39 protein-coding genes and 11 pseudogenes are annotated in these 48,035 nt (G+C 60.3%); 16 read left to right on the top strand and 34 right to left on the bottom strand.

Features of this window, described 5'->3' with window-relative positions; all coding sequences use genetic code 11:
• Positions 1-139: 139 nt before the first annotated feature.
• Positions 140-1,680, bottom strand: a protein-coding gene (locus JMY24_RS34280) for an IS3 family transposase (protein WP_201703737.1) whose coding sequence is annotated in 2 segments (ribosomal slippage) — positions 140-291 and positions 291-1,680 — 1,542 coding nt in all. Because the reading frame shifts where the segments join, the coding sequence is not laid out codon by codon here.
• Between the two features lie 69 nt (positions 1,681-1,749).
• On the opposite strand from JMY24_RS34280, the pseudogene JMY24_RS34275 reads away from it, so the two are divergent.
• The 3 genes and pseudogenes from JMY24_RS34275 to JMY24_RS34265 form a co-directional block, all read left to right on the top strand.
• A pseudogene (locus tag JMY24_RS34275) lies at positions 1,750-2,298 on the top strand (IS110 family RNA-guided transposase); the annotation flags it as partial.
• Between the two features lie 129 nt (positions 2,299-2,427).
• Positions 2,428-3,558 (top strand): IS110 family RNA-guided transposase, encoded by a 1,131-nt coding sequence (locus tag JMY24_RS34270; protein ID WP_128598712.1) that lies wholly within the window; start codon positions 2,428-2,430, stop codon positions 3,556-3,558.
• A 269-nt stretch (positions 3,559-3,827) separates the two neighbouring features.
• Positions 3,828-4,058, top strand: a pseudogene (locus JMY24_RS34265) (IS110 family transposase); the annotation flags it as partial.
• A gap of 342 nt (positions 4,059-4,400) precedes the next feature.
• Here the strand turns inward: JMY24_RS34265 and JMY24_RS34260 are convergent.
• On the bottom strand, positions 4,401-4,679 hold the full coding sequence (locus JMY24_RS34260; RefSeq protein WP_268960839.1) for a cupin domain-containing protein: 279 nt from the start codon (positions 4,677-4,679) through the stop codon (positions 4,401-4,403).
• A gap of 496 nt (positions 4,680-5,175) precedes the next feature.
• A complete protein-coding gene (locus JMY24_RS34255; RefSeq protein WP_128598458.1) occupies positions 5,176-6,402 on the bottom strand; it encodes an MFS transporter in 1,227 nt (408 codons plus the stop codon).
• A gap of 579 nt (positions 6,403-6,981) precedes the next feature.
• Between JMY24_RS34255 and JMY24_RS34250 the strand changes: the two genes are divergently transcribed.
• A complete protein-coding gene (locus tag JMY24_RS34250) occupies positions 6,982-8,409 on the top strand; it encodes a pyridoxal phosphate-dependent decarboxylase family protein (RefSeq protein WP_128598457.1) in 1,428 nt (475 codons plus the stop codon).
• A gap of 164 nt (positions 8,410-8,573) precedes the next feature.
• On the opposite strand, the gene JMY24_RS39310 is transcribed toward JMY24_RS34250, so the two are convergent.
• The 5 genes and pseudogenes from JMY24_RS39310 to istA all read right to left on the bottom strand — a co-directional run bounded on the left by JMY24_RS39310 (position 8,574) and on the right by istA (position 11,048).
• Positions 8,574-8,810: a hypothetical protein gene (locus JMY24_RS39310; protein ID WP_268960835.1), complete on the bottom strand. Its 237-nt coding sequence runs from the start codon at positions 8,808-8,810 to the stop codon at positions 8,574-8,576.
• A gap of 28 nt (positions 8,811-8,838) precedes the next feature.
• On the bottom strand, positions 8,839-9,189 hold the full coding sequence (locus JMY24_RS39305; RefSeq protein WP_268960834.1) for a S66 peptidase family protein: 351 nt from the start codon (positions 9,187-9,189) through the stop codon (positions 8,839-8,841).
• A 16-nt stretch (positions 9,190-9,205) separates the two neighbouring features.
• A pseudogene (locus JMY24_RS39300) lies at positions 9,206-9,313 on the bottom strand (LD-carboxypeptidase); the annotation flags it as partial.
• Positions 9,314-9,333: 20 nt separating this feature from the next.
• Positions 9,334-9,543 (bottom strand): annotated as a pseudogene (locus tag JMY24_RS34240) (hypothetical protein); the annotation flags it as partial.
• Positions 9,540-11,048, bottom strand: a pseudogene (gene istA, locus JMY24_RS34235) (IS21 family transposase). The pseudogenes istA and JMY24_RS34240, both read right to left, overlap by 4 nt.
• Positions 11,049-11,070: 22 nt before the next feature.
• On the opposite strand from istA, the gene tnpA reads away from it, so the two are divergent.
• The gene (tnpA, locus tag JMY24_RS34230; protein ID WP_128598456.1) at positions 11,071-11,490 is read left to right on the top strand and encodes an IS66-like element accessory protein TnpA; all 420 of its coding nucleotides are present in this window, start codon (positions 11,071-11,073) and stop codon (positions 11,488-11,490) included.
• Positions 11,491-11,604: 114 nt separating this feature from the next.
• Positions 11,605-11,952, top strand: a pseudogene (locus tag JMY24_RS34220) (IS66 family transposase); the annotation flags it as partial.
• Positions 11,953-12,311: 359 nt separating this feature from the next.
• Here JMY24_RS34220 and JMY24_RS38770 read toward each other — a convergent pair.
• From JMY24_RS38770 to JMY24_RS34200, 4 genes are all read right to left on the bottom strand, one after another.
• Positions 12,312-13,118 carry a 2OG-Fe(II) oxygenase gene (locus JMY24_RS38770; RefSeq protein WP_128598454.1) on the bottom strand — a complete coding sequence of 269 codons (807 nt, stop codon included), beginning with the start codon at positions 13,116-13,118 and terminating at the stop codon, positions 12,312-12,314.
• Positions 13,119-13,459: 341 nt separating this feature from the next.
• Positions 13,460-13,969: a DUF1993 domain-containing protein gene (locus JMY24_RS34210; RefSeq protein WP_128598453.1), complete on the bottom strand. Its 510-nt coding sequence runs from the start codon at positions 13,967-13,969 to the stop codon at positions 13,460-13,462.
• Positions 13,970-14,635: 666 nt separating this feature from the next.
• The gene (locus tag JMY24_RS34205; RefSeq protein ID WP_201703736.1) at positions 14,636-15,691 is read right to left on the bottom strand and encodes a hypothetical protein; all 1,056 of its coding nucleotides are present in this window, start codon (positions 15,689-15,691) and stop codon (positions 14,636-14,638) included.
• Between the two features lie 762 nt (positions 15,692-16,453).
• On the bottom strand, positions 16,454-17,260 hold the full coding sequence (locus tag JMY24_RS34200) for a hypothetical protein (RefSeq protein WP_128598451.1): 807 nt from the start codon (positions 17,258-17,260) through the stop codon (positions 16,454-16,456).
• Positions 17,261-17,578: 318 nt separating this feature from the next.
• Between JMY24_RS34200 and JMY24_RS34195 the strand changes: the two genes are divergently transcribed.
• Complete coding sequence (locus tag JMY24_RS34195; RefSeq protein ID WP_201703734.1) at positions 17,579-18,004, top strand: CBS domain-containing protein; 426 nt, start codon at positions 17,579-17,581, stop codon at positions 18,002-18,004.
• Between the two features lie 180 nt (positions 18,005-18,184).
• Here the strand turns inward: JMY24_RS34195 and JMY24_RS34190 are convergent, their stop codons facing one another.
• Positions 18,185-18,370 carry a hypothetical protein gene (locus JMY24_RS34190; RefSeq protein ID WP_128598450.1) on the bottom strand — a complete coding sequence of 62 codons (186 nt, stop codon included), beginning with the start codon at positions 18,368-18,370 and terminating at the stop codon, positions 18,185-18,187.
• 315 nt (positions 18,371-18,685) lie between these two features.
• Here JMY24_RS34190 and JMY24_RS34185 point away from each other — a divergent pair, with 315 nt between their 5' ends.
• The 3 genes from JMY24_RS34185 to JMY24_RS34175 all read left to right on the top strand — a co-directional run bounded on the left by JMY24_RS34185 (position 18,686) and on the right by JMY24_RS34175 (position 21,743).
• A complete protein-coding gene (locus JMY24_RS34185; RefSeq protein WP_236597652.1) occupies positions 18,686-19,138 on the top strand; it encodes a hypothetical protein in 453 nt (150 codons plus the stop codon).
• Positions 19,139-19,277: 139 nt separating this feature from the next.
• On the top strand, positions 19,278-21,032 hold the full coding sequence (locus JMY24_RS34180; protein WP_128598460.1) for a SulP family inorganic anion transporter: 1,755 nt from the start codon (positions 19,278-19,280) through the stop codon (positions 21,030-21,032).
• Between the two features lie 144 nt (positions 21,033-21,176).
• A complete protein-coding gene (locus tag JMY24_RS34175) occupies positions 21,177-21,743 on the top strand; it encodes a hypothetical protein (RefSeq protein WP_128598448.1) in 567 nt (188 codons plus the stop codon).
• 145 nt (positions 21,744-21,888) lie between these two features.
• Here the strand turns inward: JMY24_RS34175 and JMY24_RS34170 are convergent.
• The 6 genes and pseudogenes from JMY24_RS34170 to JMY24_RS34145 all read right to left on the bottom strand — a co-directional run.
• A pseudogene (locus JMY24_RS34170) lies at positions 21,889-22,029 on the bottom strand (PDDEXK nuclease domain-containing protein); the annotation flags it as partial.
• A 160-nt stretch (positions 22,030-22,189) separates the two neighbouring features.
• Positions 22,190-22,528, bottom strand: coding sequence for an HU family DNA-binding protein (locus tag JMY24_RS34165; RefSeq protein WP_268960838.1), 339 nt, complete (start codon positions 22,526-22,528; stop codon positions 22,190-22,192).
• Positions 22,529-22,719: 191 nt separating this feature from the next.
• Positions 22,720-23,166 (bottom strand): SET domain-containing protein, encoded by a 447-nt coding sequence (locus JMY24_RS34160; RefSeq protein WP_201703730.1) that lies wholly within the window; start codon positions 23,164-23,166, stop codon positions 22,720-22,722.
• A gap of 74 nt (positions 23,167-23,240) precedes the next feature.
• Positions 23,241-23,594 carry a hypothetical protein gene (locus JMY24_RS34155; protein WP_201703729.1) on the bottom strand — a complete coding sequence of 118 codons (354 nt, stop codon included), beginning with the start codon at positions 23,592-23,594 and terminating at the stop codon, positions 23,241-23,243.
• A 312-nt stretch (positions 23,595-23,906) separates the two neighbouring features.
• Positions 23,907-24,471: pseudogene (locus tag JMY24_RS34150) on the bottom strand (IS6 family transposase); the annotation flags it as partial.
• Positions 24,472-24,631: 160 nt separating this feature from the next.
• On the bottom strand, positions 24,632-25,297 hold the full coding sequence (locus JMY24_RS34145) for a class I SAM-dependent methyltransferase (protein ID WP_236597651.1): 666 nt from the start codon (positions 25,295-25,297) through the stop codon (positions 24,632-24,634).
• Positions 25,298-26,138: 841 nt separating this feature from the next.
• On the opposite strand from JMY24_RS34145, the pseudogene JMY24_RS34140 reads away from it, so the two are divergent.
• Positions 26,139-27,277: pseudogene (locus JMY24_RS34140) on the top strand (IS3 family transposase); the annotation flags it as partial.
• 339 nt (positions 27,278-27,616) lie between these two features.
• Here JMY24_RS34140 and JMY24_RS34135 read toward each other — a convergent pair.
• The 5 genes from JMY24_RS34135 to JMY24_RS34115 form a co-directional block, all read right to left on the bottom strand.
• Positions 27,617-28,009 (bottom strand): hypothetical protein, encoded by a 393-nt coding sequence (locus JMY24_RS34135; protein WP_128597720.1) that lies wholly within the window; start codon positions 28,007-28,009, stop codon positions 27,617-27,619.
• Positions 28,010-28,073: 64 nt separating this feature from the next.
• A complete protein-coding gene (locus tag JMY24_RS34130) occupies positions 28,074-28,742 on the bottom strand; it encodes an RraA family protein (RefSeq protein WP_128597719.1) in 669 nt (222 codons plus the stop codon).
• On the bottom strand, positions 28,739-29,779 hold the full coding sequence (locus tag JMY24_RS34125) for an amidohydrolase family protein (RefSeq protein WP_128597718.1): 1,041 nt from the start codon (positions 29,777-29,779) through the stop codon (positions 28,739-28,741). The genes JMY24_RS34130 and JMY24_RS34125 overlap by 4 nt, the downstream gene beginning before the upstream one ends.
• A 32-nt stretch (positions 29,780-29,811) precedes the next feature.
• Positions 29,812-31,134, bottom strand: a complete 1,323-nt coding sequence (locus JMY24_RS34120) for an MFS transporter (protein ID WP_201703727.1) — start codon at positions 31,132-31,134, stop codon at positions 29,812-29,814.
• Positions 31,135-31,331: 197 nt separating this feature from the next.
• The gene (locus tag JMY24_RS34115) at positions 31,332-32,231 is read right to left on the bottom strand and encodes a LysR family transcriptional regulator (RefSeq protein ID WP_128597717.1); all 900 of its coding nucleotides are present in this window, start codon (positions 32,229-32,231) and stop codon (positions 31,332-31,334) included.
• 1,222 nt (positions 32,232-33,453) lie between these two features.
• Between JMY24_RS34115 and JMY24_RS34110 the strand changes: the two genes are divergently transcribed.
• A complete protein-coding gene (locus tag JMY24_RS34110) occupies positions 33,454-34,548 on the top strand; it encodes an IS110 family RNA-guided transposase (protein ID WP_236597650.1) in 1,095 nt (364 codons plus the stop codon).
• A gap of 388 nt (positions 34,549-34,936) precedes the next feature.
• Here the strand turns inward: JMY24_RS34110 and JMY24_RS34105 are convergent, their stop codons facing one another.
• The 6 genes from JMY24_RS34105 to JMY24_RS34080 all read right to left on the bottom strand — a co-directional run bounded on the left by JMY24_RS34105 (position 34,937) and on the right by JMY24_RS34080 (position 41,627).
• Positions 34,937-36,565 carry an FGGY-family carbohydrate kinase gene (locus JMY24_RS34105; protein WP_201703726.1) on the bottom strand — a complete coding sequence of 543 codons (1,629 nt, stop codon included), beginning with the start codon at positions 36,563-36,565 and terminating at the stop codon, positions 34,937-34,939.
• Between the two features lie 69 nt (positions 36,566-36,634).
• The gene (locus JMY24_RS34100; RefSeq protein ID WP_128598386.1) at positions 36,635-37,363 is read right to left on the bottom strand and encodes an SDR family oxidoreductase; all 729 of its coding nucleotides are present in this window, start codon (positions 37,361-37,363) and stop codon (positions 36,635-36,637) included.
• A 26-nt stretch (positions 37,364-37,389) separates the two neighbouring features.
• Positions 37,390-38,673 (bottom strand): sugar ABC transporter permease, encoded by a 1,284-nt coding sequence (locus tag JMY24_RS34095; RefSeq protein ID WP_128598387.1) that lies wholly within the window; start codon positions 38,671-38,673, stop codon positions 37,390-37,392.
• A gap of 25 nt (positions 38,674-38,698) precedes the next feature.
• Complete coding sequence (locus JMY24_RS34090; RefSeq protein WP_128598388.1) at positions 38,699-39,502, bottom strand: ATP-binding cassette domain-containing protein; 804 nt, start codon at positions 39,500-39,502, stop codon at positions 38,699-38,701.
• Positions 39,503-39,572: 70 nt separating this feature from the next.
• Positions 39,573-40,628 carry an ABC transporter substrate-binding protein gene (locus tag JMY24_RS34085; protein ID WP_201703724.1) on the bottom strand — a complete coding sequence of 352 codons (1,056 nt, stop codon included), beginning with the start codon at positions 40,626-40,628 and terminating at the stop codon, positions 39,573-39,575.
• Between the two features lie 15 nt (positions 40,629-40,643).
• A complete protein-coding gene (locus JMY24_RS34080) occupies positions 40,644-41,627 on the bottom strand; it encodes an AraC family transcriptional regulator (RefSeq protein WP_128598397.1) in 984 nt (327 codons plus the stop codon).
• Positions 41,628-42,602: 975 nt separating this feature from the next.
• Between JMY24_RS34080 and JMY24_RS34075 the strand changes: the two genes are divergently transcribed.
• Positions 42,603-42,839 (top strand): hypothetical protein, encoded by a 237-nt coding sequence (locus tag JMY24_RS34075; RefSeq protein WP_128598390.1) that lies wholly within the window; start codon positions 42,603-42,605, stop codon positions 42,837-42,839.
• A gap of 44 nt (positions 42,840-42,883) precedes the next feature.
• Here the strand turns inward: JMY24_RS34075 and JMY24_RS34070 are convergent.
• Positions 42,884-43,089 (bottom strand): annotated as a pseudogene (locus JMY24_RS34070) (transposase); the annotation flags it as partial.
• A gap of 465 nt (positions 43,090-43,554) precedes the next feature.
• Between JMY24_RS34070 and JMY24_RS39730 the strand changes: the two are divergent.
• Positions 43,555-44,031, top strand: a complete 477-nt coding sequence (locus tag JMY24_RS39730; protein ID WP_128598391.1) for a papain-like cysteine protease family protein — start codon at positions 43,555-43,557, stop codon at positions 44,029-44,031.
• A gap of 564 nt (positions 44,032-44,595) precedes the next feature.
• Here the strand turns inward: JMY24_RS39730 and JMY24_RS34060 are convergent.
• Positions 44,596-44,709, bottom strand: a pseudogene (locus tag JMY24_RS34060) (IS5/IS1182 family transposase); the annotation flags it as partial.
• A 310-nt stretch (positions 44,710-45,019) separates the two neighbouring features.
• Here JMY24_RS34060 and JMY24_RS34055 point away from each other — a divergent pair.
• Positions 45,020-45,577 carry a hypothetical protein gene (locus JMY24_RS34055; protein WP_128598392.1) on the top strand — a complete coding sequence of 186 codons (558 nt, stop codon included), beginning with the start codon at positions 45,020-45,022 and terminating at the stop codon, positions 45,575-45,577.
• A 253-nt stretch (positions 45,578-45,830) separates the two neighbouring features.
• Here the strand turns inward: JMY24_RS34055 and JMY24_RS34050 are convergent, their stop codons facing one another.
• Positions 45,831-46,460, bottom strand: coding sequence for a hypothetical protein (locus JMY24_RS34050; protein ID WP_201703723.1), 630 nt, complete (start codon positions 46,458-46,460; stop codon positions 45,831-45,833).
• Between the two features lie 91 nt (positions 46,461-46,551).
• Here JMY24_RS34050 and JMY24_RS34045 point away from each other — a divergent pair, with 91 nt between their 5' ends.
• Positions 46,552-46,899: a winged helix-turn-helix domain-containing protein gene (locus tag JMY24_RS34045; RefSeq protein WP_116149580.1), complete on the top strand. Its 348-nt coding sequence runs from the start codon at positions 46,552-46,554 to the stop codon at positions 46,897-46,899.
• Positions 46,900-47,137: 238 nt separating this feature from the next.
• On the opposite strand, the gene JMY24_RS34040 is transcribed toward JMY24_RS34045, so the two are convergent.
• Positions 47,138-47,356 (bottom strand): hypothetical protein, encoded by a 219-nt coding sequence (locus JMY24_RS34040; protein WP_128598393.1) that lies wholly within the window; start codon positions 47,354-47,356, stop codon positions 47,138-47,140.
• Positions 47,357-48,035: the final 679 nt, after the last annotated feature.

Below are 48,035 nucleotides of genomic sequence, written 5' to 3'. Positions count from 1 at the left end.
CTCGATCCGCGTTGCCTTGTAGCGTTTGACACGAGAGAGGGAAAGCACGTTCTCCCCCAAAACAATTGGTCGACTCGGCAAGAGGTATCAAAAGCGAGCGCAGCGCCGACGGGGGGTGCGGACAAATTCTTGGACTGATTTATGCCGCAATTCCGAGACTCTGCCGGTATTCGATCGGGCTGAGGGAGCCGAGCGAGACCTTGATCCGCTTTGTGTTGTACCAGTGGATGTACGAGTCAACGAGTTCGATGAATTGATCAACGGTCGTGGCCCGCCAGTCACGAGAATAGATAACTCCGTCTTGAGGCGCCCGAAGAAACCTTCGCAGGCTGCATTATCCGGCGAACATCCTTTGCGCGACATCGAGCGAATCAGTCTGGCATCCCACATCCGTGAGAGCCATCCCGGCCAGCGATAGTGCGCACCGCGATCGGAGTGAACCACGGGCCGCTCCTTGCAGCCAGCCACTGACTCAATCGCCGAATCCAGCATGGTATTGACGAGTTCGGCATCCGGCCGTGTGCCGATTGACCAGCTCACAACGAGTCCGTCGAAGCAGTCGATCACCGGCGACAGATATACCTTGCCGGCCGGGATCGGGAATTCGGTAATGTCGGTGAGCCATTTCTGATTTGGAGCGGCCGCACAGAAGTCGCGATTGATGATGTTTTCCGGCGCGGGGCTTATTTCTCCGCGATAGGAGCCGTAGCCACGTCGCCTGGTCGTGGCAGCGGCCAGACCTTCCTGTCGCATCAAACGTCGCACCACCTTCTCCGAGATGACGATCTGCTGCCTGCCCAGCGCCGCGTGGATCCGGCGATATCCGTAGCAACGGTGATTGAGTTTGAAGATATCCGCGATGACGCGACGCGCGTCAGCATGCCTGTCAGCAACGAGCTGACGTGCACGGTGATAGAAGTAGGAACTGCGGGCAAGCTCCAGGGCCGCTAACAGCTCTGGGTACGAATAGCTCTGCCTGAGGGCATCAACCAGCATCGTCTTCTCCCGGTTGCTCAGGAGTTGCGGGTCGATGCCCATTCCTTTTTTTATCAGTTCGTTCGCCTTCTTCAGGATGTCGTGCTCAAGCTGCAGTTGCCGGATGTCGCGTCGAAGCGATTCCACCTGTTGCTCCAGTTTCGCACGCTCGTGGTCCGGTGCTGGCTTCTTCTGGCGTTTCATGGATGCTGGGGCTTCACGACCGAGTAGCTGGTTCTTCCAATTGTAAAGCGTCGGCCTGCTCACGCCTGCTTTCCGGGCAACCAGGCGCGCGCTTTCCTCTCTGGTGCACAGCTCGATGACTGCCGCCCGCTTCACCTCCGGCGATTTCGGAACGCTGCCAGTTGCTCTGCCGACAACGCGCTTTCTGATTTCGGGATGCAGCTCTTCGATCCAGGCTGCGAGCGTCTCGCGACTCGGATAGCCTAAAGCCCTTAAGGTTGCGGCAGCACAGCGGTCATGGCTCAAATAGTGATCGACGGCCGCCTTCTTCTGTTCAGCAGAATACCTGGGCCTCGAACGCACATAGCCAGCCCGTAGATCATGGCATTGTTCGTATTCGCGATGCCAGGCTTTGAGAGAATTCTTTGTTGGGTAGCCCAATTGCCGGATGGTGGCCCCGAGCCGCTTGCCCAGCTTCAAGTAGAGTCGGACCGCTCGAATGCGATCTTCGTATGAGAACATGAACTACCTCCAGGTAGTCCAAGTTTTTGTCCGCACCCCCCTAGGGTCATTTTTACATCGGCGCTAACAGTCAAGAGCAACAAGAATGATTTCGTGGACGCCGAGGCAATCTGCGAAGCCGCTTCGCGCCCGTCCATGCGATTCGTGACGCCCAAGACAGAATCCCAGCAAACTCTGTCGGCCTTGCACCGGGTACGTGAGTCACTCGTGCGCGATCGGGTGAAGACCAGCAATCAGATGCATGGCTTCCTGCTTGAGTTCGGTGTCAGCCTCCCGGTTGGCCGGGCCGTCATCACGCACCTTTCCACAGTGCTGGCCGAACACACGCTGCCACCGCGTCTGGTCGTGATCCTCGAGCACCTGCATGCGCACTTCAAGTACCTCAGCGAACAGATCAGCGCGATCGAACGGGAGTTGGTCCGCCAGCTCGACGACGACGACCTCGGCCAGCGTCTCCTGTCGATTCCCGGTGTCGGTCCGATCACCGCGAGCGTACTGGCCGCTGAAATGGGTGACGGCAAGCAGTACGGGAGCAGTCAGGACTTTGCCGCGTCGATCGGCCTGGTACCGCGCCAGTACAGCACTGGCGGCAAGGCAAATCTGCTCGGAATCAGCAAGTCAATATGACTCCCGTGCGGCAAGGCTGGCCGCCGTGCGGATGTAAGCGCGGGTTAGCATTGCTGCCAGAGCCGCATTGAGGGGGGCAGAGCCGCCACTCAACGGTCTGTTTCCGACACGGAGGCCAGCGTGGAAAACGATAGCACGTTGTACGTGGGACTGGACGTTCACAAGGATTCGATCATGGTTGCCTATGCGATCGGTATGGGTGACGTAGAACTGCTGGGCAAGACTGGCACGACACACATCGAAGTGGATCGGCTATGCAAGCGGCTGCAATCAAAGGCCCGGCACATCGTTGCGGTCTATGAAGCTGGCCCCTGCGGATACGGTCTGTACCGACGGCTGACCGACAAAGGGTTCGACTGCATGGTGTGCGCACCATCCTTGATTCCACGCAAGCCGGGAGAACGCGTCAAGACGGACCGGCGCGACGCAATCAAGCTAGTGCGTTCGCTGCGGGCCGGTGATCTGTCCGCCGTACATGTGCCGACCGTGGAAGATGAAGCGTTTCGTGATCTGGCCCGGGCATGGTCATCGGCTAGGGAAGACCTCAAGCAGGCACGGTGTCGACTGAAATCGTTTCTGCTCTCACACGGGGTGCGTTACGTCGGCCGCCCCGACTGGGGCCCGACACACCGACGCTGGTTGAGTACGTTCTCGTTCGACAGTGCATGGCAGCAACTGGCATTCAATGAACACCGCCGCACGATCGAGGATCGCCTGGCGCAATGCGAACGTCTTGAGGTGGCACTGCGTGAGGCCGTTCCCAACTGGCGCTTCTATCCCGCCGTACTGGCTCTGCAAGCAATGCGCGGCATCCAGTTCACGTCCGCGGTCGGACTGGCATCCGAACTGGGTGATCTGTCACGATTCGAGCACCCGCGGCAGTTAATCGCGTGGCTCGGTGTCACCCCCTCGGAACACTCATCAGGTGGCAAACGCCGGCAAGGCAGCATCACGAAGACAGGCAACAGTTATGCAAGGAAACTGCTTGTTGAATCAGCCTGGAGCTACCGACATCCGGCACGCGTGAGCATCGATATCCAGCGCCGTCACGAGGGCATACCCAAGCCGATAATCGATCGCGCGTGGGATGCACAGTTACGGCTTTGCCGGCGATACCGCAAGCTTGTGGCCCGAGGTAAGAGCGCGCACGTTGCGATCATCGCCGTTGCACGCGAGCTGACCGGCTTCATATGGGATATCGGACGGCTGGGGATGTCTCTCGCTTCGCCGCTAGGCCCACGCTCAGCGTAGCGTAACGTATATAAGGGAAGAGTTTCCTGAAGGCGGCGCAGCCCGGTATTCGAGCAACCCGCGTCCTCGTTTGGCAATGGCATCGTCAGTCGACTTGCGTAGCAAGAAAGCGGCAGGCTCTCGAGACGGACCTCTGTAATGCGGTACCAACCCGCGAATATCAGCGTGATCCACCGTCGAGTTTTACTGCTACGCCGCCCTCAGGAAATTCAGAAGCGAAAGTGAACACAAAGCTCAAAACCGATCTCGATTGACACCGGGAGTCATATCAACGGGGAGACAAGAATATCCGGCGATTGTTGGTCCAGTGTGCCCGCGTCTACATGCAGCGACTCGGTCGCCAAAGCGGGCCGCTCGCCGATTGGGTTCGTACACTGCGGGGACGACGGCATTCAAATGTGGTCGCCTGCGCACTGGCGAACAAGTTTGCCCGAACCGCCTGGGCGCTGGCGACCCGCAACACTACATTCGACGCGAGAGGGACTGTGACACCCGTTTGACACTCTGGTCTCCATTTTGCATCACGGACACCCATCTGGTTTTGCGACTGTTGAAATTTGATGACATGAACGGCATAACGGCCCGACGAACAACCTGCCTGTTGAATTGACTCTCGAAGTCGACGACTTTTTCAGGATCGTCAGGCGCGGCTCTCATCGTGGCGCGGGAACCCTTTTCCCTCAAAGACGCCGGATAGATTTAGGCAAGCCAACCACTGCATCAAAGATCGGGGTTGCAAAAATGGGGGTGGCCATAGATTTTCAATAGTATCAAGGTTCTTCGGACGTCCATGTCTTCGCGGCCCGCGACGAGCAATCGGCCGAACTTCGAATTCGTACGCCCTACTTGCAAAGGCCTTGCGGCTCCCATTCGGTTGCCGGCAAACGCCAAGGCTGCGCGCTCTCATAGATCACCAGTGCAAGTGACCGGCGCTGTTCGATACCGGTAGCGGTAAGGGTGTGCAAATGTCCCGCCTCCATCACAATGCCCTCACCGGCTCGGCCGACGATCTTCCCGTGCGGCATTTCGAAACAAACCTCGCCGGTCAGCGTGTATATCGCCTCAGGCCCTGGGTGGTAATGCGGTTCCGTGCTCATGCCCGGTGTAAAGGTTCCCTCCATGTATTGTGCGGTGTAATCCACCCCCGGCTTAATCGGTAACGGGCCGATCACGGCGACGCGCTCTGCGCCAGGTTGCCGCCAGCCTGCCTCTTCAATCGTGAACAGCCACGAACTGCCATAAGCCTCAATGACAGTGCTCTCCGCAGCGCCCGACCCGCTTTTGCCGTTCGACGCAGGATCAGTCGAACGATTGCATCCGCGTGCGGACGCGACTTTCGAACGACGTCGTAGAGCGTGAACCAACGTCCCTAGTTGGCCGAACCCGGGGGACTGCCAAACTGGCGATGCGGCACTGGCCGTGATCGATCGGCGTACGGCGCTGGTCGGCCCACAACGGCCAGTGAGTTTTCTCGAAAGCGGCCATTCAGGCGGCGCTGGCAGATAGCCGCCGAGCTTCGTCCAGGCTAACGTTCAAGTAATGGTCCTGATCAAAACGACACTGCTCCCGCATTTTTGGAAATAAAGTCTCCGCGCGGGACGAAACGGATTGCCGTCATTAGCCGATTCCACCAGCGAGACGGGCTGATTCAGGCAGGGATTTCAATCGCAGCATTGCCGCCACGCCCAAAGCAGGCCCCGGAGCCAGAAACGCAAATGCCCATTGCCAACCGAACGTGTCCGCGAGCAACGGGATGAGCCAGATCGTTGCGACTGTGAGGATGAAGCCGATCGCGAGCTGCAGTGTCAAGGCTGTCCCTACATAAGATTGGTCTGCAAGCTCTGTCACCATCGCAGAAAACTGCGCCGAGTCCGCGACGACCGTGAAGCCCCACACTAGGCCCACAAGGAGAAGAAGCCACGTGGACGAGTCGAACAACAGCCCGATGAGCACGCAGCAACTCCCGGAAATAGCCATCATGAGGGCGGTCGTCCTGGTCCTGCCCCACCGATCTCCGAGGATGCCACCGACCCAACAGCCCAATCCACCAGCGGCGATAACCGCGAATGTCGCGTAGGCTGCGGCCGAGCCACCCCTGATGCCCTTGGCTGCCAGCGCTTCCGAGAAGAACGGCAAGAACCACGCATACATTGCGAACAGTTCCCACATGTGGCCGAAGTAGCCAAACGAAGCGAGCCTAACCCCCCGATTCTCGAACACGCGCCACGCCTGCGTGGGATCGAACCTTGCCCTGGGAAAGGGAAAAGGTCCTTCCTTCACGGCTACCACTGTGATTAAGCCTCCCGCGAGGGTCAGGGCGCAGGTTACGTCGATGACCACCCGCCAGTTCAGTCCACCGAGTCCGTTGATGAGATGAGGCATCGCTTGGCCGACGACTATCGCTCCAACGAGAATCCCTAGCGCGATACCGCGCCCCTCGCGGAACCACGTGCACATCAGCTTGAGGGCTGGCGGGTAGACACCAGCGAGGAAAAAACCTGTTGCGAAGCGCAATGCGATTCCGACGCCTGCTCCGCTTGTGACCTCCAGGAGTCCGTTCGCGGTGGCAGCGCCGACCGCTCCGCCCAGGATCATATGCTTCGGCGGCACGACGTCGGAGAGGTTAAGCAGGCTCGAGACCAGTGCCCCGCACACAAAGCCGAGTTGAACCGCGATGGTTAGCCACGCGGCCGCACTTACGGACAGCGCCCATTCCGCGCGCAATTGAGGAATCACTGCAGCGGCCGAGAACCACGGTGTCATCGACAGGACGAGCGTGACGGCGAGCAGCGTCAGTGCACGCCATCGACGATGATTCTGCTCCTGGAGGACGTCCCCGCTCACTCTCGGTCTCCGTGCTCAAATGTTGAATTGACATGGACCCGCCAGCGCGGATATTGCGATGCTCGCCCGCCGGTATGTAGGGCACGCTTGCATGTAGATCTTTGGTCGAGCGCCACGAGTCCCATATCGATGCACGGTAATGTGGCGGCTGATCGAAGGGAAGCCCGCATCGGGATTGATTCGTTGTATTTTTTTCGTCATCGCGGGCCTTTTTGTGACTACGCAGAATCGGCGTTTGCTCGATCGGGCTTCGGGCAGTACACCCATAAAACGCTAATTCTAGACCTCCTTCGAATGACCGAAGCTGGCCCGCACCCCGCCCGACCGATCGATTGCGCGGGCCGTCGGCGTAACCGCGCCATGCAAAGGGGATATCACGACCCATTGCCGCCGGTCGAGCCGTCAGGGCTGCAGCGGCAGGTTTCAGAGGATACTGTTGAAAAAGTCGCTGACAGTCTCTGTCGCTGGATCTTGCAGCTGATGAATTTAGAACTGCGACTTGTTCGTGACCGACAGAGTCCGAGGTTCACTCAAGCCGTGGTGTGCTCCAGACAGGCAGTGTTTCAAGGAGGCTGTTTTATGAGCGACCAATATTCTTCGGCACTCGATACCGCCTACCGCAGAGCGATTCGGTTCCACGAGGCAAGGAAAGGCCTGCCGGCACGAGCGCCTGCGACGTTCGAGCAACTGTTTGAAGCTTTCGGCGGTTCGATGACGGATGCCGGTATCGCGCCGGCAACGGTCATCGAGCGCCTCGCAGATGCCGCGGAGCCTGGCTTGACTGGCACGGCTGGACCGCACTTTTTCGCCTGGGTGATGGGTGCATCACACCCGGTCGGAGTCGCCGCGGACTGGCTAACGAGCATGTGGGGCCAAAATGGCGCCGGCTACCACAGCTGCCCGGCGAACGCGGCCGCCGAGGTTGTCGCCAGCAAGTGGTTATTGGAACTTCTTCACCTTCCGCCCGAATGCTCTGTCGGATTTACCACGGGCGGGACGATGTCCCACTTCACATGTCTGGCAGCCGCGCGCGGCGAACTACTTAGGCGGCAGGGATGGGACGTTGACGCAGACGGTATGTTCGGCGCGCCAGAAATCATGGTGTGCGTGGGCGCTGACGCCCACGTCAGTGTATTTTCCGCCCTGCGATATCTAGGATTCGGCCAGCGTCGCGTCGTCGTGATAGACACGGACAGCGAAGGGCGAATGAACGCGGATGAACTTGGACGGGCGATTGCAACGGTCAGCGCCCCGTTGTTGGTAATCGCGCAAGCCGGACAGATCAACACCGGAGCCTTCGACCCCCTCAATACGATCGCTGACTTGACGCATGCGCGACAAGGCTGGCTGCATGTCGATGGCGCTCTCGGGCTTTGGGCTCGAGCTTGTCCTTCGCGTGCGCATCTGGCGGAAGGAGCTGAGCGAGCGGATTCATGGACGACCGACGGGCATAAATGGCTGCAAAGCCCTTACGACTGCGGCTATGCAATCGTCCGCGATGCACGCGCGCACCGTCGCGCCATGACGGTTCAGGCCAGCTACCTCCCCGTCACCGGAGAAGAAGTTCGTGACCCGAAGGAATGGGTCCCCGAGCTGTCGCGCAGGGCTCGAGGTTTTGCAACATGGGCATTGCTCTGCGCATTTGGCAAGGACGGAATTTCGGCGATGGTTGAACGGCATTGCCAACTTGCTGAACGAATGTCATCCGCGCTAGCCAGCGAACCGGGCATCTGTGTGCTCAACAAAGTAGAGCTTAATCAGTTCCTTGTCCGATTCGGCTCGACCGAGGTATCCGAGCAATCCGACCAGGCGACGAGGGATGTCATTGCTCGGTTGGAGACAGAGGGCACCTTCTTCTTCTCGGGCGCTGAATGGAGAGGAATGTGCGTCATGCGCGTGTCAGTGATCTCCTGGGCGACGACCCAGCCGGATGTGGATCAGGCGATCAACGTCATCGTGGAAGCGTGGCGCCGGGTGACGGGCAAACCGAAGAATCCGGCAACTTGAGCTAATATCCAAGCGCCGACAGAATCCGCCACGAAGGTCCGTTACTTGCGGCTGAGCCGACGTTCGAACGTCCGCACGACGGCATCGGCGAACGTCCCTAGCTGGCCCAACCCCGTCCGCTGACCCGTCGATCGCTGATCGGGAGGGGTGTGTGAAACGCAAAGCTATCGCAGCAATACGCCGCCGCGGATCTCGACGGGCCGCCCAACTACCCACGACAGATTGCGCTCGCCATGTCCTACGCCGAGCCCCCCATAGATTGGGACGCCGAGCGGCGCGAGTACGTCCAGTAGCACGTCCGCGAGCGAGTAGTCGGCCCCGGCCGGCAACGGACAGCGGACGAATTCTCCGAGCACGATCGCACGCGCACCATCGAGAATGCCGGCGTGACGCAGCGTCATGATGCTGCGGTCAATGCGGTATGCAAGTTCAGTAACGTGCCTCCAGCACGACAATCGAGTCGCGAAAGTGCGGCTGCCAGCGACTGCCGGCCGTGCTCGCGAGTACCGTGAGGTTGCCGCCGACAAGCGGCCCTTTGATCGAATCAGCCAGCCCATGCAGACGTTCGAGTGGCAGCGGCGTCGGCGTAACCCCTGTGAGGATATCGAGGATACTGCGGCGCGACACGTCGTCAACCTTTGTCGCGAGGCCGTTGAGCGTCGGCCCGTGAATCACGCTGATGCCAGGAATCTGCCGCAGCGCGTAGTAAAGCGCGGTCGCGTCGGAAAAGCCGATCACGGTTTTCTCGCATGGCACGGTAGTGGGCAGCGCTGGCAGCATGTGCACAGCCATAGCCGGCGCGTGCGATCCAGACGATATCGACCGCCGGGTCCGACAACGCCGCAAGCAGATCACCAGTGCGATGCTGTTGGGATCCGGCGAGATACCGGAACCGGTCAGCCACGTGCGCGCCTACGGAGACAGCAATAGCCTGGCTTCCTTGAGATGGCGTTCAATACGACGTCGATCGCGTTCGGCAATCTCGTGTTCAGCCAGCGCCATCAGCAGTCGCGCCGCGGGCCAGCCTTCCTTGTCGGAGCGCTCGGCGAAGCTCGGCCAGATCTGCTTGACGGCGGGTAGCCGCAAATCGTTGAGCAGGAGCGACAGGCGCGTGGCATCGAAATCGTTGCTCATGATGTCGTCTCCATGTCCAGGTGAAGCAGGGCCTCGTAGTCGCGCAACGAAGCCAGTCGCACGTGCACCTGGGGCACAGTCGCCGGATCCGGCGCGAAACGCGAACGCAGTTCGTCCAGATCGGGCAGTTGCCCGTCGGCCAGATACTGCTCCAGCGCCTGCGCCAGCTGCGCCTCGCAGGTGCGCTCGTGGGCGAGACTCAGCAACTCCACCATGGTCTTGCACGCCGCGCGCGCAGAAAGTTGCTCGCATAGGCGATCGAAGGTCAACCGATAGGCCTCACGCGGGAACAGCTGGTCGCGGTACACGAGGTTCAGCAGCGCCATCGGCTTGCGGCGCAGCGCATGGATGACGTGCCGGTAGTCGATGACATGACCTGCTTGCCGCTGGTGCCCGGGCGGCCGCGCCGCAGTGTCATCAGGGCTGTGCCGCCCAGGAACAGTTCCAGCCGGTCGTCATACAGCCGAACCCGTATCCGGTGACCGATCAGCCGCGAGGTGACGGTATAGAAGACCTTGCGCAATACGAAGCCGCCGGTGGACGTAACGTACACACGCGTTTCCTCATAGTCGCTGGTGCGCGTATCGGGCAGAAACTGCAGGAAGGCAGTTTCGGCCTGCATTCGTTTGCCATTGCGCGCGTTGATGCGGCTGACAATCTCGTCGATGAAGCTGCGATAGGTTGCAAGGTCGGCAAACTCCGCGCTACCGCGTAGCAGCAGCGCGTCACGGATCGCGCTCTTGAGGTGGCCATGAGGGCTCTCGATGGCGCCGTTCTCGTGAGCGATCCCGCGGTTGTTGCGCGTGGGCTGCATCCCGTAGTGAGCACAAAGCGCTTGATAACGCGTGGTCAGATCGTCGCGAGCATCGCGATCCAGGTTGCGGAACGCCGCCGACAGGCTATCGCTGCGGTGTTCGAGCGGTGCTCCGCCAAGCGCCCAGAGTGCGTTCTGCAGCCCTTCGGCGAGCGCGACATAGCTCTCGCCGCCGAGAATGACGTGAGCGTGCTCAAAGCCCGAGCAGGCCAGACGGATACAGGCGGTGGTCCAGCGCGCTACCGGCCACGGTGACGCCTAGGGCCTGCATCTCGGTAAAGTCGGATAGCCCGAGGCGACCGGGTTCGTGCACCTGACGGAACATGACCTCGCGTTCCTCGCCATGGAGTGCGCGCCAGACGCGGATGCGTCGCTCCAGCGTCCGGCGCACGCCGCGCGACAGATGCGGATGGCGTCGAAGCATTTCTTCCAGTATGGCAACCGGCCGGATGCCCGGAGCGGACTGCAGCAGTGGAACGATCTCAGCGTCAAATATCTCCGCGAGTGGATCCGCGCGCCGACGCTCGCGCGGCGCCTTCTTCTGCGATGGCAATCGTGGATGCTCTTCGATGCGGTAGGCGGTGGCCGCGCTAAACCCAGCGCGCGCAGCCGCTTTGGGCGCCCCTTCGTTGAGTCTGTGCGTATGCGTCTCACGTCGGCCGTTCTCCGGGCGGCAGTGAACGGGGGTAATTTGGTTCCCACCAAATGTTTTGATGGAAACCAAAGTGGCCGAGATTGTGGATAGCAAGTGCGAGGCACCGGGCAAGCGCCCCAACTTTGCGCGCGAATTCAAACGACAGCTGGTCGAACAGACGTTCGAGCCCGGGGCGTCTGTATCGCTGGTCGCGCGTCGCAACGACATAAACACCAACCTGCTGTTCAGATGGCGTCGCCAGTATCTTCAGGGTGCATTTGGGGCGCCGCGTCCGGGGCCTGCCAGACAGGAACCCGATGGTGACGTTGCATCGTTACTTCCAGTCAGCATTGTCCCGGAAGCCGAGGCCTCGATGCCGGTCCGCGAAGCCGTCTCGGAGGACACCTGCGAGATCGAATTTGACCGTGCACGCTTGCGCATTCGCGGTAACGTGTCGCCGGATATGCTGCGGCTGCTGATTCGGGAGCTGTCCCGATGATCGGCCTGCCGGCTGGCACTCGCATCTGGATCGCCGCAGGCGTCACCGACATGCGTAGTGGTTTCCCGGCTCTTGCCGCGAAGGTGCAATCGGCACTCGAAGAGAATCCGCTCGCCAGAAAGTCTGCTGGGCAAGGCGATCTCATACACGCGCAACCAGTGGACGTATCTGTGTCGCTACGTGAGCGACGGGCTGGCCCCCATCGACAATAACGTCATCGCGCGAGACATCCGTCCATTCTGTACCGGCAGAAATTCATGGCTGCTCAGTGACACGGTTGCCGGCGCGAAGGCAAGCGCCATGATCTACAGTCTTATGCAGACCTGCAGGGCCTGCAACGTCGAACCCTACGCCTACCTTGTGCACGTGCTCACCGAATTACCGAAGCGCGAACCGCATGCCGACGTGACTGACCTCTTACCGTTCAACTACGCCAAGCTCACAGAAACAGCAGCGCGTTGAGCTTGATTCGGTCGTCACCTCGCAAAACCTCTATCGATCGATTTGCTCTCGCATACCCGTTCGCCTTCGCGCGTCGATGCGCGCTCGGTGTGCTAGATCGCGCGCTTACCCTCGTCCCACGGCGACGGACATTTGGGATCGATCGTCGCAACTGAGTACACGGCAACCCTCCGTTGTAGACGGTTCCATGCCCCGTAGCTATCAGCGGTCGTGCAATGTCGTGACTCGGCGTTGGCTTCGCACGTAGGCCATCGGCACCATGCCGAACTGGACACTAACGAAATCCGACAACTGATTGTCAATCTGATCTGCAAGGGCGCGATCATGGACGTCAATCACTGCTGCGCACGCGTCTCGGCTCACGCCCGCTGCCTCATCCAGCATGCGATGCTCATGCGATCGCGCGTGGCGGGCAGCACCTCGTGTTCAAACTGTGCCGAGAGAAACAACAGCAGCGTTCCGGCGCGCGGAAAGACGTCGTGATATGACTGATCGGCAAGGTACAGCCGCAGTGCGCCGCCGTCGGCGTCCTGCCACGCTTCGTTGAGGTAAAACACGGCGGAAATCACGCGGCTGTCGTTGTTACGCAGGCAATCGAGGTGCCGTGCGTATCCGGCGCCTGGTCGGTATACCGCGTAGTGTGATTCGGTATCGACCAGACCGAGAAACAGGTCGCGGTTGAGTGCATTCCGTAGCGCTTCGATGCGATCGGTGAACGCCTGCTGCTGGATGCTCAGGGCGTCGGGTTGGAACCAGCGCGTACTATCGCCGCGCAAAAGCGTGGCAGCGCGATTGGCCCCTACACGAGCTGGTTTCAGCAGCTGCGCGTCGTGCATGGCCATGCATTCAGTCGATAAGGCCTGCGTCTGGGTCTGTGACAAAAAGGTCGACACCACACACCAGCCATTGACGGTGAGCGCGCTTGTCGCGATGTCGAACTCGCTGGATCGGAAATTCGTCGAGACATCGATTGCCTCGTCCGGAGCGGCGTCGCCGATCAGGCAATCAATCAGCAGTTCGATTTCCGCTTCAATCAGGGGGTGTTCCAGACACGCATCCCTTTTTATTTGTTCTTCCGCTGGCGGCTCGATCGAGTACTCGCTCGGGTCTGCTACCAGTTGGTCAAAACCATCAAGCGTTGGTGGGGTCGCGTCGAACGCGGGCATTGACACGCGCCGGGCCCAGGAGGAAGAGCCGGGTCGAGGTGGTCGATCTGTTGGGACAACGGCGCAGTCTACACGAGTGGGACGAACTCACCGTTGATGCTCGAGCGAACGCTTTAACGTGACTACGGCCATTGGGGCAACGTCGGATCAACGGCGGAATCGGGTCGACATGCGACTCTCGCGACAGGCGACCAATAAGAGACTGTCACTTGGCGCTTCACATTGTCATTCGTCGGCATTTGCTCACGGGGTTCGACCGAACGCAAAGGCATCCGATCTTTCGTGGACGTCGTTCAACACCCGCTGCCGACCGGTGGTCCGATTGGCGCGTGCCCCAACGATCAGTACACGCCCATGTAGTCGCGCTTGCCGATATCGACTCCGTTGTGGCGCAGGATTGCGTAGGCGGTCGTGATATGGAAGAAAAACTGCGGCAGTCCGTAGTTTTGCAGATAAGCGTTGCCGACCAGCCGCTTCTCTTTCGGCGTGCCGGGACGCAGGACGATCTCCCTGTGTTCGCTCCCGTCGAATTGCGCGGCGTCGAATGCGCCAATGTAGGCTAGGGCCTTAGAGATGAGCCCTTGTAGGTCGGCAAACGTGACCTCATTGTCGGCCCACGAAGGCACTTCCACGCCGGCCAGGCGCGAGGTGATGCCCTTGGTGAAATCGGCGGCGATCTGCACCTGGCGCACCAGCGGGAACATGTCCGGGAACAGGCGCGCTTGCAGGAGCGCGTTCGGGTCGATGCTCTTTTCGGTGGCGTGTGCTTCGGCCTTCGTGAGTACCTCGGACAATGCTGCCAGCATTTGCTTGAAAACGGGGACGGAGGCGCTGTAGATGGAAATGGTCATGATCACTCTTTCAGTCGACGTTGAATGCCGCGCGGAGGATGCCGCGCTGGCCTGTTCTAATGTTTGGACGCGTGATTGTACTGATTAAAGCGAATGAGATGACGAAGCGCCTGTCACTACTTGCCCAGGGAATTCCGGTACGACCGGCGCGAAGCGCCGTAATAGTGCCCGGACGGCACGCGACCGTCGTAGGTCGCGGATAAGCTGCGTGACCCGTCGGTTAGCGCCGGCATGGTGAACCGGCCCTCCGCATTGCGAACCAATTCGCATATTTTCATCGAGCAGTCACGGCGCATCAAGCCAGCCCAAGTGGCGACACGACGGTCCAGCGACAGGGGAAACGTAGATGACCGTTGAACCTTGCAAGCTGCCTTTGAGTGCGGGCGGGGTCGAAGGGCTGCAGTGGGTCGAAAGTGTGAGTTCGCTGATGTGGAAAGGTGCCGCTCCTCTGCTTCAAGCCCACAACGTCGGCAGTCCGCCGTATTGCTGACGTAGGCTCTAGTTCGCTTGAATGTCGGCAATGGCCGAAGTGCACTCATTTACCGGCAGGTGCGGCGGCCTACGTAGGTTCGCCACTCCTTTGGCGATCGGTGGCAACGCTTTGTCATGGGCGTCTGGCGCTACAGCAAAAAGATTCTTCGGGGCTAGCCAGTCGTAACCCGCTCTCTACTCACCTGGAAACGCAATGCGCGTCACTTGCTGTAGATTAAGCAGCGCCCCTTCGCCAGCGTACCCGTCCCGTTCTTCCCTGCCGAGGGCTGATTCGACAATGTCGCACGCCGCCTTGTAACTGGACAGGGCAACCGGCGGAATGCCGTCGCGGTCCGCCTGGCGCATGCGCGCCTCGATCCAGCCAATTGTCCTTGCGGCATCAGCGAGGCGTCCCTGCAAGGCGAGAAGATGCGCCGCATAGCAGTAAGGATACGTGCTTGGGCCGATCGCGTGCATCAACAACGTACAAGCGGTGCGCAAGGTTGCGTCTGCCTCCCGCAGCTCGCCAATATTGATGAGCGCCGCACCGCGTATGACGAGGGTCTGGGATCGCAACTGGACACTCTCAACGACGCTGGAACTGGCGAGGATCTCGTCGCATCGACCTAAAGCGGAAGTGAAGTCGCCAGCGGCAAGATCGAAGGATGGAAGCATCAGCGCACAACGATCGGCATAAAACGAATCGCCAAGGCGGTGGCCCACAATGGCCGCCTCGGCCAGCTTCTTCGCCGTGGCATGGTCTGCCTCGACCAGGTATGAGAAGAGCACCCTGCCAAAAGCGAGAGATGTTTCCAGCCATTCAGGCCAACCCTCATCCAGCAACGTCGCTGCTTCGTCCAGCGCTTGTTTCGCGCCCTCGCGATTGACCAGCAAGGCGAACTGATGCGCGGCCACCGTCAACGATCTGAAAGTGCCGAAGCGGTCGCCGAGGTTTCGAAAGAGCGCAGCCGCTTTCAATGCAGCTTCAGCCTGCCGCTTCGCCTCGGTGCGCATGCGCAAATCAGCCACTGCGAACCAGAAACGCGCAGCCGATAGTGGCGGCACCGACTGGTCTATCCACGGCTCGATGACGCGGTATAACTGCGCACCTTCATTATTAAAGCCGCGTGCATCCCACAGCATGTCCGTCGCCGCGGCAAGATCGATTGCAACCTGGCGATTGCCAGTTGGGCCATTTGCCCACGCGACGGCAGCGCGTACGTTATCCAGCTCCGGCGCGAACTGAAGCACTGGAGGCGGGCTTCGACGCACATGTCGGCAAGCCGGTATCGCTGGCTGCCCTGCTTGCCGCGATCGACCAGGCCCGTTCGGCTCGCGACGACGGGTAGGACTCTCCGGGCCTGCCACAACAGCAGCAATACGATCACATCGAGCGGCAAGCTTTTGCCGAACCGGGTGACCGGGTTCCGCCAGAGTGCCGTTGAACGGATAGTCGACTTGATGGGATGACAGAGACCTTGAAGCGTCATTCGCAGTGTGCACATGCGTGCGGAGGGCCGGTTTCCATCAGAGGAGCCGCCTTTCGTCGGGACTGGGCAACCGTCCCCTTGTGGCCGGGTGCCGACTCATGCGATTGGCATGCACGCTTCGCCCTTGCAGGCTGCGTTCGGCAGCACGCGACTGCGGATTCAACCGTTCGCCGCAACGCGGCTCCGACGGCAGCTTCCAAGATAAAGTGGCCTTAGGCACTTCGATAACCTCATCGGCCCAGCCTGACTTCTGTCGGCGGATGGGCCGATGAACGGGGACAGCAGTTTCGGCTCAAAGGCCACCGCCTTCTTGCTACTCGCCTGAATTTTCCAGTCGAGCCGCCCGCTGGACTGGGACTCGATGACGCCGGCCGCACGGGAAATCTACGCGGTCGCCGTGATCCGTCTGGAGCTGCGGATCGACGACGAAACGGCCGCCATAAAACGCGAGGCGCTCGGCGATGGCGTCCATGCCCGCAAGCGGGTCACGTGTGTCTGGTATTGCCGGGGAAGGTCGCGGTCGCTACTGGTGATACCACTCCTTCATCACGTCGACCTGCTCGGAATTCTTACCATTCCATCGCCAGGCGACTTTGTAATTCGCCCGGAAGTTTTCGTCCGAGAGCCGCTGGGCGCCGTCCTTGAGCCCGAGCCGCTTGAGGTCGTCTGCGGGCACCGCTATGAGCTTATGGCCCCGGTTCTTTTCATCCGCATATTTCGGATTGGCCGGCACGGCAAACGCGTCCTTACTCGCTGGGTGGTCTGCATAACCAACAAACACCTGAACCGTGTAGCCGCCTACGAGTGCATCAGTGACTTTCAGGGTGTCACAGAACTGCTTGACGTAACTATTGGTCCCGTCGGATGGTTCGGCTCCCAATGTGCAAGCGACGATGCAGACTTTCTTCAATTTCCAGCCCTCTCCATTTGGGGCGGCCTCCTTCAGGAGTTTGACCAATTTATCGACCGTCGTTTTCCCACGTGCTTCTCGGCCGCCCCTTCCGTGCAGGATGAGGTAGGCGCCCCATGTGAGATCCGTGGTTCCGGCGCTCTTCTTGCCTGCCTTATCTGCAGCCTCGAGTTTGCCTCTGGCATCTTTCAGGTATCTCAGCTTTGAGTTTTGGCTCTCAAAAGGCATCAAAAATGCAGGGGTCAGACCGTGTCCCTTGGCCCTGGCATCGGCCTCTTCGGAGAGAGCCAGCTGGTCGGCGAGTTGGCCCATTTTCTGTAGTTGCTTCTCCAGCAGCGCGTTCGCAGAAGGAGCTACCTCGCCCGCTTTGTCTTCGGACCTCCCAGCCTCATAAAGGATAACAAGGCGATCGACTTTCATGTGTCTCCCGGTCTCGGATTGAACTCCTATCAAGGAGTTCTAGAACATTCGGATGAATGTGCAACCTGCCCTGAGATACCTTCCACCGATGAAAACGTGCCCTGTGTGCTGCAGGCCGAAAACGCAAAAACCGCATCGCTTATAACGTGTCTATAAACGATGTGGTTTTGGCCGCTGCACTTCTACTACTGGTCGCAAAGCAAGTGGCTGATCACTAGCACGAAACGCCGTCACTACATCGTGCACGTGGAGCCGCTTGGTGGAATGGGTGATGCTGCTCTCCCGGTGCAGTCATTCAACCACTCGTAGGAGCCAGCCATGACCTCTGTTGCTCAAGTAATGACTCGTGACGCTGCAACCATCTCGCCATCGCAAAGCATTCAACGGGCGGCAAAAATGATGGACGAATTGAACGTCGGCTCGTTGCCCGTCTGCGACGGCGAGCACCTTGTCGGCATGGTGACTGATCGCGATATTGTCGTGCGCGCGATCTCGGCGGGGATGCTGCCCGAGTCGCCCATCGAGGACATCGTGAGCGGTCCCGCCCACTGGTGTTTCGAGGACGAAGACGTGGAGATCGCCCGCAAAAAAATGGAAGATGCGCAGATTCGCCGGCTGCCAGTCGTGAATCGGGAGAAGCAGCTCGTCGGCATCATCGCGCTCGGCGATCTTGCAACCACTGCCGATGGCAGCACTTTGTCGACGCTTGCCGCAGTGTCAACACCGTCGAGCCCCGACCGTTGACAGTCAGGTCACAAGGCGACCGCAACGAAAAGAAGAGGAATCAATGAGGACGATCAACGGCAATGCGACGCCGTCATGCCGTCGCATTGCCGTTGATCGCGATCGCAGTAGTTTCGGCCGCCGCTTTCCGGACTCGATGGCGCTCCGAAGCCGGTGCTCCCGACACGCTATGACCCAGTCTTACTGGCTCGCGCCAGACGCGACACCCATATGTGGCGCGACACTGTCGCTTGTTGCAGTGGGCGCACTGACGCCTGCCGTTCCGGTAGTGTCGTTCGAGGCGGTGCGGCTGCACGCCACTGTGCCGCCCGCAAGCGCCGCGATGAACGCGGCGGCAAACAGTTTCTTCAGCGCTCGATGCTTCATATCTCCCTCACTGGCTAGCGCCCTCACCTTTTGTCGTCGGCGCGATCGTAATACCGCGCATTTCTGCGGTATCGGGACAGAATTCTGCGGTATGGGACAGAAAGTCGTTGGACTTGGCGAAACCATATAAAAGTTGCAATCCCGGGTAAAAACCGGCGGAAGGAACGGCTTGCGCGCCCCTACGGCCGGAACAGGCGCTCGTACTCGAACGCCGGCGCGCCATTGCCGCGGGTTCATTGCCTGCAACTTTGCATTTCGGTTCGACAGTGGCAACGCATGGCGGTAGTGCACGCATCATCCGAACCAGGTCGAGCGATGAGCGACGAGCAACCTCGCTTTCTCGCCATCGCACGCAACAAGGAGATATCAGTCATGCGCAAGACGGACAGGCTGCAGCGCATTGAAGAGATCCAGTTGGCGCTTGCAAACGCCTTCGAATCATCAAAATCACCGACTGTCACGACCTTTGACGAAGGCACCACGCTCTACGTCCAGTTATCGTGGGTGCTGGAATCGCACGGCGACACAACCCTCGATGCACGTTGCGTCGTGACACTTCGCTTTTCCCAGACCCAGATCGACTCGTATGCGCAGATGGACACCGCAAAACGCCTGATAGTGCAGCAACGGGTCGTCGCCACCGTGACGAAGCGATTCGGCGAATTGCAAAGCCCGCCAGCGCGCCAGGGCGACTGTGCGTTCGAAGTGACTGTCGATGACAGTCTGTTCAAGCTGCCCAATGACCCCTGGTCGACTGCCGGTACGTAAACGGCGCTATGCGCGGGTGCTGCGCGTCCGTTGTTTGCGTTCGCGAGCATGTGCATTCTCGTGGCGTTATCATGTGATTCGGCCCATCGTCCGACGCGCAGCTCGAGCGCAGCGAGCAGCGAGGGAATTCACCGTGCAAATGGGTAAATCTCGCACGAACGCGGACTCACGCGGATCTGCGGCTGTTGCTGGGCCGCTCGTGCGTTGGGTGCCGTCGCTCGCATGGATGCGCGAATATCGGCTCGCCTGCCTGCCGCATGACGTTATCGCCGGAGTGACGCTGAGCGCGGTCCTCGTGCCGGCCGGAATGGCTTATGCGCAGGCGGCAGGCATGCCCTCGGTCACCGGCCTGTATGCATCGCTGGCAGCGCTTGTCGCCTATGCGCTCTTTGGGCCGAGCCGTATCCTCGTGCTAGGTCCGGATTCCGCGTTGGTAGCGCTCATCCTCGCGGCTGCGACGCCGCTAGCGCATCGCCCCGGCGCGGAGGCCGTCACGTTCGCAGCCGCGCTTGCCCTGCTTTCAGGCGGTCTTTGCGTAGCAGTCGGCTTGCTCAAACTGGGCTTCGTCGCCGATCTTCTTTCGACGCCGATACGCCACGGTTACCTCAACGGCATCATGCTGACGATCATGGTCAGTCAGTTACCGAAACTGTTGGGTTTTCCAGTCAAGGCAGAATCGTTTGTGGCGCGGGTGGAGGAAATCGTGCGCGGCGTAGTCTCGGGGCACGTGAACGGCGCGGCCCTCATTATCGGCACGGCAGCGCTCGCCATCATCCTGGTCTGCCGGCGCCTGGCGCCGCGAGTACCGGGCGTGCTGGTTGCAGTGGCCGTGGCATCGCTGGCCCATCTCGCGACGCGCGCGGGCATCGCAGTCGTGGGTACGTTACCGCGTGGTCTACCCGCCCCTCAATTGCCAATCCTTGCGCTGAAGGACTGGGCGGCACTGTGCGCAAGCGCCGCCGCAATTGCGCTGGTCACGCTCACCGACGTCAGCATGCTCTCGAAGACCTACGGGCTGCGCAGCGGTGCACATGTCGATCGCAACCAGGAGCTTTTCGCCGTCGGCGTCGCGAATGTCGCCGCGGCACTTTTTCAGGGGTTTCCGGTGAGCGCGAGCGGATCGCGCACACCGGTCGCCGAGACTGCGGGAGCTAAAACCCAAGCCACCGGACTGGTGGCGGCCGCAATTGTCGCTGGCCTCCTACTGTTCGCGCCACAGGCACTGCGCGATACGCCGCAGGCAGCGCTTGCCGCGGTCGTTATCGCCGCTTCACTTGCGTTGCTCGAAACACGCGGTGTACTGCGGCTTTATCGGCTCCGCCGCGGCGAGTTCGTTCAGGCGCTCGTCTGTTTCATCGGCGTCGTGCTGTCTGGCGTCGTGGCGGGCGTCGCAATCGCGTTGGCGCTGGCCGTCCTGATGTTTCTTTGGCGTGCATGGCGTCCTTATGCCGCGGTGTTGGGGCGCATTGATGGCGTGAAGGGCTACCACGACATCTCGCGACATCCCGACGCCCGGCGCATTCCCGGCCTCGTGCTTCTGCGCTGGGATGCGCCCCTATTCTTCGCCAATGCGCAAATCTTCCGTGAGTGCGTGCGACGCGCGATCGGTGACGCGCCGACCACGACGCGTTGGATCGTGATCGCGGCCGAGCCGGTGACGGACATCGACATCACCGCCGCCGACATGCTCGCTGAACTCGATCAAGAACTCGGCGCGATGAAGGTTCAACTCTCCTTCGCGGAACTCAAGGGGCCAGTCAAGGACAGTCTTAAACGCTATGGGATCTTCGAGCGCATCGGCGCACGCTATTTCATGCCGACCGTGGGGCGCGCGGTCGAAGACTATCTGGAAACGCACCACGTCCAATGGCACGACTGGGAGGACGTTGGCTGACCGTGAAGCGCAAGTGAGAATCTGTCAGCGAACGATGGTCGTCAGGCGGCGCCCTCAGTTGCGCCCAATCTGATCGAGGTTTGCATGTGCTGTTGCAAGCGCTGCGCCCCGGACGGTCGTGCCACAACAACGAAACACAAGATCGTGCGGTCGCTCCTTGCGGCTAAAGCGGTTTTGCAAACTCATTTCAACCCGCCGCGCGTCGGGGCGCTGCGACGCCCGCGAGACGGTTTCGATCTTCCCCGCCAGCAGCGCCAAATTGGACGAGCGACAGATCGTCGCCGCACCGCCGCGCGCTACGGTATGTTCATCAAGTTGACTAACTGCGTACCGCAAGCAAAGGCCACCGACGGCCAGCTGGCACGGCGAGGAGCGTCGGCCACAATTGATTGCTCCCTCGCGTGGGAAGAGGGCGCGAAAACATGGTGGCACGCACAGCATCCTCGATTATGCGTTGCTGGCAAGCCAGCGACGCGAGGCGACAGTTGCAAATTTCTTGTTAGCGTCATTGCAACGTGGCCGCTTTGTCCAGAAGTGAAAGGTATGAACGCCACAACTTTCATACCCTTCACTTTTTATTCCGAAAACGGTACATTCTTGATCGATCGTGCCTACATGCCCGTCGATAAAGACGCTCCGGGGTGCGCGGTGACGCCGCTGCTTGGAGCGTGCTGCAATCTCCAAAGGGAGCCGTCCGATGAAGAAAAATAAGAGCGTTTCCGAACTGAAAGTTGTAGCGGCCACCGCCAGAGCCGCGACCGCTCGTCGGGTTGCACGCCAAGCCACCACGCCAGCGGTTGACGAGCGCGCCCATTTCGCCACCCGAGCCGAAACACAGCCTGTCCCACTCTCACTTCTACGGCTTGTTCTGCAGCCTCGGCCGCGCCGTCTCAATTGACTGGTGAAGTTTGGCCTGCAACGTCTCACGCGACGGCAGCACGGTCAGATATTCGGCGACGTGAAGCCCGCTCTTGTCCAGTTCGAGCAGTTCAATCTGCCAGTACAGCAGGGGCAGCTCGGCGTTCACGGCTGCTGCCGTGCGCTCACGTGCCGAATCGATCAGGACCCGAACTTCGTTCGGCAGTGGTGCGAGCGTGAGCGCGCTAATGCGAGGCACGCTCCGGCCACCGGCGGAAGAGAAGGCGTCACCACACCATTCACGCTGCGTTCACTGCATTCTTGAACGCCTTGCCTGCCGTGAATTTCACGGTGGTTGCCGCGGCAATCTGCATCTCCGCGCCGGTGGCGGGATTACGACCCATCCGTGCGGCGCGCGCTCCCGTCGCAAAGGTACCGAAACCGACCAGTTGCACAGTATCGCCTTTCGCGACCGCGCTCGTCACCGCCCCGATGAGTGCATCGACCGCGCCTGCGACTGCCACCTTGCTGTTTCCGGTGGCGGCGGCCACGGCATCAACGAGTTCCTGCTTGTTCATGGTTTCGTTTCCTTTGGAACGGGCACTGCGACCGCATTGCCCAGTGTGATTGAGAAAGATACGTTACCGGAGTCGGCGCTGGACGGCAAACCGGGCGCGACTTTCCGGATTGCCCCTACATTTCCTCCGCAGTGCCGAGACAATCTTCACGTCGGCCCTATCAGTTTCAAAACAACTACCCGGCCAGGCTTCCGCGAAATGCCCCATTTCACACGGCTAGCGCTGAGGTCTCCCGCGTCTGGCGCAAGCCGTTATCCGCTCGTCAGATCCAGCATCGAACCGGTACACCTCTTCGCGCCGCACCGACACACATAGTCGGCGGCCAACTCGGGCGTGATCGCCTCACCGATCGTGAGTCTATAGGCGATAAAGAGCTCGTCGCCCGCCTTCACGTTTCTGATCGTCTCGATGAAAACCCGTCCCCGCCCGTCCTCGATCGCCTCGCAGTTCGGCTGGCAGGAGTGGTTCAGCCAGCGGGCGCTGTTGCCCCCGACGCTGCCGTCAATCACGCGACCGTCAGCCAGCCCGAAGATGAAGGTGTAACCGGGCACGCCGGAGCGCCGGTACCGCGCAGAGGCCCGCCGCCACGAAGTGACCTCACCATGATATTCGAAGATCCGCTGGCCGGCGGGAATCGCCTGTAGTGCGAAGACGCCGCGGCCATGCACCGATGATTTCCTGACTGTCACGCGCCGCACTTCTCGCTCCGGGTCTATGTTGGAGGGTGGGAGCATATCGACCAGCCGCTTGCGCGGCAACCGGAACCGACGCCTCAGAACAGGCTGATCTGCCGGGAGTCTCGCGGCGGGGGCCGGGACACGTTGGTCCGGCCGGTTTGCCGATGTTTAACGCTCCTTTTTCCGATCCGCTGTAGCCGCGCCAGCATCAGGCATTCAACTGTCTGGTCTCTGAAACGTAACTCGAACACGCCGGTTTCGCCGGACGGGCATGGCGCGGTTGCACGGAACGACAGGCGCAAACCCCGCCGTTTCGCGCGGGCCATCGTCTGCGTGCGGCTCATGCCTGGCCAGCAATCCGACACGAAGCACGTCACAGTCCCGGACAGTGACTCATGCGCGACGCCCTGGGGAAGGGTCAAGCCAGTGAGCAGGTAGAGGTCAGCCATGCAGCCGGTTTCCTTAAGCGACGAGTCACATTCTGCGTTTATACCGCTTTCTTGCGACGGATGGCCGGGCAGGCGGTCGGTACGTCCCGGGACGAACGGGTCGAATGTGATGTCTTCCGGGCTGCAGCAGGGACAGCGGACTGCCTGTCTTCCGCGCACGCGTTTCCGCTTCCCGCAGCGTCATCACCTCCGTCTGCAGCCGCGCATTCTCAGCCGGCAGGGCTTCCCAGGCGGCCCTGCAGCACGCCCGCCTGGTGACGCGCGTCACCCAGCTGCGGCCGCATGGTTTCAGATGCGCGGCGCTGGTCGTCACTTCAAGCCCAGCATCGGTCGGGTGATGCGTTTGATGGCCCAATGGTCCTGCTCGACCACATTATTCAGGTACTTGACTTGACGAATCGTGATGGGCGTCTCTCGCTCGGCGTTCACCGCGTGCAGCGCAGCCAGCTTAGAGCCGCTTTTATCGATTGTTACCGTCGCGGGTACACCGTTCTGAGCGATCGATTTTTCAAAGCCGCCCCGCGCTGCCACCTTGTCGCGCGTCGCTCTGAACAGGAAATCGATGGTTTGGGCCGCCTTGTCCACCGCCGGGAGAGGTACTTCCACTGGCCTTTGACTTTGATATACGTTTCGTCCATCCGCCACCTGTCGCCTACCGGCTGCTTGCGCTTACGGAACGTCTTCTCGAACAACGGCACCAACTTGATCCCCCAACGATGCACCGTGGAATGATCAACCTCAATACCGCGCTCGGCCATCATTTTCCGGGATTTCGCAAACTCAGTGAGTAGGTGACGTACCACCGCACGCATAGCAACAGCACATCGAGCGGATAGTGAAGGCGCTTTAGCACTCGCAGTGTTTGGGTCTTCTTCATCGGCCAGCCAAAGCATATTAGTCAGGCTCGAATACTACCCTCTCCCGCCTTAACGCGACAAAACCCCTGCACATTGTAGGCCGGCACGTCGTTCGGTAACCACGATAGCTTGATTGACTGGACGAACTGTATGCACTTACGCCTGGACCGGCTGACACATTCATCGCGGTCTGAGCACGGCCACATCCCATCTCAGTCCAGACGGGACGTGCACAATACGGACACGATCAAGTTGCTCAAACCCGGCCCTCAACCGCTTCCATGTGTTTATGCCATCGGCGTGATGCCACATGCTGACGACAAGTATTCCACCGGGCGCAAGACAACGTGCGAATCCCCTGAGATAGTCTTCCGGAGTCCTGAGGTAATAGAGTACTTCGTTAAAGACGATGACGTCGAACAGCTGTGAAGTCTTGAACGCGGTCCCATCGGCTACAGCGAACTCCGCTCCCTGGATGTTCGACTGGCGTGCCTTCTTGATGGCGGCTTCCGACAGGTCGATACCGAGATAACTGGATATTGCGGCACCCGAAAGCCAGCGTGCAAGGATGCCCGTGCCGCACCCAACGTCCAGAACGCGGGCCGCCGGTTTGAAGTGCAGGCAATAGCCCACGATCACGCTGTACCGGCCGACTTCCTTTGTAGTGGAAAGAAAATCCCAAGCTCCGGAATCGTACTCGTCATTCCATGTCTTATTCGAGATCGAAGCGTTGTGAGGCGGCAGAAACATAGCCTTGATTGCAACCGGCATGAACTTATGAATAGGCCATTCCAGAGTCTTTTTAAGTAATCGTGCAGTGCTTGCATACGCGTTAGCATTGAACAAAGCTACCTCCTTCCAGAAATCAACATCAACAAGGCAGATACAGGATATCCGAATTGATGTCGTGGGCAAGTGCCTATCAATGGTCGTAGAAACCATGCTAACGGCTGGAAAGTACATGCATCGATGACGCTCCCTGATAGGGCGTACTGTGGCGGACAAATGGCGGAAAGCCACTCCCCAGCGTGGCGCGATTGCCAATTGGACCAAAGGCGGCGTTGCCCGGCGCGCTCGCATCGATATTCTTGCCGAGCGCGTAGTTGCCTGTGAGATCACGCGCGACGTTTGGCAGGTAGGTCAGAGAACTGACCAGCTTATATGCGGTGATTTGCGTAATTTGGCTACTGAGTGCGGCGGGCCTCCACGCCGGTTGCTCATTTGTGCGACGGCAACGTGCCTGTCGTCCATGTCGTGGCGAGTGCTGAGCGCGTCCGTGCTTTTTGATCAGTCGAGCGCCCCGTGGTCGGCGACCCTGCCGCGGCTGTCTACGCCGGTTGCGTCGGCGCGCAAGCACGGATTGGCTCGCCCAGCCCGCTGCGCTGATCGAGGATTGCCGCCTCGTGGATGCCGAGCGACGCCACGTGTTAAGCGTTGTCCAACGCCTGCCCACATGCGCCGCTGCGGACTCACGCGCCCGCAGACATGGGCAGACGTCGAACAACGCTTAACAGTTGCGGACATTCGCTGTCAGCGGGAGTCAATCAATCGGATGTCCGCTATGCCTGCGGCCACTGCCTTCTCAGGCTAAATAGAACATCCGGCGCGGGATAGAGACGGTAGCAGTCGTCAACTGAGATTGACCCGCGAAAACGGACACCTATCCTTTTGATCAGGAGGTGTCGAAATGGGCCGGCATCGTACCCCATACCCTGTGGAATTCCGGGCCCACATGGTCGAGCTGGTGAAGGCCGGAAGAACGCCTGAGGAACTGGCGCGCGAGTTCGAGCCGACCGAACAGACGATCAATAACTGGGTCGCGCAGGCCGATCGGGACGCGGGTGTGCGTCACGACAGCCTGACCACGGCCGAGCGGCAGGAACTCACACGGTTGCGTCGTGAGAACAGGCAACTGAAGATGGAGCGGGACATTCTCTCGCAGGCCGCGGCCTGGTTCGCGAGGGAGACGGGAGCCGTTCCGCCGAAGGGCGGTACGGATTCATGAGAGCGAACCGGGCCAGGTGGCCCATTGCCACAATGGCACGGCTACTCAGAGTCTCCACGAGTGGCTACTACGCATGGCTGGCGCGTGAGCCATCGAAACGCTCGTGCAGCGATGCTCAACTGCTCGAGCGTATCTGCACGCTGCATGCGAGCTCGCGCGGCACGTATGGTGCGCCACGTATCCATGCGCAGCTCGCACGTGAAGGCGTGCACGTCGGTCGCAAGAGAGTCGCACGCCTGATGCGCCTGGCCGGCCTGCATGGTGCGAGCCGGCGGCGCTGGCCACACACCACGCGGCAACGCGCGGGGATACGGCGCGCTCCGGATCTGGTACGTCGGCGCTTCTGTGCGGAGGCGACAAACGTGCTGTGGGTAGCGGACGCCACCTACATCCCGACTGGCGAGGGGTTTATGTATCTGGCGGTAGTCCTCGACGTGTTCAGTCGCCGAATTGTGGGCTGGGCGATGTCAAGCCATCTGTACACCGAACTGATGCTGCGCGCACTCGATATGGCGTTGCTGCAGCGACGCCACGAGGGCGTCATTCTACATTCGGATCAGGGGTGTCAATACACATCCATTGCATTCGGACGGCGCTGCCGCGAAGCCGGCGTGCAACCGTCGATGGGCACGGCCGGCGACGCGTACGACAACGCAATGTGCGAATCGTTCTTCGGCACGCTTGAAGCGGAGCTACTCTTGAGAGAACACTTTGCGACCCATGAGCAGGCCAGGCAGCGCATCTTCTGGTTCCTAGAGGGCTGGTACAACGTACGCCGCCTGCACAGCAGCATCGGCTATCGTTCGCCGCTCGAATTCGAAAACCTCAACGTTAAAAGGCAAACCGTATCGCCTTGCGGGTTGCCCACCGGCGGGCAGCGTCATGGTCGTGAGAGGCGACCCGCCGCCCGCCCGTGGACAACCCGCGACTCAACACTCAACGGAGGCTAGATCGCATCAAATCGCTGGCTGCAAATCTGTCCGTCGAACCGGGTCAACCTCAAACTTGCGACACGACTCGACTCTTGCTCCAGCGGAATGAACGAGTACTTTTCTACTTGCTGGCTGTACGCCGATCGCTCTGTCTTGAAGGCGTCGTTGGCACAAACAAACGAACAAACAAAGCGCGATCGCTGCTCGGTGCTGCGAGTGCCATCGCGCTCAGAGTGGGACGTCCTCGATCAAGGCCCATTGCAACGAGCGAATCCTGCGATCGACGAAATAGCCGCCGCCTTCGGTGTAGCGCAGATACAGGCGTCCGCACAACGAGCATTCCCACACGCCGCAGCGGTTGTAAGGGAAGTAGCGCGACGCGATCGGCGCATCGGTGGACCAGTACTTCAGCTTGCCGGGAAGATATTCGGCGTAGGTCGGCTCCGGATCGTTTTCCGGCCACAGCGTGCCGATTTCGCGGAACTGCGTTTCGTCCAAGGAAAGCGGCTGCGATTGCCAGCCGTCGAGCGGCGTTTTCGTGCAGGCGCAGGGACCGGGCGCGCGGGCTTGCGCGCGGCGCGCGAGATCCAGCAGCGTGGCGGCGTTCAGATGGTCGGGCATATCGGATAAAATCGAAGAAGCGAACGCGCCATCATGCGCGCGTCCGCGACGGTTCGGCAAGCGCTCAGCCGTTCATCATGCGGTCGCGCTGCACGGCGACCCACGCGCGGTCGAAGCGTCCGTCCGCGATCGATTGCAGCGCCGCTGCTTCCTTCGCCGCCGTCTTGCGCGCGCCTTCGATGACCGCTTCGACATCGGCGGGTGAAATCGCGAGCACGCCGTCCTCATCGCCGACGACGATATCGCCCGGATGCACCACCATGCCGCCGACCGTCACCGGCACGTTGATCTCGCCCGGCCCGTTCTTGTACGGCCCGCGATGCGTGACACCGCGCGCATACACCGGAAAATTGCGCTGGCTCAGCGCGCCGACATCGCGGATCGCGCCGTCGATCACGAGGCCCTGCACGCCCAGGCTTTCCGCGTAAGTCGCCATGATCTCGCCCATCAGCGCCTGCGTGAGTTCGCCCGCACCGTCGATCACGAGCACGTCGCCCGGACGGCAGAAGTCGAACGCGCGATGGATCGCGAGATTGTCGCCGCCGCGCGTGCGCACCGTGACGGCGGTGCCGGCCATCGGCTTCGGCCGATGAAACGGGCGCAAGCCATTCGCGCCGCTCACGCGGGCCATGTTGTCGCTCAACAGCGAGACCGCGATCTCGCGCAGCGCGGCGAGCGTCGCGGGGCTCGCTTGCGTCGCCGATTCGTTTTCGCGCCATCCGATCGGATTCATGCCGTGACTCCTTCTTTTGATCGTTGTCGTGCGAGCTGCGCCGACAGGCGGCCGTAGACCACGCGCGCGTTGCCTTCGAAAATGAGTTCGCGGTCCGCGTCGCTCAGCCAATCGATGGCGTCGATATAGCGGCGCGTGTCGTCGTAGTATTGGCCCGTTTCGGGATCGATGCCCTGCACCGCGCCGATCGTCTCCGACGCGAACAGGATGTTCTTCGCTGGGATCACCTTTGCCAGCAATTCCGCGCCCGGTTGGTGATAGACGCAGGTATCGAAGAACACGTTGTTCAGCAGGTAGTCGGAGAGCAGCGGCCGCTTCATGTCCTGCGCGAGTCCGCGATAGCGTCCCCAGTGATACGGCACCGCGCCGCCGCCGTGCGGAATGATGAACTTGAGCGTCGGGAAATCGGCGAATAGGTCGCCTTGCAGCAACTGCATGAATGCCGACGTATCGCCGTTGATGTAATGCGCGCCCGTTGCATGGAAGTTCCGATTGCACGACGACGACACGTGGATCATCGCGGGCACGTCAAGCTCGACCATCGCTTCGTAGAGCGGATACCATGAGCGGTCGGTCAGCGGCAGCCCGGTCCAGTGGCCGCCCGACGGATCGGGATTCAGATTGCAGCCGATGAAGCCCAGTTGCTCCACGCAGCGCCGCAATTCGGCGATGCAGTTTTCCGGCGCGACGCCCGGCGCCTGTGGCAACTGGCACACGCCGACAAAGTTGCGCGGAAACAGCTCGACCACGCGATGCACGAGGTTGTTGCAGGCCTCCGACCATACTGCATTGGCTTGCGCCGTCGCCAGATGATGGCCCATACCGGCGGCGCGCGGCGAGAAGATCGTGAGGTCGGTGCCGCGCTCGCGCTGGATGCGCAACTGGCCGTCTTCGATGCTCTGGCGGATTTCATCGTCGGAGATGGTGGGGCGCGGCGGCGGCGCGACGCCGTCCTTGAGCGCGGCGATCTGCTGCACGCGCCAGGCTTCGTGCTGCGGCGGCGAGGTCGTGTAATGACCGTGACAATCGATGATCATGCGTGAGTTCCGTATCGTTCTGTATGCGGGGTTCAGGTGCGTGTGGCTGGATTCGTCGATGGCAGCGAGACGTCGTCATCGCCGGCGGGTTTGACGCGCATCACGAGCGCGATCACGGTCGCGATGACGAGGAATGCGGCGATCGTCAGCAGCGCGAGCTTGAAGTTGCCCGTCGCGTTGCGCACGAGGCCGATGCTCCACGGCCCGACCAGTCCACCGAACTGTGCGATCGTGTTGATGAGCGCAATGGTCGCCGCGCCCGCAGCGCCAGTTCTGAACGAAGAAGCCAGACTCCAGAACAGCGGATTGCCCGCGTAGATGAAGAGACCGGTCACGCAGAGCAGCACGTAGGCAATGACCGGATTCGGCGCATACGCGCTGCCCGCGATCGCGATGGCGCTCATGCCGTACACGAAGGCCAGATGCTTCTTGCGATCGCCGGTGCGGTCCGAGCTGCGGCTGATGATGAACGTGCCCAGCACGCCCAGGAGCGGCGGCGCCGCCGACAGAAAGCCGACTTCGATATTGCTCAGCTGACCGAGACTCTTGACGATCTGCGGCAGCCACAGGAACAGCCCATAAATGCCGACCAGCGCGCAGCCGAACAGGCACGCGAGACTCCACACGCGAATGTCGCCCGCCACCCGCAACAGCGGAAAGTGCGTGTTGCCGCCGACTGCCTCGCGTTCCACCGCGAGCGTCGTTTCGAGCCACTGCTTTTCGTTGTCGTCGAGCCAGTCGGCGTCGGCGGGGCGCTCGGTCATGATGCGCAGCGTGAGCAGGCCGAGCAGCATCGCCGGAACGCCTTCGAGGATGAACATCCATTGCCATCCCTGCAGGCCGAAGATGCCGTTGGCGTAGGTCATCAGCGCGGTCGAGATCGGGCCGCCCAGCACCGCCGAAAACGATCCCGCGATGATGTAGCCGCCCACCGCGCGCGCCCGGTAGCGCTCCGGGAACCACTTCGTCAGATACACGGCGACGCCCGGCAGAAAGCCCGCTTCCATCACGCCGAGCATGAAGCGCAGCACGTAGAAGCTCTTGTCGTTGAAGATGAAGGCGGTGGCGGCCGCGACCGCGCCCCACGTGAGCAGAATCCGCGCGATCCAACGGCGCGCGCCCACGCGATGCAGCAACAGATTGCTCGGCACTTCGAGGACCATGTAGCCCACGAAGAAGATGCTGCCCGCGAAACCGAACACGGCGGGCGAGAAGCCCAAAGCCTTGTTCATGTCCAGGGCCGCGAAGCCGATGTTGATGCGGTCGAGGTAGTTGAAGAACATCATCGCGAAGAGCACGGGCATGAGCCGCCCGTACACCTTTCGCATGGTTGCCGCTTCGTTGAATGGGGTCATGCCGTCTCCACGTACTTTTCGTCGGATCGCGAGGGCTCTGCGGCCCCGCTTGAGTCCTGCTTGACAGATGGCGTACGCCGTCTGCGTGCTGACACAGACACGCACGGAAGGCGCCCGATCGAAGCAGGAAAACCGATGATAAAAAGCGCGGCGGCTCGCGTCCAAGACGCGTTCCTTATGCTTCTATAAGGCTTTGCTTATAATGAGGCGGCGGAGAGCGGCGCCGGAAGGCAGCCGAGAAAGGCGCGCAGATGCGCGGAGTCGTCGTCGGTGCGGAAAGTGGCGGCAAGCGTCGACCATTGGGATGCGCCGGGGCCGGCGAGCGGGCGGAACACGACGTCGGTGCGTCCGTGCCGCGCGACCGATTCGCCGACGAAGGTCACGCCGAGCCCCGCCGCGACGAGCGCGATCGCGGTCTGGATTTCGTAAGCCTGATGCGCGACGAACGGCGTCAGGCCCGCGTCGCGATACAGCGACTGCACGGTGCGCTTGAACTGCGCGTTTTGATGCTTCGGATAGAGGATGACGGGGGTGTCTTCGAGTTCCGCGATGCGCACCTTCTTCTTGCCCGCCAGCGGATGATCCGGCGAAAGCACCGCGACGATATGTTCGCGCAGTAGCGGATAAGAAGTGCAGCCGGGAATGTCGAGCGGCTGGCGCCCGATGCCGACATGAATGCGCATGTCGCGCAGCGCGTCGGTCTGCTCGTCAGTGAGCATCTCGAAAAGCTTCAGTTCAACTTCGGGGAACGCGTGATGGAACGCCTTGAGCGCGGGCGGCAGGATGCTATACATCGCCGATCGCGTGAAGCCGATGGAAAGCCACCCGCGCCGACCGATGCCGATTTCCTGCGCGCCGAGACTCGCCTGTTCCCACGAACCGAGAATCTGCCGCGCCTCCGTGCAGAGATAGTGGCCCGCCTCGGTGAGCCGCAGCGGCCGCCGCGCGCGATCGACGAGCTGCGTGCCGAGCCGCTCTTCAAGCAGCCGAATCTGCTGGCTAAGCGCCGGCTGCGCGATATGCAGGCGTTCGGCCGCGCGGCTGAAATTCAGTTCGTCGGCAAGAATGACGAAGCACTGCAAGGACCTGAAATTCAATTCCAACCTTCCTAGAATACGGTGACGAACGTTACAAACCCTCTGAGTGCGCGCCGATGCCGGCCGTGTGTTCGGTAGCCACTCGGTCGAAGCAACCACCGAATTTTGGCAATCGCGAGACGATCGGGTTAGAGCGAACGCGAGCAGGTAGAACATGGAATGACAGCATAGCGTAGGATACTGCTGAAAAAGTCGCCGAGTAGGTTTTATCAGTTATCCTGCGCGAAAATTGACATTTCAGATCGGCCTACAAGCCGCTCGCACACGCCGGCCAAGGGTAAGAGGACCCCTGAAGTGCGACGCGTGTCGCCGTCCGCCGGACGCAAATCGGCAATGTAGTGGATGGCAAAGCTCTTCTCTGCCTTGTCACGTTCAATAACTGAACATCGGAGATCGAAGCTGTGAGCTGCTGTACGACCAGCAGTTGCCTACCCGGACGTGCGCGACTGGTACCGGTCGGGTTCGAAGCTCCGGGGACCACGTACCCTCCCTCGAGGCGGTTCACCCGGGCGACCGCGAAGGGACCGATACTGCCAGCAGCCGCGCGGTGTGGGGGCCAGCCAAATTCCACATGCACAACGTACGTGAACTGTTGACTGAAACCTCGTTATCCTCGAAGAGCCAAAGCTGCTGAAAGGCTCTGACCAAAACGGTGAATGGCCGGTTGCATTTCTTTCAGGTGAGTGCACGTCGTCGCAGTGCCATCGGAGAATAGACAGGTGCTAAACGGATAGACCCGGAAGTGCTCGGATCGGTAGGGATGGGAACGCGGGAACCCCGATTTCCCGCCCTCGCTCCGATTCACCGGAGTGGCGGCAGGTGGACGTGAGGAACACTGTCGGGAAAGCGGGAGTGAGAACGCGCAAGAAGCGAACGATTGCCTGTAACGGGTGATATAGGGGTTCAAGATTTGCCCCGACCTTAAAGGGTGCTGACGTGCGCGTGGTGCGGTTGTCGTTGGCCTACATCAGGGATTCACCAAAGGGAAGCTTGAGAGAGACCGGTTGGCCTACGGTTCAGCGCCCTTCTCCCGCAGTGGGAGGAATCGATGATGTGACGCTGGCGAAGGTTGTGTTTGCACAGCCGGCATCGGCGCGATGCTTAGGTGCCGTACGCGAGCCGTATGTGGGGAAAACTCGCATGTACGGTTCTTTGGGGGCCCCGTTCCCGAAAGGGGGCGCGGCTACCCTCTAACCTCATGAAATAGACGACCAGCGACTTAATGAGATGGCCACCCCCGCCTCACGAGCGGGTTACGCTTGCGGAGTATTTCCTCACGCGGCGACGCCATCATGCAAAAGTCACGCTGGTTGGGATTGATCTGGGCAAGCACTCCTTTCACCTTCACGGACAGGATCGGCACGGTAAAGCCGTATTCCGCAGGAAGGTGGGCCGAAAGCAACTGATCGAATTCTTTGCCACGTTGCAACCGTGCACCGCGGTCATGGAAGCCTGTGCCGGCGCGCACTACATGGCCCGCAAGCTTGCGACGCTTGGACACCACATCAAACTGATCTCGCCTCAGTTCGTGCGTCCGTTCGTCAAGAGCAACAAGAATGATTTCGTGGACGCCGAGGCAATCTGCGAAGCCGCTTCGCGCCCGTCCATGCGATTCGTGACGCCCAAGACAGAATCCCAGCAAACTCTGTCAGCCTTGCACCGGGTACGTGAGCCACTCGTGCGCGATCGGGTGAAGACCAGCAATCAGATGCATGACTTCCTGCTTGAGTTCGGTGTCAGCCTCCCGGTTGGCCGCGCCGTCATCACGCACCTTTCCACAGTGCTGGCCGAACACACGCTGCCACCGCGTCTGGTCGTGATCCTCGAGCACCTGCATGCGCACTTCAAGTACCTCAGCGAACAGATCAACGCGATCGAACGGGAGTTGGTCCGCCAGCTCGACGACGACGACCTCGGCCAGCGTCTCCTGTCGATTCCCGGTGTCGGTCCGATCACCGCGAGCGTACTGGCCGCTGAAATGGGTGACGGCAAGCAGTACGGGAGCAGTCGGGACTTTGCCGCGTCGATTGGCTTGGTACCGCGCCAGTACAGTACTGGCGGCAAGGCAAATCTGCTCGGAATCAGCAAACGGGGAGACAAGAATATCCGGCGATTGTTGGTCCAGTGTGCCCGCGTCTACATGCAGCGACTCGATCGCCAAAGCGGGCCGCTCGCCGATTGGGTTCGTACACTGCGGGGACGACGGCATTCAAATGTGGTCGCCTGCGCACTGGCGAACAAGTTTGCGCGGACCGCCTGGGCGCTGGCGACCCGCAACACTACATTCGACGCGAGAGGGGCTGTGACACCCGTTTGACACTCTGGTCTCCATTTTGCATCACGGACACCCATCTGGTTTTGCGACTGTTGAAATTTGATGACGTGAACGGCATAACGGCCCGACGAACAACCTGCCTGTTCAATTGACTCTCGAAGTCGACGACTTTTTCAGGATCGTCAGGCGCGGCTCTCATCGTGGCGCGGGAACACTTTTCCCTCAAAGACGCCGGATAGATTTAGGCAAGCCAACCACTGCATCAAAGATCGGGGTTGCAAAAATGGGGGTGGCCATAGGTTTTCAACAGTATCACCGGATTAGCGGCCTCTCGACCAGAGGCATCGCCTGCGGCGTCGTTCTATCGCCTATCGAGTGAGGCGGTTGCAAGCCACGCAAACACGCGTCATCTGGTGTTCCGCGGTGCCGGCTACCGAATATCCCTGGCGACCGCCTGCAAGCGCGTGAACGCACTGAACCGCGCGTTATGCAACGCGCGTACATCGCGATGCGGTTCATAGACTTTGCTGACCTGAGACATAACGCCCATCGCACTCTGCACATCGTTGAATTGGCCGCCTGCCACGGCGCCAAGAATCGCAGCGCCGAGCAGAACGGGCTCCTCCGCCCGCGCGGCCAGCACCGGCTTACCCACCGCATCGGCGAGCAGCTGACGGACGAGATCATGTCGCCCCGCTCCTCCGCTGATCATCACCCGTTCAATCGGTGCGCCCGCCGACGCCTGAGTCTCGACTATCTGGCGCAAGCCATATCCGATACTGCAGATACCCGCGATATATAGCGATACCAGACTGTCGAGGTCGGCTTCCATGCCGAGGCCCGCGATCACAGCTCTCGCATGCGGATCGGCGAACGGCGCACGGTTGCCCAGGAATTCGGGAACTACATGCACGCCTTGCGCCAGTTTCACGACGTCGGACAATGTGTCCGACGCCTGCGTCGCGAGATTGGCGAGCATCGCGGGCAGTGACTGTCCTACTTCCTCCGAACGGCTTCGCGCCTCGGCGGTTGCCGGATGCAGCGTGAGCAGCCTTTCGATGGCCGCGCCCGCAACGGACTGGCCGCCCTCGTTGAGCCAGGCGTTCGGGACCATCGCCGAGAAGTACGGTCCCCAGACGCCAGGCACGAACACCGGTTCGCGGGTCGTAGTCATTGTGCAGGACGACGTTCCGAACACATAGGCGAGACAGGCTTCCGGCTCGCCTTCGGCGCCCACCGTGCCTATGCCACCCGCGTGCGCATCGATCACGCCAGCGGCAACAGGCGTCCCCGCGCGCAAGCCGAGTTGCGCTGCTGCCTCTTCTGTCAGGCCGGCTCCCAACGGCGTGCCGGGTTCCACCACCTTCTGCCCGATGCGAGAAAAATTTTCGTCCACCAGCAAGCCCAGTCCGACGCTGCGAAAATAGCTGCCGTCCCAACGACGCTCATGGGCAAGATAGGTCCACTTGCATGTGACCGTGCACGTGGATCGCGACAGGTCGCCCGTCGAACGCCACGTCAGAAAGTCGGTGAGATCGAAGAACTGCCATGCATCGTCGAATACGGCGGGACGATTCTCGAGAAGCCACAGCAGCTTCGGCGTTTCCATCTCCGGAGATATCTTGCCGCCCACATACTTCAGGACATCGTGCCCCGCGGCGTTGATGCGTTCCGCCTGCTCCACGGCGCGGTGATCCATCCAGACGATGATGTCGCGCTCTGCCTCCTCCGACGGCCCCACCGGCAGCGGCTTGGCGCCCTGGCCCAGCACGACCAGCGAGCAGGTGGCATCGAACCCGATCCCGACGATGCGTTCCGGCGATACATCTGCCTGCGCAATCGCATCCTTGACCGCGTGACAGACGGCGCCCCAGATTTCGGTGCTGGATTGTTCGACGATGGACCCGCTCCCGCGATATAGCGTGATGTCGTGCTTCGCCGTCGCCAGCATGTGGCCTTTGAGGTCGAAGACGCCCGCGCGCGCGCTGCCGGTGCCGACATCCACGCCGACGACAAACCGCGCGTTCGTTGCGTCCTGGGTCGTGTAATCAGAAGTCATGGCTCACTGCCTGTTGGAGCGTTGGGTCGATGTCAAGGGACATCCGCACCCCTCGCATGGCTGCCGGTCTCAGAGATCGACCGCGTTCGGAAGGATCACGAGGTCGCGAATGGTGACGTTGCGCGGGCGCGTCAGCATGAAAAGCACGCAATCGGCCACTTCCTTCGGCTGCATCAGGCTGCCAGATGCGAGCGCCTCGTCCATCTTCGCCTTGGGCCAGTCGTCTAGCAACGCGGTCACGACCGGTCCCGGCAATACCGAGCCCACTCGCACGCCATACTTCGAGAGCTGTCGCCGCGTCGTGTGCACGAAGGCCTGCACCGCAAACTTCGAAGCGGTGTAGATCGGCTCCCAGACTACCGGCACCATGCCCGCGATGGAGCTGGTGAAGATGATATCGCCGGACTGCTGCTTCACCATGTGCGGAAGGACGGTGTGCACCGAACGGAACGCGGCATTGATGTTCAGATTCAGCATGCGGTCCCATGCGTCGGGATCGCCTTCGGCCACTTCGCCGCCCACGTACGCGCCGGCATTCGCGTGGAAGATATCAAGGCCGCCAGCCGCATCGAGAATGCGCGGCAGCAAGCCCGACACTTCCGCGGGGTTCAACAGGTCGGCGACGACGGGCAATGCATCGGGACCGAGCTCCGCGCACAGCGTATCGAGCCGCTCTTTGGCGCGATCGATCAGCACCACCTTAGCGCCATGAGCAATCAGCTCACGCGCGCATGCCAGACCGATACCCGACGCTGCACCCGTAATGGCCGCGACTTTTCCCTTGATTGTGTCAGTCATTCCATCCGCCTCCTGAATATTTGAAATCAAGCGCGACCGTGCGAGACGCGCGATTGCCTGGCAAGCGAATCGACGATGACCGCAATCGCCAACACCGCACCCGTGATCATGAAACGCAGCGAGGACGACAAATTCAGCAGCGTCAGTCCGCTCGCAATCGACTGGATCACAATGATGCCAAGCACCGCCGAGTACGCGCTGCCGCGCCCGCCGAAGAGACTCGTCCCGCCAATCACCGCCGCTGCAATCGCATTGAGGTTGACATCCCCAGTGCCGGCCTGCTGACTGGCCGATGCGAGTCGCGCTGCCGACAGGACGCCGCCGAGCGCCGCGAGACCCGAGCAGAGCACAAAGGCGCTCATATAGATGCCTTTGACGTTGATGCCCGCGCGTCTTGCTGCTTCTTTGTTGCCGCCGACTGCGTGCATCGAACGACCCCATCGCGTGCGTCTGAGCATGTAATCCATCACGACCGCAAGCGCCAGGAACAGCGCGAACAGCAGCGGAACGCCGCGTCCCCGGTTCAGGTATGCCACCACGACTTCCAGCAGCACGGTAACGACGATGCAGCGCGTGAGCAGACTGCTCATCGACGGCGCCGAAAGGTTCGATGCGCGGCGGCGCTGGTGCGTGCGCATTCCGAGGACCAGCATGACGACGCCCGGCATGAACGCAATCACATACGACACGACCGGCGGAAGCACGATGAGCTGTCCGAGGTTTACTATCGCCGAACCATAGGGCAGGTTGATGGAGCCGCTCGCGCCGAGCACGTAGAGTTGCAGCCCGAGCAATGCGAGCAAACCGGCCAGCGTCGCCACGAAACTCGGCATCCCGAGGCGGTTGAGCAGCGATGCATACAGCGCGCCGACGACCGCGCCCACCACGATGGCCGCAACGATCGCCAGCCCCACCGGCCAGCCTTTGTTGACCCAGAGCATGCCCACCAGCGCGGAAGCGAAGCCGCTCATCGAACCGACGGACAGGTCGATCTCGCCCACCATCAGCACGCCCACGATACCGAGCGAGATGACGCCGATGGTCGAGCAGTCAAAGAGCAGGTTGACCAGATTGTTGGCAGACAGGAAGACCGGATTGAGGCTCGTGAAAACGGTCCAGATGATGATGAGACCCACGACGACAGGCAGCGAACCCAGATCGCCCGACTTCACCTGATCGACGAACGCCGAGACCGCGCCTCCGATGCCCGTGGCGTGTTTCACGCGCACATCGCTGCGATCCAGCAATGGGGGAGGCTGATCGGGCTTCTGCGGATTTCCCTGCGGAGCACCCTGAACTTGGTTACTCATGATTGTTTCTCCCACTAGGCATTCCCTAGGCATTCGTTTGAGCCTGACGCCGGTCGGCGCGGCGCGAGACTGCGTTCTCGGTTGCGCCCGTAATCGCGGCGACGAGGTCCTGATTCGACGAGTCGGGATAGAAGACGCCGTTGTTCTTGCCGAGCCGGAGCACGACGATCCGGTCCGCCACGGCGCGCACATCTTCCATGTTGTGGCTGATGATGATCACCGCGTGCCCGCGATCGCGCACGCGTTCGATGAGATTCAGCACTTCCGCGGTCTGCGCGACGCCCAGCGCGGCGGTCGGCTCGTCCAGCATGATCAGTTTCGGGTCGAGCAGTAGCGAACGTGCGATGGCGACGGTTTGCCGCTGGCCGCCGGACAGCGATGCCACCACATCGCGCACATCGGGAATGCGCGCCGACAGTTCGTTCAGAAGGGTCCATGCCCGCATCTCCATCGATACTTCGTCCAAGCGCATGGGACCCAGCTCTCGCCCGAGGAAAATGTTCGCGACGACATCGAGGTTTTCGCACAGCGCGAGATCCTGGAACACCGTGGCAATGCCCAGATCGAGCGCCGCTGCCGGGTTCGCCAGCGTCACTTCGCGGCCGTCGAAGGTAATCGTGCCCGAGCTTGGCTGATGCACACCCGCCAGCACCTTGATGAGCGTCGATTTGCCTGCGCCATTGTCGCCCACCAGCGCGACGACTTCTCCGGCATGTACGTCGAGTTCGATGTCCGTCAGGGCCGAGACCGCTCCGAAGTGCTTGGATATGTTGCGCAGACTAAGCACCAGCTTTCCCGGGGCGGGCCGCTTCGTGGAGTTGTCAGTCATGGACCGTGCCTCTGCTTGATTGAATGAAAAACCCCGTGCGGCGCCGGTGTTCGTCCGGCGCCGCGCCGGTTCAGTTGGTAATGCCGAGCTTCTTGCAGCCTTCCGCGTAACGGTCGGTACACAAGGTCTTCGCGCTCGCGAAACCCTTGTCGACCACTTCGGCCTTGAGGTTCTTCGCCGTGATGACCGTCGGGGTGAAGAGCTGCGTGGGCGTGTTGAAGAGCGTCGTTTCGCCCTTCGCAGCCTGTCCGGAAAGAAATCCGACGGCGACCTTGGCCGCCGCCGCCGCAACGGTTTCGCTCGGCTTCAGGATGGTGTTGTACTCGTCGCCGGCGATGATCAGTTGCAGACCCGCGATGGTCGCATCGTTGCCCGTCACCGGCGGCACCGGATTCACGCCGGCTGCCTTGAAGGCCGCGACCGTTCCGCCAGCCGTGCCGTCGTTTGCCGCCACGACGCCAACGATCTGCGACTGGAAGCGGGTGATCTGTCCGCTGACCCATTGTTGAGCCTTCGGCGGCGCCCATTCCGGCGTGTCGTACTCCGCCAGCGTCTTGTAGCCGCCAGACGCGAGGCCGGAATGGATGCCCTTCTTGATCAGCCCCGCTGCTGCGTCGGTGGGAGAGCCGTTGACTTCCAGAAGACCACCCTTGCTAGTCGGCACACCAGTGTCTTTCAGATGCTGCACAAGCGACTGGGCGATCATGCGGCCGATGCCTTCGTTATCGAACGAGACATAGTAGTCAGCCGGCGTCGAGGGAACCGGGCGATCGTATGCAATCACCTTCACGCCCTGGCTTTGCGCCAAATGAACCAGCGACGCCGCCGCGGTCGAATCCACCGGGTCAAGCACGATTACCTTTGCGCCCTGTGCGATGACCGAGTTGAACTGCTGCTGCTGAGTCGCAACGTCCGCGTTCGCGTTCTGATAGAGCACCTTGCAGTCGGGACACAGCTTGGACATCGTTGCTTTGAAGCCCGGGAAGTCGTGCTGTTCGTAGCGGGTGGACGCCTGGTCCGGCATCAGGAACGCGACCGTACCCGAAGGTGCCGCCATCACCGACCCGCTTAGCATGCCTAACGTGATGGTGCTGATGCTGCCAACGAGTGTCGAAAGCTTCTTCATACAGTGTCTCCTATGTTATTGGATGGCGGCACTTGCCGCCGCGTGTTGTCGCGCCGAACTGGGCGCGTCGGTTCCGCTTGCCGCATTGAGTTGCTGATACCCACGCCACCTGGAAGGCGACATGCCCTTGAGCAACAGAAACTGACGGTTGAAGTTGGACAGGTTGTTGAATCCGACCTGATAGCAGATATCGCTGATACTCAGTTCCCCGGACATCAGCAACTGGCACGCGAGATTAACGCGTAACCGGTTCACATACTGCACGAAAGGCACGCCGGTATGGCGGCGAAAGTATCTGGAGAATGCGCTCACGCTTTGGCCCGCCAGGCCTGCCAGGTCAGCTTCGCGAAGTTCCTGCGCAAGGTTCTTGCCGATGTACGTCAGCACATGATTGATGCGCGTCTCGGCGTAGCGCGCCGGATCGGCCCGATAGGCGGCGCTTGCCAGCTTGACCGGCTCCCTGCCCTGAAGAAGGAGGGCGAACAGCGATACGAAGAGCGCGATCCGCCGCATTCCCTGCGCGTGCAGCATCTCACGCATGATCGGCTCGGCGGCCGCGCCTGTATCCGGGGTGAACAACACACCCCAGCCCGACGCCTCAAGCAGGCCAGTAACCTTTCTGAATTCGGGAAACGCATCGATTGCACGCACGACAAATTCAGAATCAAACTGCAGCACTAAGCAGCGTTCGCTCACTTGCTCGCCCCGCGGCACATTGCTCACCCAGTTGTGCGGCAGGTTGGGCCCGGTCATAACGAGATTGCCGGGCGTGAAATCTCCGATGTAGTCACCGACGAAGTACTTGCCCGTCGTTGCGGTGATAAGGTGAAGCTCGTACTCGGGATGGAAGTGCCAGCGCACCGTACTGTAAGGATAGCCGTGCGACCACACCTTGAACGATTCGTCGCGCGGTACGGCGACCAACTCCAGGTCGGGCTGAGCAACACGGGGGCGACGACGAGCGCTGCCTTCGCCCGCATCGGTGCTGTCGTTCGTCACGTCTGTCTCCAGGGGCCACCGTCTTTGTCGACGATTGTTCGGTTTGTCACCGCTTCCATAGATCCAAGAATAGTGGATGACGCAAAATTTCACTACACAGGATAGGACGCATTTCTGATATTTTTTTGCATTCGGGAAAGCCCTATCGCCTTTCATGGTCAAAAATCGTGCGGTGCAGCAGTTTTGCGGGCACGGATTGCGGCGACCACGCTACCGCGAGGCGCATCGAGATCAAATTTTTGGTAGGTGCCGACTCTCGCCACGCGCGCGGGGGCCATTCTTCCCTTCCTATTCAGCTGCACACGAGCTTGCCGGGAAATCGTTTCCGCCGCACTATAACGGACGGTTGCCCCGTCCTCACCCATTGCTGCGGAATACCGCGCATCTGGGACAGCAAGAAGGTGTATGTTTTCAAATTACTGAAGCTCGCCCGCTTTCCGACGCTGGCGTTCAGACAGGTCGAGTGGCCGGGTTGGGTCGGCAGGACTCGTTCGCCTCTTCAGTCGGCTCCTAGGAACGGCGAATGAGTCTTGACGACCCTCTTCGGCCCTTCGATCCACTGCGTCGTCGACGGCTGCGTTCAAACATCTAACAGTCGCTCAAGGAGCGCGTGCCGCAGCCCTGCATCACGAAACATATCGGCTGCTGATGAGCGCGGCGCTACGGGAAAGTGTTCGCTTGCGCACAGATCGAAACTATTCTCCGGCGTCGTCCGGGATTTTGATCTTCAATGTACCCACAGCCCACAACATGTGCTCCTTGGTGTTTTTGTATTTTGGATCAGTTTCTATGAGTCCGATGACGTGGCGAAAAATCCGTCGGGGACGAGACCTCCCCTTGAACACGTGTCCCGTCGCATTTAGTGTTGAGTGAAGTGGCGAAGGTGCAAACACGGTCAAAACAGCCCTAAATATCAAGGCGCCGATTACCGCGCTAGTCTACGGGGCGCTTCCTGGAGCAATAGTAGGCAGACTTTTGCAAAAACTATATCAACATCCCGAAGCGTATCCTGATCTTCTCAAACCAGCAATTCTCGTATCGGTGCTACTCAATATTTTGGTTGCGGTCGTCTTGGTTGTTGAATTTGCGCGTAAAAAAGACGCGCAGCCTTTCATTTCTGTGGAATATTTTTATGGGGGATTTTTCGTTCGATTTTTGGCGGGTTACAACGGCGCGGCACTACTTAACGCCACCGTCAAACGAACGGGATGAATAGCTCGATCCTTGAACTTATTGACCTTTCATAAATCATGACGTCACCACGGGGTTGCCTGAATCCAGCACGCGGCAATGATCGATGGTCGGTGCTGCGCGCTTTTCAGCTTGTTGCGAGCGACGGTATGCAATTCGTGGAGGTTGTCGGGGCAGAAGTTCGCAATCGCGCGTTACGTTTGAGCCATGCCCACAGATACTCGACGGGGTTGAATTCTGGACAGTACGGCGGCAGGAAAGTGATCTGAATGTGTCGGTCCCATTCCGCATTGAACGGAGCCATCGCAGGTGCCGCGCATAGGAGCGCGGCGAGTATGAGCCAGCGTTTCATAATGATGATCTGCGGTGCCCAGTTAGGCGCTACCGTACCGCATACGCGTGGAAGCCTGTGCGTGGCAGAGGACATTCGATCGACCGGCATACTTCCGGTCTTCGGAGGACCACGCGAGGCGCGCAGTGTAAAGCGCCAAAGGGCGTTTCCGGAAACTAATGATTCACTCGTCTTACTGAAATAGTCGGGCGAGAAAGCCAGCAGCTTGCAAAGACCCCGGACGCCCACGGCTTCGGATTTCACTACGGGGATGTGAAGGCATTGTCCATCGCCATTCCATGTTTAGCTGGTCGGATAGATCGGCTCAAGAGCAGACAGGACGCTCGATGCCACCGATGTCAAAAAGTAGTCATTCGATCGATTATTTTCTCGAGGTTCCGTGAGATGTCATTCAAAATTACGCCTCCACCGAAGGCCGTTACCCAGTCGAGTAACGAAAGCTGTTGGGCTGCGGCACTCGAATCGTGGCTCGTCGCCGTGAACGGACCACGATGGACGCAGAGCCAGTTGATGGCGATGGGCAGATTTGGCATAGATACCCAGGTTTTTATCGACATGGCGAGAGCTTGGGGGATGAAGACAAATGTTGTTGATGACCTTCCTCCAGTGACAGCGATGGAAACGACGCTACGCGATCTGGGGTGTCTTTACGTGGCACACCGATTGAGCGAGGTTGCGTGGTGGCATTGCGTTGTGCTGTATGGAGTGACCATAAAGAAATACGACGAACCGACTTACCATTTCATGGACCCAGCGCTCGGCGGCTTGACGACAAATAGTAAATCGTTCTTCCTTCAAGGAAGTTCGCCGAGGATACTTGTTGGATGGCACAAGGGTCGCGGCGGGAGGCATGGTCGGTAAAGGGGTCTACTCGTTTCCAGTGCTATCCGGTTCTTGTATTGAGTAAACGGTCGTTCGCTGCGCACGAGAGGCGCGGCGATCTTCTAGGCAGCGGACAGCGGTTCTGGGATCGGTACGTTGTTGGATCGCAGGTCCTCAACCCTCTCGGCGACGACGCGCCGGATGCCCGAGCGCTTCCTCGGGCGTCGTCGCGCACCACGACAAGCCGGGAAACTCGGCGCATAGTCCAACGTGCTCGCCATCTTCGGCGGACCAGGTCGTACGGTAGGTGTATTGAGGAGTGGCCATGCGGCGTAAAGACTCTGTCGAAGCGCAATGTGATCTTTCGCCAGAGATAGGCGCCACTCGCGCGCTTCGGTTGGCCAGATAGTTGACCAGCCCGCCGATGATCATACCGGCAAGGGCCCAAATGACGCGACATCTTCGGACATCATCGATAGCCTCTCGTCGTTTCTCAAACGTACGACCGAACCGAAACTCGACCGTCAGCGCCGCACGGTGCGCCCTATGTGCGCCCGCATCTCGAGCCGGTTCCGATCGGGGCCTTACTGGCTAGGGCCTTCCAATCGCCAGAGCCTGCCAGTCACGCAGCCGACGCCAACAACTCATGCCGCTACCGCAACCCGTCTTGCGAGGCAGTAGGTCCCAACGCAGGCCTGTCTGTAAGACGAAAGGAATGTTGCGTCAGGGCCGTCTTCACGCAGGATCGTAAGAACGCCGTCAGATCGTCTGCCCAGAAACAATCCCTCATTCGGACGCAAGGTGGAGCGCCTCCGTGCTGCGTTGCTTGCTGCCGGGCAAGCGCACATTCTTATCCCTGCCCGGCCTGATGGCTCTGCAGCCACCAAAGTTTCACTTCTCTCTAAAGTTCCTGCCCTACGCGACCGACAACCCAATTATGGCTATGTGCCGTATCCGACGACTCTTGTAGACTCGCGCCCTTATCGTTATCCTTTTTATAACAATGAACCTGAGAGAACATGCTGGAATGGAACGCGCTGCCCGGATCAATCGGTTGGTCTCTGTGCGCCAGCCGATAGATCGCGCTCCTGGTCCATGGCTCGCCTGCTATCCGATTTTTCAGGATGCGCTGCGCAGCGGCGAAACAACATTTGGTGCGCTGCCTGATTACGCCAGGTCGGTGGCTCTCCGGCGCACGAGCATCGAGATGGCGGAACTGGTGATTGCATCGGGAGCTCTTGATAAGGTCCACGTGTCTTTCATTGAGCTTTGCACGCAATCGGTGAGCGAGGCTGTCGGGGATTACCTCCGTGGCATGAACCATGATGCAAACGCTTTACTCGACGGTTCCATTGCATCCCAGCCAAGCGACGCCGAAGAGTTTGCGCCCAACAGTTATCGCTTTATAGCGAGACCTCCTTGCCTGCTCCGCCCGGGGCGTCATGTCTTTATAGATGGCTGGATGCGATTCTTCACATACCGATCACGCGGCGATCTCAGCATTCCGTTGCTCGCGATCGACTGGCTGGACTTCCATGGCCGTCTGGAAGGCCTACTGCCCGTCACACAATCTGGCAGGCGCTAAGCGCAATAACTGGTGTGGCTCGATGCGCTCGCTATGCTATGTTGTTTATATCGGAAGGCCTGTGAGGACACGTCCGTTTCGAGCGAGCCGAGCGGCCGTTCGGCAGCTGCGTCAGGATTTCTTTGATCGCATACAGCACGGCCAGTGCACGGGCCCAGGTCGCCCGCGCAATGCATGGAAAAAGCTTTCGAATAGCTAAAAACAGACGTCTTTCTTCCACCATCATCCCTTCACCCAGCCGAGGGCTCGTCACTCACGTGCGCTTCGCACTCAACTGGTTGGCGTACGCGCTGTTTAAAGCCGACTGAATACTGAACATGCGATTCGACATGTGTGAATTTCCCGGTTGCTTCGGCAACAAGGCCAATATTCCCTTCATTGCATACAGCATGATGAGCGCGCCCGTCAGGTCGCCTACGAACATGCTGAAGAAGCTCTCGAACCAGTTCTTCGTCGCACCGGTCAGTGCGAACCACAAGTGATGAAATAGCGGATTCGCTACCGAATAGGCGACGGCCAGCACCAGAAGCCGCTTCGGCGTCAGGTTCGTCAGCGATGCGCGCAGATCGTAGTACTCAAGCGCAAGCCGGTAGACCAGATAGGGAGCCAGCGAACCCAGAATAGCTCCCGCGATTGCGCGAACCGGGTCATGGGGAAACCAATAGAAAAAGTCCATAAGCAGACCGCCAACCAGCAGACCCACGAACCCATCAAAGCCAACCAGCAACGTGCCGAGGAGCCGCACGCCTGACGGTAAAAAAATCCAGTTGATGCCTCGTACAAACGAAGTATCCGTGAAGACCACCTGATTAATCCACAGGGACGCCACAAACGCGCCCAGGGTGCCTGTTATGGACCAGAAATGCAAACGTAAGCTATCCATCGCGATATAATCCTGCCACTCCTTCGATTGGCCGCATGATAGCTTACCGGAGCGCCGCCGAGCGTTCCTCAGCCTGGTCGGTGCGCAAACCATGAAACGTCCCGCTGATATCTACCTGCGATTCCTGCAACTGACTGAAGCGCTTCGCGGTTTGCCCGCGCTCCCTGCTCTCGATCCGCTCGAAGAGAAAATCCTCGAATTTGTCGCCCGCACAATGCAGAAAAGCGACCGCCTTTCGGTGCGGGACATGATGGCCCAAAGCCAGCTTGGTTCGCCCGCTACGCTGCATGCCCGTATCACCTCGATGCGAGAAAAAGGCTGGATTGCGTTGAGCGATACCGAAGACGCACGCCGCAAGCAGATTGAGCTTACGCCTGCAGCACTGCGGCACTTCGACAAGCTCGGGGAAGCTTTTGCCAAAGCCGCAAAGGGCACCTGAGGCCTCCCGACTGTAGGTTTCACGACAATTCTGGACTACGCTCCGAAGAAGTTGCGCACGCCGATTGCGACACCTGTCTGGTAGGTGCGACCGGGTAAGTCCACTGCGCCCGCTCCGCTAACCTTGTTGAACGCCGACAACCGAACAACAAATTCCCGGCCTTCTCAGACCAATTCGCCAATACTCCTTTGGCGCATTGCCGCGAACCACCCTTCAAAGTCAGCTTACAATTTTTTGATCAGACGTCGGTGTATTCGATGGTTTGCGTGAGTTGGAGGGCGGGGATTTTGGCAATTTCAGCCTTCCCGAACCAAATGATGAACAGACCAACATCTGCCGGGCTGCGTTGCACTTTGACCTTCTTGCCCGCCTTGTGCGTTCGCCCAACGTCGAAGCCGAGGTATTTGCTCTCAACTGCGACAAGGAGCTTTGCAGGACGCGGCAGTTCGTAGTTCATAACGTTTTCTCTAGGACGTTGCATGCTTGCCGGATAGTCAAGCTGACGCCTTTGTACTGGAGCGGCACCGCATAGGCGGCCCCACCCACAAGCGATCTACTCGGCGGCGAACGCCCCGTAACGCTATAATTTCTATATCGATAAGTCAACGGATACATCGGCTCCGGCCATACAATTCCATGCGCTGCGGATCGGTAATATTACTAGCGGTGTCCATTGACGCTACCAGTTGAATCGCACGCGAATTGCACCAGAATCTGCAAGCCACCGAGGAGTGTTAAATTTGCTAGCGTAGCCGGGCGGTCGCGTGAAACCGGCGTCTGTCTCGACAACGGGCCGTCCGTACGATTTTTGACAGCGGCACGACCTGCTGGATCCTGGACGTGCTCTGCGGAAGCACTACCGCGTAGCTGTATCCGATAGGTCGGAGGTATAGGCGCCAGACCGCTAGTTGCGTCCAAGCAGTCGATGTGGGTATCCAAGGTGAGGTCTTACGGGATAACTAGCTGGAAGAGTTGGCCGACAACCTGCGTACGGCGCGGCTCTCAATCCTGTTCATCCTTAGACTCGGCACCGATCAGGGGCGCTTTAGAAGTAACGCTATCTTTTGCTTGCCTTCACGGGGCGGTTAATCGGCCATAGCAGTCGCCGGCATGAACAACTACCAACGACTGCTATG

Origin of the sequence: Paraburkholderia kirstenboschensis (genome assembly GCF_904848585.1) — a bacterium.
GTDB classification, from domain to species: domain Bacteria; phylum Pseudomonadota; class Gammaproteobacteria; order Burkholderiales; family Burkholderiaceae; genus Paraburkholderia; species Paraburkholderia kirstenboschensis.
The sequence above is the reverse complement of the archived record's forward strand: the minus strand, read 5'-3'. Positions and strand labels throughout refer to the sequence as shown.

Bases quoted from the DNA above. Each gene is read 5' to 3' on its own strand.
- JMY24_RS34260 (WP_268960839.1), bottom strand. From the start codon at position 4,679: ATGGAGGGAACCTTTACACCGGGCATGAGCACGGAACCGCATTACCAC.
- JMY24_RS34250 (WP_128598457.1), top strand. From the start codon at position 6,982: ATGAGCGACCAATATTCTTCGGCACTCGATACCGCCTACCGCAGAGCG.
- JMY24_RS39310 (WP_268960835.1), bottom strand. From the start codon at position 8,810: ATGACGCTGCGTCACGCCGGCATTCTCGATGGTGCGCGTGCGATCGTG.
- JMY24_RS39305 (WP_268960834.1), bottom strand. From the start codon at position 9,189: ATGCTGCCAGCGCTGCCCACTACCGTGCCATGCGAGAAAACCGTGATC.
- tnpA (WP_128598456.1), top strand. From the start codon at position 11,071: ATGGAAACCAAAGTGGCCGAGATTGTGGATAGCAAGTGCGAGGCACCG.
- JMY24_RS38770 (WP_128598454.1), bottom strand. From the start codon at position 13,118: ATGCCCGCGTTCGACGCGACCCCACCAACGCTTGATGGTTTTGACCAA.
- JMY24_RS34210 (WP_128598453.1), bottom strand. From the start codon at position 13,969: ATGACCATTTCCATCTACAGCGCCTCCGTCCCCGTTTTCAAGCAAATG.
- JMY24_RS34200 (WP_128598451.1), bottom strand. From the start codon at position 17,260: ATGAAAGTCGATCGCCTTGTTATCCTTTATGAGGCTGGGAGGTCCGAA.
- JMY24_RS34195 (WP_201703734.1), top strand. From the start codon at position 17,579: ATGACCTCTGTTGCTCAAGTAATGACTCGTGACGCTGCAACCATCTCG.
- JMY24_RS34190 (WP_128598450.1), bottom strand. From the start codon at position 18,370: ATGAAGCATCGAGCGCTGAAGAAACTGTTTGCCGCCGCGTTCATCGCG.
- JMY24_RS34185 (WP_236597652.1), top strand. From the start codon at position 18,686: ATGAGCGACGAGCAACCTCGCTTTCTCGCCATCGCACGCAACAAGGAG.
- JMY24_RS34180 (WP_128598460.1), top strand. From the start codon at position 19,278: ATGGGTAAATCTCGCACGAACGCGGACTCACGCGGATCTGCGGCTGTT.
- JMY24_RS34155 (WP_201703729.1), bottom strand. From the start codon at position 23,594: ATGGCTGACCTCTACCTGCTCACTGGCTTGACCCTTCCCCAGGGCGTC.
- JMY24_RS34135 (WP_128597720.1), bottom strand. From the start codon at position 28,009: ATGCCCGACCATCTGAACGCCGCCACGCTGCTGGATCTCGCGCGCCGC.
- JMY24_RS34130 (WP_128597719.1), bottom strand. From the start codon at position 28,742: ATGAATCCGATCGGATGGCGCGAAAACGAATCGGCGACGCAAGCGAGC.
- JMY24_RS34125 (WP_128597718.1), bottom strand. From the start codon at position 29,779: ATGATCATCGATTGTCACGGTCATTACACGACCTCGCCGCCGCAGCAC.
- JMY24_RS34120 (WP_201703727.1), bottom strand. From the start codon at position 31,134: ATGACCCCATTCAACGAAGCGGCAACCATGCGAAAGGTGTACGGGCGG.
- JMY24_RS34110 (WP_236597650.1), top strand. From the start codon at position 33,454: ATGAGATGGCCACCCCCGCCTCACGAGCGGGTTACGCTTGCGGAGTAT.
- JMY24_RS34105 (WP_201703726.1), bottom strand. From the start codon at position 36,565: ATGACTTCTGATTACACGACCCAGGACGCAACGAACGCGCGGTTTGTC.
- JMY24_RS34100 (WP_128598386.1), bottom strand. From the start codon at position 37,363: ATGACTGACACAATCAAGGGAAAAGTCGCGGCCATTACGGGTGCAGCG.
- JMY24_RS34095 (WP_128598387.1), bottom strand. From the start codon at position 38,673: ATGAGTAACCAAGTTCAGGGTGCTCCGCAGGGAAATCCGCAGAAGCCC.
- JMY24_RS34090 (WP_128598388.1), bottom strand. From the start codon at position 39,502: ATGACTGACAACTCCACGAAGCGGCCCGCCCCGGGAAAGCTGGTGCTT.
- JMY24_RS34085 (WP_201703724.1), bottom strand. From the start codon at position 40,628: ATGAAGAAGCTTTCGACACTCGTTGGCAGCATCAGCACCATCACGTTA.
- JMY24_RS39730 (WP_128598391.1), top strand. From the start codon at position 43,555: ATGTCATTCAAAATTACGCCTCCACCGAAGGCCGTTACCCAGTCGAGT.
- JMY24_RS34055 (WP_128598392.1), top strand. From the start codon at position 45,020: ATGGAACGCGCTGCCCGGATCAATCGGTTGGTCTCTGTGCGCCAGCCG.
- JMY24_RS34050 (WP_201703723.1), bottom strand. From the start codon at position 46,460: ATGGATAGCTTACGTTTGCATTTCTGGTCCATAACAGGCACCCTGGGC.
- JMY24_RS34045 (WP_116149580.1), top strand. From the start codon at position 46,552: ATGAAACGTCCCGCTGATATCTACCTGCGATTCCTGCAACTGACTGAA.
- JMY24_RS34040 (WP_128598393.1), bottom strand. From the start codon at position 47,356: ATGAACTACGAACTGCCGCGTCCTGCAAAGCTCCTTGTCGCAGTTGAG.